Here is a 57,671-nt window from a genome sequence, read left to right on the forward strand (position 1 = left end):
AAATCCGGCCCATGCGGGCGTCCTGACGGAAGAAGCCACTCATGAAATACCCTCTTTTAATACCGCATAAGTAGTAATTCCTAGCCCTTCCTGGCAACCCTTGGGACAGGATTTTGTTCGGGGGCCAGCCGTCATTGGCGGCATCGCGCCGACGCCAAGGAGCTTTCGGCAGATTCGCGAAACGATCCTGTCACCACAGCCTTGACTCCTTGAGGCGACCTTACGAGGGTTTCCTTTCGCGCCCCCCCCTCTCGCGTGTCCTCCTCTCGCCACAGACCGGCCCCGATCAAGGCGCCGGCCTGGCATTCCAGCGACCGCTCGGCGGCAAAGCCGATGATCTCCCGCAGCGGACCGACGTCAGGGGTCTTCCCGACAAGGTCACGCAGGGGCAGCATGTCGGGGATGACCAGTGACGGAGCCGCGCCCTCGGCGCGGGTCCGGCAGGATGCCACCGTCAAGCACGGCGAAATCCCGTGCCATCCAGGAAACCCTGCATCTTCTCAAGAGCCCCGAAAACGCGGCCCGCCTGCGGTCATCCATCGCCGAGCTGGAGGCCGGCGAGGGCACCGAGCGTGACATCGACCTGTGAAGATCGTCTTTTCGGACAATGCCCGGGAGGATTATCTCTGGTGGCAATCCCCGGGACACGAGAAGGAACTGGCGCGCATCAACACCCTCATCAAGGCTGCCGCCAGAACGCCGTTCAAGGGCCTGGGCAAGCTGGAACCGCTGAAGGGAGATCTTCGCGGCTGGTGGTCGCGGCGGATCACGGACGAACATCGCTTCGTCTATCGCATCAGCGGCAAGGGGGATGAGCAATCATTGCAGATTGCCCAACTGCGCTACCATTACTGACAGCAAGCCCCCATGGCGGCCATTTCTCTGTGCCGGCTGCGCATGCGCGCGGTTCAGCGCCGTGCCGACAGTGGACTGACCGACAGGGTGGACATGCGGCATGGTCGCAAGGGCGCATTCCCTTTCGGCCGGAAGGCGGCGCGGCATCGGCACACTCCGTCAAGCATGAACGGGCAGTCTCTTGCCGAGACCCGGCCAGGCCGGCCGCATTGACGCATGCAGGACGCCATTGCGCATCAGATCGAGCGTCAAGAGACGTGCGGCATCCATGAGAGAGTCGCGACGCGACCGCGGAGGAGGTCGACCGCTGGCTGGAAAGCTGCGGAACCGACAAGGACCTGTCCGCTTCTGGAGGTCACAAGCAAGACTCGCCCTTTCGAAAACCCGGGACCGGCACCGTGTTCAGTCCCGGCATCTGGTGGATCGGGTCAACGATGAATCCGTCCGGCTCTGAAGCCCAGATCTTGCAGATGTATTCTTAAGGCGTGAGGCCGCTGAGTGCCTTGAGCCTGCGGGCGAAGTTGCAGGCGGCCATGAAGTCGGCAAGGTGCGTGCGCAGTTGATCATGGCTGTCGTAATGGTAGCGCTTCACCGTTGCTTGCTTGATCGTTCGGTTCATCCGCTCGACCTGGCCATTGGTCCAAGGATGGTTCCATTCCGACGAATGGGTCGCACCATCAAACCGTGGGATCAAACAGCTAGGAACTATTCTGAGCAAGAACTGAATGCGTACCAGGGCCTGACAGCTTCCCTGAAAATCGAAGACGCCACGTCCGGCGACATGCGGTTCGAGATCCACTGCCCCTCGATCCGAAGCGTGGCGGATCTGTCAAAGCTTTCCGCAACCGTGCGCTTCATCTCTCCCGTCATCGGGATCGGCGGCGGCGGGCTGAGTGGTCCGGTTGTGCCCGCAATCCTCAATTCATAAGCCCCGGCCTCGTTCACCTGCAACTGGCGGAAAAGCCCGGCCGGGACGGAGACCGGATATCGGAACTGCGGGTCGATGCAAGCCACCCCAAACTCACCGGCGGGAAATTTACCGACAGGCTGAGCATCAAAGTGAGGAACCTCTGACATGTCGATTTGGCGCGCGCTGCGAACATGGGGCCATCTCAATGCACCTACCATCGGCGATGACCTGAACCTTGCTGCGTTGCGGTACTCCTTGCGCATGGTTGATGAGGACACGCTGGAGGTGCAGCGGTTTGACAATGGCTGGCTCAGGCTGTGGGCATGGTTCTGTTTTTTCCTGTTGATGTATTTCGTGGTGCTGTCCTGGTGGGAGCAGAACATCCTGTGGGACAATATTCAGATCTGGCTGAATTCAGAGGCGTATTTCAGGGCTGCGCTCGAACGCCTTGTCAAGCGTAGCCCCGAAGTTTATGGAAATGAGGACTTCACTTCTTTCTACAAAAGAATGATGGAAATGCACGGCGACCGCTGGATCGGCGGCGCCATCTTCCTCGCGCTGCCCACTTTCTTCTTCATCGCCGCCTGCATCTGGCCTCGCTACCGGCCCATCCGGTTCAACCGCAAACTCGGGATCGCCTACACCTGGTCCTGGGGGCGCTTCTTCCTCAGCCGGAGTGATCCGTCTTTGGGGCTGGGCCGGGGGGTAGGAGATTTCGAGCCCATGCTCCGCCGTCTCACCATTGTCACGGCAGGCATGGGCACCCCGGACAGCCACAGCATCGGTGCGCTTGTCGTGAGGCTGCGCCACCACCGGTGGACACGCCACAAGGAAAGCTGGGCTCTCGGCGTATTCCCCCCGGCTTGCATCGGCCAGAACAGTCAGATTTCAATTGCGATCAGCGATTTCCTGACCAATCCCGTGCGCCCGGACTGGTGCGATGCACTGGAATGGCAGCCCTCGCCCCTCTTCTGGGCGCATCGTCTGGCTCTGAGGGTCGTAAACTTCTCGGTGCTGCCCGCCTGGTGGCCGCGCCGGACCCGGAAGATGATCCGACGCCATCTCGAGATCCGTGTCGCCGAAGAGAAGGCCGCTGCCGAAGCACGCGAAGCGCTCCGCCGCAGGGCGAACGGGATGGACTGAGACAGGCGCGATCCCGAAACTCGCAACCATATATGCTGGACTTGTCCAATATCGCGGGCGCGAGACTGAATGCCCGCTTTTCGCTTTCGACCTGTCCATCGGGATTGTTGAGTGAACGTCGGCAATCGGCAGCGAACGGCCAGGCTCGCTCGGGGGTTAAACCGCGCTGCCTCGGGGTCCCACGTTTGAGTTTCCCCGACCAAGCGGACAACAGGTCTGGCAGTGGCGGCCCATTGCGAAGTCCTCGTCTCCGGCCTCTTGCCCCGCGGACGGAAAGCTGCCAGTGATCGACCCGTCGGTTTCCTTCGGGAATGAAAAGGGAATCCGTGCCGACCTCGGTCGGGAAACGGAACTGCCCCCGCAACTGTAGGCGGCGAGCATCTCTCGATAGGCCACTGGGGTCGCACCCGGGAAGGCGAGAGGCGCAGCGACCCGTCAGTCAGGAGACCTGCCGACGAGAGTGAAACCACGACCGGACGGGGTGTGCCGGGGCGGGATACCTTATGTGGCCGCCCTGCCGTATTCGGTTCGCGTCTCGTCCCGGATGGTCCTGTCTGACGGGACGGATCGGATGAAACGGACTTTCATGATCGCCGCGCTGCTGGTCGGCACAGCCCTGCCCCTGCACGCGCAGGAAACGGAATACCCCCTGACATTGACAAATTGCGGGCTCGAGGTCTCTTTCGACGCCGCCCCGGACAGTGTCGTGACCATCGGCCAGTCGGCGACCGAGATCCTGTACGCGCTTGGCCTCGCGCCGAAGGTTTCCGGCACGTCCGTCTGGTTCAATCCGGTCCTGCCGGAATACGCCGAGGTGAACAGCGGGATCGAGCGGCTGGCCGACAACGATCCCAGCTTCGAGAGCGTGGTCGGCAAGAAACCCGGACTGGTCGCCGTGCAATACGAATGGCACGTCGGCGAAAGCGGCATCGTGGCCACGCGCGGGATGTTCCACGACATCGGCATCCCGACCTACATCCTGCCCGCCGATTGCGACACCAAGGACAATTCCACCGGCGGCGATGGAACGCGCACCGGCGCCTTCGAGACCGCGTCCGTCTACAAGGGGATCCGCGAACTGGCGGCGATCTTCGATGTGCAGCCCGCGGGCGACGCGCTGGTCTCGGATCTGCAGGCCACCGAAAGCGCCGCGATCGCGCGCGCGGAAGACCTTGAACTGCCCGAAGATCTGTCGGCGGTGTTCTGGTTCTCTTCGGCCGATCTCGAGATCGACCCCTATGTCGCCGGGCGGCTCGGGGCGCCGGGCTACATGATGGCGAAGCTTGGGATCGAGAACGTCATCGAGTCCGATGAGGAATGGCCGACGGTCGGATGGGAAAGCATCGCCCGCGCCGATCCCGACATCATCGTCGTCGCCTCCATGGACCGCCGCCGCTTCCCGGCAGACGACGTGGAGAAGAAGCTGGAGTTCCTGCGCACCGACCCGGTCGCGCGCCAGATGACAGCCGTGCGGGACGGGCGGATCGTGCAGATGGACGCCCATGCGATGAGCGCGACGATGCGGTCGATCTACGGGTTGCAGGCGCTGTCCGAGGCGCTTTCGAAGATGTCCTTCGAATGACCATGGAGGCTGCGCCCGTGCGTGCCGTGACATGGCGCGGCCTCTGGCTGGCGCCTGTCGTTCTGGGCATGACGATCCTGGCCGGGACGGCAATCGGCGAGACCCGGTTGCCGTTCGTCACGGTGCTCGGGACGCTGGCAAACCACCTGTGGGGCGCTGGCTATCCGGTGGACGGGATCGAGGCGGGGATCATCTGGAGCTATCGCCTGCCACGCGCCGTGGTGGCGGCGTGTTGCGGGGCAGGGCTGGCGCTGACCGGCGTCGTTCTTCAGGCGCTCTTGCGCAACCCGCTGGCGGATCCCTACCTGATGGGCCTTTCGGCAGGCGCCTCGACCGGGGCGGTGCTGGTGACGGTCGCGGGCCTGGGCGGCGGCGCGATCTCGATGTCGCTTGGCGCACTGACCGGGGCGCTTCTTGCCTTCGGTTGTGTCGCGGTTCTGGCCCGAGCCGTGAGCGGGGATGTGGGAGGCGGACGCGCAACACAGGCCGCCGCCGCCCTCATCCTCGCCGGGATCGCCGGTTCGCAGCTGTTCAACGCGCTGACCGCCTTCATCATCGCCCGGTCTGCCAATGCCGAACAGGCGCGCGGCATCATGTTCTGGCTGATGGGCAACCTTTCGGGGATCAGGTGGGACGACGTGGGCGCCTGCATGGCCGTCTCTGTTGCGGGCGTCGCCCTCTGCCTGTGGCACCGGCGCGGGCTTGACGCCTTCACCTTCGGGGCAGACGGGGCCGCCTCTCTGGGGATCAACGTCCCGGCGCTGCGCGGCAGCCTCATCGCCGCGACCGCCGTCATGGTCGGGGTGCTCGTGTCGAAAGTGGGTGCCATCGGGTTTGTCGGCCTCGTCGTGCCCCATGCCATGCGGTTTCTCGTGGGCGCCCGTCACGACCGGCTGGTGCCTGCCTCGGCGCTGGCCGGGGCGGTGTTTCTGGTCGCTGCCGACGTGATCAGCCGCAGTCTCGTCCCGGGCCAGGTTCTGCCCATAGGGGTGGTGACCGCGCTTGTGGGCGCCCCCGCCTTCGCGCTGATCCTCGTGCACGGAGCGCGCAAATGAAGGTCGAGCTGCGGCACCTGTCGGCCAGGATCCACCGCGCGCCATTGCTGGAGGATATTTCGGTCCGCATCGAACGCGGGGAACTCTTCGGCCTTGTCGGCCCCAACGGATCGGGCAAATCCACGCTGATGCGCTGTCTCGCGGGGCTGCAGCGTCCGACCTCGGGCGGCATTCTGGTGGAGGATGCAGATCTTGCGCGGATGCCCGCCCGGCACCGCGCGCGGCGCATCGCCTTCGTCCAACAACAGGCCGATACGACGGACCGTCTGACCGTTCGGCAAGCGGTGGACCTGGGGCGCATCCCCTACCTCTCTGCCCTGCGGGGATGGGGGCGTTCCGATGAGACCGCGGTCGAGGCCGCTCTGACGGCCGTGGAGATGACCGCCTTCGCCGGTCGTCTCTGGCATACCCTCTCGGGTGGCGAACGCCAGCGCGTCCACATCGCGCGCGCCCTCGCGCAGGATCCAAGGCTCCTGCTCCTCGACGAGCCGACCAACCATCTCGATATCCGGCATCAGCTCTCGCTCATGGCGCTGGTCCGGGCACTGCCCATCACCCGTGTCATCGCGCTGCACGATCTGAACCAGGCCACGGCCTGCGACCGGATCGGCGTGCTGTCCGGGGGCAGGCTTGTCGCGACGGGTCTGCCCCGCGACGTGCTGAACGAGGATCTTCTGGCCGAGGTCTTCGGCGTCGCCGCGACGCGCCATGCCGCTCCGGACGGATCGCCACGCCTTCACTTCTCTCATGCCCTCTAAAGGATCGCCCCATGCGCCTGTTCGTCGGCCTGCTTGCCCTGGTTCCCGTTGCGGGACACGCCGAGACCCATGACGTCAGAATGCTGACCCGCGGCGAGACCGGCGCCATGATCTACGAGCCCGCCTATCTCGAGATCGCACCCGGCGATACCGTGCGCTTCCTTCCCGCGCAGCGTGGCCACAACGCGGCCTCCATCCCCGAGATGCTGCCAGAGGGTGCGGATCGCTTCATCGGCCAGATCGACGAAGAGATCGCGGTGATCTTCGAGGTCGAGGGGCGCTACGGCATCAAGTGCTCGCCGCACTATGCCATGGGCATGGTGATGATCGTCGATGTGGGAGAGGTCGACGGGGCGGCGCCTCTTCCGGATGGTCTGCCGGATCGCGCCAGAGAGCGGATGTCGGACCTGCTCGGCCGATAGGGCCCGGGTTCAGGTCGGGGGCGCCCCCCGAATTCACACCGAGACCCAATGGCCACCGCCAGCTTCACCACGCCCCGGGGCATCACCGCGGATGGGCTTTTGGGCGCCCGTGCATGCTGCCCCGCACGCAACAAGTGGTTAATTTGCAGTCCAGGACCACCACATGTTGACATCTGACAAAGATCGATAGATGGTGGCGCCGTCATGGTTTCCCGGGGCGATCCGGGGACGAAAGAGGGAAGCCGGTGCAGACCCGTCTGGGTCAAATCCGGCGCTGCCCCCGCAACTGTGAGCGGCGAGCGAAGCTGACGACGCCACTGGGTCCACCCGTCGAAAGACCGGGGCCCGGGAAGGCCAGCCGAGTGTCGACCCGCAAGCCAGGAGACCTGCCATGACGGACGGCAACAACCAGAGGCGGAGGGCCTCGGGGTGCGTTTGCGATCCGCGGCGGGCAGGTCCGTCGCCATGGCTCTCGTGTCCCAAGGTCCGACAGGAAACGGCAGACAATGGGGCGAGACATGACCATCACCGTCTATTTCAGACCGGCACCGACGCGACCGCCCCTGCAGACGAAAAGGACCGGACGTCCCGATGATGCAGACAGGTGATGCGATGACCGCTCTTCTCCCCCAATCCGTCGTGACCCGCGACGGGCAGGTGGTTCCCTTCGACAGCGGCCGCATCGCGCGGGCCGTCGCCCGCGCGGGCGAGGCCACCGGCGAGTTCGGCGCCGAGGAGGCCGCGCGCCTGACCGATCGGGTGGTGCGGGTCCTGAGCTTCCGCCATGCGGGCGGCGCGCCCGGCGTCGAAGAGATCCAGGATGCGGTCGAACAGGCGCTGATCGGCGCCAACCGGATGGTGACGGTGCGCGCCTATGCGGTCTATCGCGACCAGCATGCGCGGCTGCGCGAGGACCGGCGGGTGCTGGTCGATGTGGAAAGCTCGATCAACGAATATCTCGACCGGTCCGACTGGCGGGTGAACGCCAACGCGAACCAGGGCTATTCGCTGGGCGGCATGATCCTGAACACCTCGGGCAAGGTGACGGCCAATTACTGGCTGAGCCATATCTACCCGCCGGAAGTCGGCCGGGCCCATCGCGAGGGCGATGTCCATATCCACGATCTCGACATGTTCGCGGGCTATTGCGCGGGCTGGTCGCTGCGGACGCTCTTGCGCGAGGGGCTGAACGGGGTGCCCGGCACCATCGAATCCGCCCCGCCGATGCATCTGACCAGCGCGTTGGGCCAGATCGTCAATTTCCTCGGCACGCTGCAGAACGAATGGGCCGGTGCGCAGGCCTTCAGTTCCTTCGACACCTATCTCGCGCCCTATGTGCGGCTCGACGGGCTGGACTATGCCGCCGTGCGGCAAGCGATGCAGGAATTCATCTACAACCTCAACGTCCCCTCGCGCTGGGGCACCCAGACACCCTTCACGAACCTCACCTTCGACTGGACCTGTCCCGCCGATCTGGCGGACCAGGTGCCGATCGTCGGCGGGCGCGAGGTCGATTTCACCTATGGCGCGTTGCAGGCCGAGATGGACCTCATCAACCGCGCCTACATGGAGGTGATGACCGAGGGCGACGCCCGTGGCCGGGTCTTCACCTTCCCGATCCCGACCTACAACATCACGCCCGATTTCCCCTGGGACAGCGAGAATGCTGGCTATCTCTTCGAGATGACAGCGAAATACGGGCTGCCCTATTTCCAGAACTTCGTGAACTCGGAACTGGAGCCGCACATGGTCCGGTCCATGTGCTGCCGGTTGCAGCTGGACCTGACCGAACTCTTGAAACGCGGCAACGGGCTTTTCGGGTCGGCCGAGCAGACCGGGTCGCTTGGTGTCGTCACCATCAACTGCGCCCGGCTGGGCTATCTGCACAAGGGCGACGAGGCGGGGCTGCTGGCCGCGCTCGACCGGCTGGCGGGGATCGCGAAGACCAGTCTGGAACTCAAGCGCAAGGTGATCGAGCGCCATATCGAGGCGGGGCTTTTCCCTTACACCAAGCGCTATCTCGGAACGCTCAGGAACCATTTCTCGACGCTGGGCGTGAATGGCGTGAACGAGATGATCCGGAACTTCACCGATGATCGCGAGACCATCGCGACCGAGGCGGGCCAGGCGCTTGCCGTCAGGCTGATGGATCACCTGCGCGCCCGGATGGTCGAGTTCCAGGAAGAGACCGGGCACATGTACAACCTCGAGGCCACGCCCGCCGAGGGCACGACCTACCGCTTTGCCCGCGAGGACCGCAAACGTTTCCCCGGCATCCTGCAGGCGGGCACCGAGGACCAGCCCTATTACACCAACTCGACCCAGCTTCCGGTCGGGTATACGTCCGACCCGTTCGAGGCGCTGGAACATCAGGAGCCGCTGCAGGCGCGCTATACCGGCGGCACGGTCCTGCATCTTTACATGGGCGAGCGGATCTCTTCGGCCGAGGCCTGCAAGAAGCTGGTCCGCCGGGCGCTGTCGTCCTTCCGCCTGCCCTATATCACCGTGACGCCCACCTTCTCGATCTGCCCCAAACACGGGTATCTCGCGGGCGAGCACGAATTCTGCCCCAAATGCGACGCCGAGCTGATCGCGGCGAAGCGCGCGAAAGCCAGCTGAAGGAGTTATCCGATGACCCTGATCGACAAGACCATGACCGCCCGCGATGCCGAAATCGTCCTGACGGACGAGGAGCGCACGCGCTGCGAGGTCTGGACCCGGGTGATGGGCTATCACCGCCCGATGGCGTCCTTCAACACCGGCAAGAAGGGCGAGGCCGCCGAGCGGGTCTATTTCGACGAGACGGCGGCGCGGCTTGGCTGAGATCGCGGTTGCGGGGTTCGTTCGGCATTCGACGGTCGACTGGCCGGGCGAGCTGGTGGCGACGGTCTTCTGTCAGGGCTGCCCCTGGGCCTGCCGTTACTGCCACAATCCGGCGCTGCTGGCGGCGGGACCGGGCAGCATCGCCTGGGCCGAGGTCATGGCCTTCCTGCGCCGCCGCCGCGGGTTGCTCGACGGTGTCGTGATCTCGGGCGGCGAGCCGACATTGCAGAAGGATCTGGCGGCCGCCCTGTCCGAGATCCGGGCACTTGGGTTCCGCACCGGCCTGCATACCGGCGGGCCCTATCCGGCCCGGCTGGCGCAGGCGGCGCCCCTGCTCGACTGGGTGGGGTTCGACGTCAAGGCGCCTTTCGGGGCCTATGACCGGATCACCGGCGTTCCGGGCAGCGGCGCGAAGGCGCGCGACAGCCTGATCCTGCTGCGCGACAGCGGGGTCGCACTCGATCCGCGCACCACGGTTCATCCCGCGCTTCTGAGCGCCGCGGACCTGGCGCGGATCGATGCCGAGCTTGGCGCTTTGGGCCTGCCGCCCTCGCGCCGCCAGCCGTTTCGCGCGGAGGGCTGCGCCGATCAGGCGCTCGGCGCCCGGGCCGGGGCATAGGGCGAGAATTGCGCGCGGCCGGGATCGGCGGCCAGAGGGCGGCCCAGCATCGGGAAGGCGCGTTGCGAACACTCTTCGCGGGGGCAGATCTTGCAGCCCGCCCCGATCGGCGTCACCGCCGCCGGATCGCCCAGGTCCAGCCCCTGGGAATAGACCAGCCGCCCGGCATGGGCGATGTCGCAGCCAGGCGCCACCGCGAAGACCTTGCCGGGCGAGCCAAAGCGGCCGCGGCGGCTCTGGACCACGCGGGTGTCCTGTGCCTGACCATTCGCCGCCGTGCAGGCGCCAGGCGCGGATCGCGGTGCAGAGTCCCTATCGGCGCTCCGGGACGCCTCTGAACCTGCTGATTGACAGCACCGGGATTCGTTTCCGCGGCGACGGCGAATGGCTTTCGCGCAAGCATGGCGCGACGCGCAGACGCGAATGGCGAAAGGTGCATCTGGCGATGGACACGGCCAATGGCGACATCCGCGCGGTCGAATTCACCTCCCGCAGGCACGGCGACAGCCCAGTCCCGCCGGAGCCCCTGTCGCAGATCCCCGCTGGCGAAGAGAGCGCAACAGTCACCGCCGGTGGAGCATATGACACGCGCCGCAGCCACCCGCGTGGCAAGGTCGGGTTTCCGTGCTCGCCTTTCGCGGCCCCCGGCAAGCGCCAATTCGGATTGCCCCGGCCAACTCGCGAGCAACTTCCATAACCTCGGCTGCCCGGGCCTTGGCCTCGTGGCAGCTCGAACCTTCATCTATGGTGAACGAGATATTCCCGATGCGTTGGGACGACGCGCCAGGAAAACTCTTGCGGTTTGTGTCCTGCGCGACGGGCTGATCGACGTCATCGCCCCGGAGCAGGTCTCTTGCGAAAGGCGCGAAGATCGTCCTGCATCGACGGACGCCTTGGATCCGAAGGTCGGGGCGGGTAAGCCCACGCAGAATTTTAGACGGCTGAAGCAGCAAGCTGCGCATTGCCGTCAAGTCATTATAAAATATCAATTTTCTTTCGATATGACTGCTGCCTTTGCGCCTGGGGGCGAACTATCTGTTTTTACAAGATTTTGCACGCCGATAGCGGAAAATGCCACAGCCGTGGCACGACGTGCCATGCTCTGTCTGGTGGCTGGAAGACGAGAATGCCGCGCGGTCGCTGGTCAGCATAGAATACCGCACCCCCTAGGCGCCGGGCCCCAGGCGGGCAGCCTGCGGACCGGCTGGACGATCTCGGTCTGTCGGAGCGGCGCGGCGCCACAGCGAAGCCGGACGGCCCTTCCGGCGACCGGCACGGGCCGGTCAGAAGGTCATCTTCACCCCGATCCCGATCTCGCGCGGCTCGACCAGCGTCGCCTCGTAGCCGCCGACAACGGCGCGGCTGGCGCGCAGATAGGTGACCGCGTCCTCGTCGAAGAGGTTGTTGACATAGCCGTAGAGCTGCAGGTTGTCCTGCAGATCATAGGCGATGCGCGTATTCGCCACCGTGTAGGAATCGACGAAGCTTGCCGACAGGTTGTCGTCATCCGAGAAATAGGACCCGCTGTAGCGCACATTACCCGACAGCGTCAGATCGGGACGGATCTTCCAGTCGGCGCCGAGGCTGATGGTCTGGCCGGGGGCGCGGCCGAACTCGTTGCCGCTGTAATCGGCACCCGCGCTCGAGAATTTCTCGATTTCGGTCGAAAGCAGGCCGAGGCTGCCGTAAAGGCGCAGCGTCTGGCTTGCCTCGTAATCGAAGCCCAGCTCCAGCCCGTAGGCGTTGGCCTCTTCGGCATTCACCGTCACCGCCTCGAAATAGCCGGCCACGGCCTCCGAGGTGACGTAGCGCTGCATGTTCTTGAAATCGGTGTAGAACAGGTTGGCACTCAGCCCCAGACGGTCGTCCAGTACCCGGGTGCGCGCGAAGAGCTCGTAATCGGTCGAGGTCTCGGGGTCGAAGGTGACCCATTCGCCCGAGGTCAGCCCCAGCGTCACGCCGCCCGGGTTGTAGCCCTTGGACACCATCGCGCCGATGGTGGTCGTGTCATTCACGTCATAGGACAGCGACAGCTTGGGCAGCCAGTCGTCGAAGGTCTCGTCATAATCCAGATCATCGGTCGCGAACGAACTCGACCCCGCGCGCTGCACCCGGTCGCGCTGGTAGCGGACCGACCCGCTGATGGTCCAGCGGTCGGCGAAATCATAATCGAGGCCGGCGAAGACGCCGAGGCTGTCCTTGGTGTCGTCAAAGGCGGTCGCGCCGCGCAGGTTCAGGGTCTCGTCGCTGTCGGTATGGGAGAGGTAAAGCCCGGCGACCCCGCTCAGCGCAGTGGCCTCATTGCCGAAGGTCAGCCGGGTCTCGTTGGAATAGCTGTCCTGATCGATCGTCGCAGAGCCCGCCGTCTCGGGCGAGGTGGTGCGCTTGGTATAAAGCGACGAGAATTGCGACTGGTTGGTCAGGGTCACGCCATTGTCGAATTCCTGTTTCAGATCGAGGATCGTGGTGTTGGTGAACTGCTTCCAGCTGGGGTTCTGGGTGACGGTGCTGTCATAGTCTGAAAACGGCACGGTCGCCGCTTCCCAGGTCGGGCGGTTGCCGTCGGTATGCGAGAAGGTCAGCATCGCCTCGAAGCCCGGCATCGCCGCGGGCGTCCACAAGAGCTTGAACCGCGCGGTCTGCGACAGGTGGTCCTGATCGGTCCCGCCCAGCGAGAAGGCGGGATTGACATAGTCGATGTAATTGTCGCGCGCGGAGTAATCCAGCGCGATCCGCGCGGCCAGGTCCGGCGCCACCGCGCCCGAGGCCATCAGCGAGGCGCGGCGCTTGCCGCCCGAGCCGTATTCCAGCCGCACCGCCCCCTCGCGCTCGAAGGTCGGGTCCTTGGTCTTCACGACCAGCGCGCCGGCGATGCTGTTGGCGCCCTGGCTGATGGTCTGCGGGCCGCGGAACAGCTCGATATGGTCCACGTCCCAGATCGAGGTCGAGGAATAGACCAGTTCGTTGTAGCTGAGGTAATGCCCGTCGAGGTTGACCGCGAGCCGGGGCACCGAGCCGCCGAAGAAGGCGGGCGCACCCGAGTTCGGGCCCTCGCCGTCCTGGCCACGGATCGTGGGCGCGCCGCCCTGCCCGCCCGAGGCGGCATAGGTCACGTTGGCCATGTCGCGGACAATGTCCTTGACGCTGTCCTTGCCTTGCGCCGCCTCGATATCGGCTTCTTCCACCGCCGTTACCGACGCGGCCGTCTTCTGGAAGCTGCGGATCAGGGTGTCGCCGATAATGAAGAGGGTGCCAAGGGAATAGGCGTCGTCGGACAGATCCTGCGCCCTGGTTGCGGTGGGGGAAACTGCGCAAAGCGCAACAATGCTGGCGCCGCCGAACAGGCGTGCGACTCGTCGCTGTACCATGTCAAATGCCCTAGAGTTTTCGTGCTTGCGATATGGCTGGCGACGAGATGGTGGTGGTCTGCCCGTGCGGGGGCGCGGAATCGTTAGCTCACGTGAGCAATTTCTAGCGCATGGCCCCCTGAATGCAATATAGTATATAAAAACACTCAGGTTTGCGCCGCTCTGTCGCAGGTTGCGGCCTTATACCTGACTGAAACGCTAATCTTTCCTGTTGACCCCTCCCGCCGCTGTGACATTCTGCTTTCCGGCAGCCAGGCCCGTCCGGGTCGATGCGCAACGGCCTCCCCCCGTTTGGCCGGGGATTTCGCGGCGCGCATCACGCGACCTCCTTCTCCTTTTTCCCGGTCCATCCGTTTCCGTTGCGGGCGGACTATCCCCGGATCCGGAAGCCCCGATCCCGGTGCGAAAACCTTATTTCAAGCAGACCGCGGAGGTTGATGCGTGACCCTGCCCCTTCCTGATGCCACCCTGACCGAGGCGCCCTCGCTGCCGCCCGATCAGCCCTTCAGCTTTCGCAATGCCCGTGACCAGGTCCGGGGTCAGGTCTGCGCGACCGGCCCGGTCCGGCCGCTGGACCGTGCCGGAGCGGATACCCTGGCGGACCGGGTCGCCCCCTTCTTCGGGGCCGCCCGTGATGCCGACGACGACGGGGCGCTGATCGGCGGAGCGCTGCCCTTCGACAAGGCCCGGCCCGACTGCCTGTGGCAGGTCGCGGGCGGCCACGGGGCCTGGCCGGGCGCCAACGCCGGGGGCCCGGCCCGGTCGGTTCCGGAGCAAAGGCCGACACGGCCCTGTCCCCAACCTCCGGCGACCGGCTACATGGACAGCGTCGCCCGCGCGCTGGAGATCATGCGCGCCGAACGCGGCCTGCCCGATGCCCTGACCAAGGTCGTGCTCGCCCGCAGCCTGCTGGTCGAGGACCGGATGGCTTTCGCGCTGCCCGGGCTGATGGCGCGGCTTGCCGAGGATCCCGCCGTGACCGTCTTCCAGGTGGCCCTGCCGCAGGACGCCGATGGCAGCGCCCCCCGCCAGCTTGTCGGGGCCACGCCCGAGCTGCTGCTGCGCAAGCGCGGGGACAGCGTCGTCTCGCATCCGCTGGCGGGCTCTGCGCGCCGGCTCGACGACCCCGAGGCAGACGCGCGCAACGCCAACGCCCTGGCCCGTTCGGAAAAGGACCGCCGCGAACACGGGCTGGTGGTCGAGTACATCCTCGACATGCTCGCGCCGGTCTGCAAACGGCTGGGCACGCCTGAGGGCACGGCGCTGACCACCACCCGCTCGATGTGGCATATCGGAACCCGGATCGAGGGTCGGCTGAAGGACCCCGAGACGCCCGCCATCCTGCTGGCCGCCGCGCTGCATCCGACCCCCGCCGTCTGCGGCCTGCCCTGCGACCGTGCCGCCCGGCTGATCCGCGACCTGGAACCCGTGGCGCGCGATTTCTACGCCGGCGCGGTGGGCTGGTGCGACCGGCGGGGCGACGGAGATTGGCACGTGGCGATCCGCTGCGCCGAGCTTTGCGGCGCGCGCGCACGACTGTTCGCGGGCGCGGGGATCGTGCTGGGCTCGGACCCCCGGGCCGAAGCCTCCGAGACCGGCGCCAAGTTCGGCGCCTTCCTCAGCGCGCTGGGGCTGCCCCCCGACGCGGCGCTGTCCGATCCTTCCCTGCATAACCAGCCGAACGGATGACCCATGGCCCTTCCCGAGATTGCCTCCTACCCGCTGCCTGCGCCCGACGCGCTGCCCCGCTCCCGCGCGCCCTGGCGGCTCGACCCCGACCGCAGCGCCGTTCTGATCCATGACATGCAGCGCTATTTCTGTGCCCCCTACCCGCGCGATGCGGCCCCGCTGCCGGGCGTCATCGCCAATATTGCCGCCCTCGCGCGGGCGGCGCGGGCCGCGGGGGTGCCGGTCTTCTACACCGCGCAGGAGGGCGATCAGCTTCGCGCCGACCGGGGTCTGCAGGCCGATCTCTGGGGGCCCGGCATGTCGCGCGACCCCGATCATCAGGACATCCTGTCCGAGCTTGCCCCGGCGGAGGGCGACATCGTCCTGGTCAAGCACCGCTACAGCGCCTTTCAGCGCTCGAATCTCGACAGCCTGATGCGGGCGCGCGGCCGGGACCAGCTGATGATTGCGGGCGTCTATGCCCATATCGGCTGCCTCGCCACCGCCGCCGAGGCGTTTCAGCGCGACATCCAGCCCTTTGCCCTGGCCGATGCACAGGCCGATTTCGACGCCGCGCGACATGACATGGCATTGCGCTGGGTCGCCGGATGCTGCGGCGTCGTGATCGCCACCCGCGACGCGCTGGCCGCCCTGCCCGCGGAGGTCGCATGCGCCTGAGCGGGTTCGAGGGGCGCACGGCCCTGGTGACGGGGGCCGCGGGCGGGATCGGCCGGGCTTGCGTCGAGCTGCTGACCGGAGCGGGCGCCCGGGTCGTGGCGACCGATACCGCCGCCGCGATCGAGGCCCTTGCCGAGCGCCCGAGGGCCGTTGCCTGGCTGCCCTGCGATCTGCGCGATCCGGAGGCGGTCGGGGCGATGGTGACCGAGGCCGAGACCCGCGCCGGGCCGCTGAGCCTTGGCCTGCATGCCGCCGGGGTGCTGGCGACGGGCCCGCTTCTGGAGATGTTGCCCGAGGACTGGCGGCGGGTGCAGGGCATCAATCTCGATGGCAGCTTTCATCTGCTGCAGGCGCTGGGGCGGCGGCTTGTCCGTCGGCCGGGTTCGGCGCTGGTGGTGGTCAGCTCGAATGGCGGGGGCATTCCGCGGCTCGACATGGGCGCCTATTGCGCCTCGAAGGCGGCGCTGACCATGCTGACCCGCTGCCTCGGGCTGGAACTTGCGCGCCATGGGGTGCGCTGCAACGTGATCGCGCCGGGCTCGACCCTGACGCCGATGCAGACCGGCATGTGGCAGGACGAGGACGGCGCCGGGCGGGTCATCGCGGGCGATCCGCAAAGCTATCGCGCGGGCATCCCGCTGGGCAAGCTCGCCACGCCCGGGGACATCGCGCGGGCGGCGATGTTCCTCCTGTCCGATGAGGCGGGCCATGTCACCATGGCCGATCTCTACGTCGATGGCGGCGCGACCTTGCGGGGCTGAAGCGCGACCGCCGTCATCACGCCCTGTTCATGGGCGATCAGCACCGGCTCGATCCGGCGCCCGGCCTCCCAGCCCGGCGCCAGATCGCAGGTCAGACACAGCAGCGGCGGCTGCGTCGCGCCGCCGGGCAACAGCCGCGCCGCGTCGAAATCGAACCGCCGCCCGATCCTCGGGCTCAGCGCCTTGAACAGGCTTTCCTTGGCCGAAAAGATCAGCCCCACCCAGACCGGGTCCGTGCCGAAGCAGGCGCGCTCTTCCGGCGTCAGGGCCACGGGCGCAATCTCGGCCGCGACCCTTGGCGAAAGCGGGCCCTCGATATCCACGCCCAGCCCGGCCCGGCGCGCCGAAGGCCCGACCAGCGCGAGCGCCTGCCCGCCGGAATGGCTGATCGAGCCGGTCAGTCCCGCAGGCCAGAGCGGCGCGCCATCCGCGCCCCGCCCGGCCAGGCAGGGCATCCCGGTCAGGGCAGCACTTGCCGCCGCCGCCGCCAGCCGGCCGGCCCTGAACTCGGCCGCCCGGCGCGCCTTCGGTCCCTCGGTCCGGGCAACCGGAACCACCGCCGCCCGGCAATCGGGCAGGGCCGCGCCCAGCCGGGCCAGCGCGGCCTCGACCCTGGCCGGCCCTCGCAGGCATTCAGCCATCGCGCCGGGCGTCGATCAGCGCGGTCCAGGCGTCCAGCGTCGGCTCTCTCGCCAGATCCTCGAAGCCGACATGGATGCCATGGGCTTTCAGTTCGGCCGCCAGCTTCATCACGCGCAGGGAATCGAGCCCGTAATAGATCAGGCTCTCGGCCGGATCGATCGGGCCTTCATCCTCCAGAAGGCTGTTCAGCCGGGCGCTCAGCCAGTCGCGATCGGGGACCGTGCTCGTGGTGGTCAGGGTCATGTCATCCTCTCCTTCGGGGCGTCATTGGGGGTGCAGCATGGCGGCGCGCAGGGCCGTCTTGTCGGGCTTGCCCACGGGCGTCAGCGGGATCGTCTCGACAAAGGCGAAACGGTCGGGCAGCTTGTATTCGGCAACCCCCAGCGCGATCAGATGGCGGCGCAGCTCGACCGCGCGGAGCTTCTTGCGCGTCACCAGAACCGCGCAGCCGCGTTCGCCCAGCCGGGCATCGGGCTGGGCCACCAGCGCCGCCTGCAGGATGTCGGGATGGCGCAGCAGAAGGCCCTCGACCTCTTCGGCCGCGATCTTCTCGCCGCCCCGGTTGATCTGGTCCTTCACCCGGCCGACGACGCTGAGATAGCCCTGGGCATCGCGCCGCACCAGATCGCCGCTGTGATAGAAGCCCTCGGCATCGAACACCGCGGCATTCTGCGCGGGGCTGCGGAAATAGCCCCGGAAGGTATAGGGCCCGCGCACCCAGAGCCGCCCGGTCTGGCCGGGCGCGCAGGGGCGGCCATCGGCATCCAGCACCCGGACCTCGTCATCGGGGCTGATCGGGCGGCCCTGGGTGGCAAAGACCCGCCCGGGCGGATCGTCGAGCCTGGTGTAATTGACCAGCCCCTCGGCCATGCCGAAGACCTGTTGCAGCGCGCATCCCAGCAGCTCGGGCACCTGCCGCGCCTGCGCCTCGGCAAAGCTCGCCCCGCCGACCTGCACCAGGCGCAGGCTGTCGGGCACCGGCAGGCCCTCGCGCGCGGCCTCGAGCCAGAGCGCCACCGCCGAAGGGACCAGCGCGGCCATCGTCACCCGGTGACGGCGCATGAGCCCGAAGCACAGATGCGGCTCGGGGCTTTCGGCCATCACCACGGTGCCGCCGGCCCGGAACACCCCCAGCGCGCCGGGCGAACTCAGCACGTAGTTATGCGGCGCGGGCAGCGCGACCAGAAAGCGCGTTCCTTCATCGATGCCGCAGATCTCGACGCTGGCGCGGACGGAATAGTCGTAATCGTCATGGGTCCGCGGGATCAGCTTGGGCGTGCCGGTACTGCCCCCGGACAGCTGGAAGAAGGCGACGCCCGCAGGATCGGGTGCAGGCAGCGGCGCCCCGGGCAGATCGGCCCCGGGGTCCATCCAGCGCGCAAGGTCATGATCGGGTCCGGTCTCGTCCAGCCACAGGCCGAGACGGGGCGCCAGCCCGTCCCGCCGCAGCGCATCGGTAAAGCCGTCCTCCGCGAACAGAGGATGGGTGCGGGCGCCGACCAGCAGCGCCGGTTCCAGTTGCTCGACATAGGCCCGCATCTCATGGGCGCGGTGGCTGTAAAGCGCGTTCACCGGGCGGATGCCCGCCTTCAGCAGGGCAAGGAAGGTGATGTAGAACTCGGCCCGGTTCGGCAGCTGCACCACCGCGTGATCGCCCGGGCCCAGCCCGGCCGCGATCAGCCGCCCGGCCAGGACCGAGGACATCCGCTCGAGCGCCCCATAGCTGAAGGACCGATTGCCGCAGAGGATGGCCGTGGCATCGGGCCGGGTGGCCGCCTGCTGGCGCACGCCTTCGCTCAGGGGCAGGCCCAGCCAATAGCCCCGTTCGCGATAGCGACGCGCCAGATCCTCGGGCCAGGGGGTGAAATCGTCCATGAATATCCGATCCCTGTGCGGCGGCCAAAATCGGCCGGAAATCAATACCCTGTCTGCCGCCCGGCCCGCGCGGGCGCGGCGCCCGGCTTGCGCCGATTTGCTCCGGTTGACGGGCGCTGATAGTTGAGTATTTATGTCAGGAACTGTCAACAGGGTCGTTGCCGATGTATGATCTGACGCCGATGCAAGCGGCCAGCTGGGTCAACGGACATGCCGGGGGCCAGGGGGCGCAGGGTCCCTCGGCGCATCTTTATGTCGAGCTCGACCGCACCGGTCGTGCCCTCGATCCCGACCGGCTGGAGCGCGCGATTGCCGCCCTGATCGCCCGCCATGCCAATCTGCGGCTGGCGGTCACGGCGGATGGCACGGCCCGGATCCTGCCGCAGCGCCCGGGGCCGTTCCTTGACCGGCACGATCTCAGCCGGCTTGGCGCGCTCGACTGCCAGCTGGCCCTCGAACGCATCCGCGCGGACCAAAGCCATCAGCGGCTGGCGCTGGAGCGGGGCGAGGCCGTGGCGTTTTCCCTCAGCCTGCTGCCCGGCGGCGGCAGCCGGTTGCATGTCGATCTGGACATGATCGCGGCCGATCCTTCCTGCTTTCCCGACCTGATGGAGGACCTGGCCCGGCTCTACGAGGACGGCCCCGGTTTTGCCCTGCCGGAGGCAGGCGATTTCGCCGCCCATCTCGAGGCGCGGCGCAGCGACCCGGACGGCCCCGCCCGCGCCGCCGCCGCCCGGGCCTGGTGGCAGGAGCGCATCGCCGCCCTGCCCGCGGCACCGGATCTGCCGCGCCCGCCCGGACGGCGGGAAGACGCCCCCCGCACCGCCCGTCTGGCCGAGCGGCTGGACCCTGCCCGGACCCGGGGCCTGATGCGCCGCGCCCGCGAGATGCGGGTCACGCCCACCGCGCTGACGCTGGCGCTTTTCGCACAGGAACTGGCCCGCGCCTGCGACCAGCCCGCCTTGCGCCTGACCGTGCCGATGTTCCACCGCCCCGAGGGCGAGACCGCGATCATCGGCGATTTTTCCGATTTCGCGCTTCTCGGGGTCGCGGGCGCAGAGCCCGATCTGGCCGCCCTTGCCCGCCGGGTGCAGGCCGATCTGGCAGGCGCGATCACCCACAGCGCCCATCCGGGCCCCGGCCAGATGCGCGATCTGGCCCGCCATCTGGGCCATGTCCCCGAGGCCCCCGTGGTCTTCACCGCCGGGTTCGATCACCCGCGGGGCTCGATCCTGTCCGACCGCGCGCGGCGCTGCCTTGGCGATCTGGTCTGGTCGGTCTCGCAGGGGCCGGGCGTGGCGCTCGACGCGCAGATCGCGCGGCTGGGGGAGGGGCTGCTCGTCAACTGGGACATCCGGCTGGATCTGATCGAGCAGGACTGGATCACACGCCTTTTCAATACCTTCATCGATCGCCTTCATGCGTTGGCAGATGCCCCGTCCGCACCGGAAAGCTGGCCTCTCAGTCCCTTGCAGCGTGCCTATCTGGCCGGGCGCGAGGAGGTACTGCCGCTGGGCGGCGTCGCCATGCACGAGGCGCGGCTCTTTCGCGGCAGGCTGGACGAGGCAGCCCTCGGCGCGCGGCTTCAGGCGCTCTGCGACGCGCATCCGGCACTGCGGCTGCGCATCGATGCCGAGGCCGGGCGGCAATATCTGGCCCGGCACCCCAAGCTGCCGCTCGTGACCCATGACCTGCGCGCCGCGCCCGATGCCGAGGCCCGGCTGCAGGCGGTCTGGCAGGACTTCGCCCGCAGCCCCTGTCCGCTGGATGGCCCGCTCTGGCAGGTCTGCGCCCTGCCCACGCCCGAGGGGCAGGAGGACGCGCTGGCCGTCAAGTTCGACGGCCTCGGGCTGGACGGGCCCGCCATCGCCCAGATTTGCGCCGAGCTTTTCGCCACCGACCCGCCGTCTGCCAACACCCCCGCCGCCACGCGCCTGCACGTTCCGCCGCCGGTTCCGGCCGGGGAGCGGGCCGCCGATGCCGCCTACTGGGCCGAGGCCCTGGCCCGTGTCGAAAGCGCGCCGCGCCTGCCCTGGCGCAGACCGCCCGACCGGCCGGGACCGGCGCGTTACCGGCGCAGCTCTCGGATCCTTTCGCCCGAACTGATCCGTCCCCTGCGCCGCACGGCCGCCCGCGAGGGGCTGTTCCTGAACACGGCCTTGGGCTTTGCGATCCTCGAGGTGCTGGCCCGCTTCACCCCCGATCTGCGGATCTGCGCGGGCCTGCCCACCGCCCCGGCGCTCGACCGCGAGGATCTGGGCAACCGCGCCTCCTTCATCGTGATCGACCATGACGCGACCTCCGGCACACCGCGCGAGCGGGCCGCGGCGCTCCAGGCGCAGACCATGGCGGGGCTCGGGCATATGGGCTTTTCCGGGGTGGATCTGGCGCGCCAGCTCATGGGACAGACCGGCGGGCCGCTGGCCCTGCCGGTGGTGCTGACCAACGGGCTGGACTGGCAGGGGGCGCCCGCGGGGGCGCCGATGCGCCAGGTGGACGGGTTGACCCAGACGCCCCAGGTCGCGCTCGACATCCGCCTGATGCGCGCGCCCGGCGGCGGGATCGAGATCGCCGCCGACCATGCCGAGGATATCCTTGCCCCCGCGACCGTGACCGCCATGCTGGAGGCCGCCCTGCGCGCGCTGGAAAGCATGGCCGAGACCGGCGCGCTGAGCCTGCCCGACCCGCTGGTCGCCGTGGATCTGCCGCCCGACCGCCCCCATGTGGCCGATCCCGCCCCCCATCTGGTGAGGATCGCGGAGGCCCTGAACCACGCGCAGGGCCCCGCGCTGATCTGCGGCGAGGAAAGCCTCGACTACCCTGCGCTTCGCGACCGGGTCGCCACCGCCCTTGCGGGGCTCGCCGCAGAGGGGATCGGCCCCGGCGAGGTGCTGGCCCTCCACCTGCCGCGCGGGATCGATCACGTGGTCCTGCAACTGGCCGCGGCCCTGGCCGGGATCGTCTGGGTGCCGGTCGATGCCGCCGCGCCGCCTGCCCGCCGGGAGTATCTGCTGGACCGCGCGGCACCCGCGCTGGTCGTCTCGGAGGAGGAGCTTCCGGGGCGGAGCTGCCTGCGTCCCGGCGATCTGCCCCGGCCCGGCGGCGCGCTTCCGGACGCGGCCATGCTGCGCCTGCGCAGTCTCGATACCGGGCCGGGCTATTACCTCTTCACCTCGGGCACCACCGGCGCGCCCAAATGCGTGGTGCTGTCGAACCGCGCCACCGCCAATGTGCTGGACCAGACCCTGTCGGCCTGGAAGCCGGGCCCGGAAGACGTGCTGATCTCGGTCACGCCGCTGCATCACGACATGTCGCTTTTCGATATTTTCGGCGGGCTTGCCGCCGGGGCCTCCGTGGTGCTGCCCGCCGCCGGGCACGAGAAGGACGCGGTGGAATGGGCCCGGCTGGTCGCGCGGCACCGGGTGACGCTTTGGGTGTCGGTGCCGGCGATCGTGGACATGCTGCTGGCCTGCGCCCGGCCCGGACAGATCGACAGCCTGCGCCTGATCGCCCAGGGCGGCGACTATATCAAACCTGCCACGCTGGCAGAGCTGCGCAGGCTCTGCCCCGCCGCGCGGCTGATCTCGCTGGGCGGCCCCACCGAAACCACGATCTGGAGCATCTGGCACGAGATCGGGTCCGAGATCGCTTCCGCGGCTGACGACATGACCGCCGGCGGGACTGCCCCCGTGCCCTATGGCCGTCCCCTCGACGGGGCCGGGTACCGGATCTGCAACCCGCTGGGAGAGCCCTGCCCGCCCGGCGTCACCGGGCGCATCCACACCATGGGCGACTGCCTGTCGCTGGGTTATCTGGAGCCGGGCGGCCTGAGCCAGGACGGTTTCGTCACCCTGCCCGACCCGGACGGCACGCCCCGTCGCGCCTTCCGCACCGGCGATCTTGGCCAATGGTCCCCCGACCGGCCGGGACAGATCCTGTTTGCCGGCCGGGTCGGCGGCTATGTCAAGGTGCGCGGCGTCCGCGTGAGCCTTGGCGAGATCGAGGCCACGCTGGCCGATCACCCCGCCCTGTCCCAGGCCATGGTGGTCGACCTGGCCCCGGGCGACGGGCGCGAGACCACGCTGGCGGCGCTTTATGCGGCGCGCGACGGTCAGCCCCCCGGCATCGCGGAGCTGCGCGCCTGGCTGCGCGGTCGGCTGCCGCAATCGCACCTGCCCGACCGGTTCCTGGCCGTGGCGGCGCTGCCGCTCTCGTCCAACGGCAAGCCCGACCGTGGCGCCGCCCGGGCGCTGGCCCTGTCCCCCGCCGCGCCATGTTCCGACAGGCTGGGCCGGGAGGTCCTCGACATCTACCTGCGGCAGACCGGCCCGGACCCCGAGGCCACCATCGACAGCCCGCTGATCGAGCTGGGTCTGCTGCCCGAGCACCTGATCCCCGTAGCCGCGGCGCTGAATGCCCGCTTCGGCACGGCGCTGCGCCCCTCCCGGCTGATCCCGGCGCGCACTGCCCGGCAGGCCGCGCAGCTGATCCCGCCCCGTCCCGATCCGGAGGATCTCCGATGACCGCAGAGCCCCTGGGCGCCGCCTGGCTGGAGCTGACCCTCGCCCAGCTCGATTTCTGGGAGGAGTTCCGCTTTCACCCGGACCGGCCGCTCTCTACCGTGGCCCATTGCATCGAGATCGAGGGCGCGGCGGAGGAGATCGCCCTTGTCGCCGCCCTGTCCCGGCTTGCGCGCGAGGCCGAGGTGCTGGCGCTGCGTTTTCGCGACGGGCCGGGCGGGCCGCGGCAACGAGTCGATCCCGGGGGCGTTCCGGCGGTGCGCGTCCAGGACCTGCGGGGCGCCGCCGATCCGGAGGCCCGCGCCCGCCGGATGATGGCAGACGACATCGCCCGGCCCATCGACCTGGAACGCGATCCGCTTGCCGCGCTCTGGCTGTTGCGGGTGGGGCCGCGCCGCTGGCTGTGGTACCTGCGCGGCCACCATATCGTGCTGGACGGCTACGGCATGTCGCTGATCGAGCGGCGCGCCGGGGCGCTTTACGCCGAGGCCCTCGGCGAATGCGCGGGTCCCGGACCGTTCCTGCCCTTCGCCCGCTACCTCGAGGAGGAAACCGTCTATCGCGCGGGCCCCCGCCATGACCGCGACCGGGCCCACTGGGCCGAGGTCCTGCGCGACATCCCCGACCTGGTCGTCCTGCCCAAGGGGGCCGAGGACTACGCCCCCACACCGGTTGCCGTCGCGCCCGACCTGCCCGCCGGGCTGGACGCCCGGCTGCAGCGGGCGGCCCGCGCGGCGGGGATGGGCTGGCCCGACCTCCTGACCCTGCTCAGCGCCGCCTGGATCGCGCGCGATCGCCCCGACGGCGCGCCGGGGCTGCCGGTCTGGCTGCCCTATCAGAGCCGTCTGGGCAGCGTTGCCGCCGCCATCCCGGCGATGGTGGTGAACATCCTGCCCCTGATCGTCTCGCACCGGCCCGGGGAAACGCTGGGTGCCTATCTCGCGCGCAGCGGGCGGGCGCTGCGCGGGCTGCGCCGCCACGGCCGCTACCGGGTCGAACAGCTGGCCGCCGATCGCGGCCTGCGGGCGGGCGAGCGGTTCTTCTTCTCGCCGCTGGTCAATGTGCTGCCCTTCGATCCGCCCGAATTCCCCGGTTGCAGCGCGCGCAGCGAGGTGCTGGCCGCCGGTCCCGGCGACGGCTTCAACCTGACCTGGAACGCCCGCACCGACGGCTCGGATCTGGCCTTGTCGATCGACGCCGATCCTGCCGCTGCCGAGGAGGTTGCCGCTGCTGCCCGCACGCTTGTTCCCTTTCTTGCGCGCGCCTGCGCCCCGGGCGCGCGGGACCGTCCCCTCGCGGATCTGCTTGCGGAGCGCCCCGCCGGTCCCGCGCCATGCCGCCCCCCCCGTACCGCTCGCCCCATTGCCAGCCGACAGGAGAAGACATGAACCGCCGTTCCTTCCTGACCCTTGCCACCTGCGCCGCAGCGCTTGGCAGCTCTGCCGGGGCCGTCACGGGCTGGCCGCGTCGCCTGACCAATGCCGATGGCAGCGAAACCGACCTGCCCCGGGTGCCTGCCCGGATCCTGTCGACCTCGGTCACGCTGACCGGCAGCCTGCTGGCCATCGGCGCACCGGTGATCGCCAGCGCCACCACCGTGCGCGGCGCCTTCTTCGACCAGTGGCAGGCGGTGGCCCGGACCCGCGGCGTCGAAAAGCTCTGGCGCGCGGGCTCGATCGATCTCGAGGCCGCCTGGGCGTTGCAGCCCGACCTGATCCTGGTTTCGGCGGGCGGCGCCGATTCCGCGCTGGCGCAGCGTGCGGCCCTGGCCGAGGTGGCCCCCGTGCTGGTTCTCGATTACGGTGCGATGGCCTGGGAAGACCTGACTGCAAGGCTTGCCCGGGCCACCGGCCGCGAGGCCGAGGCAGAGGCCCTGCTGGCGGGCTTTGCCGAGACGCTCAGTGCCACCCGCGCCGTTCTGACCCTGCCTGAAGGCCGCGCCAATATCGTCAGCTATAACGGCCCCGGCGCGCCCAATCCCGTGGCCCGGGCCGGGGGCGCCCATGGCCGCCTGCTGACCGGGCTGGGCTTCGATCTCGAAGACCCGCCGACCGGCTGGCAAAGCGCCTCGATGCCCGCCTCGGCCGATGTGGTGCGCGCCTCATACGAGCATCTGACCCAGCTGAGCGCCGAGACCACCTTCCTGCTGGCGGGCACAAAGGCCGATGCCGCGCGCTTCATGGCCGACCCGATCCTTGCCAACCTACCCTCGGTGCAGCGCGGACAGGTCTACGGGCTGGGGAAGAACTCGTTCCGCATCGACTATTACAGCGCCCGCGAGGTCGTCGACGGCATCGCCCGCCAGTTCGGCGAGGCCTGAGCCCGTGGCCCGCACAAGACGGCTTTGGCCGACCCTCGGGCTGTTGGTGGCGGTGACGCTGGCAAGCCTGTTTTTCGGCCCGCGCGAGATCACGCCCGATGTCACGCTGGAGGCCCTGCTTCGGTTCGACCCGACCGACGGCGCGCATCTTCTGGTGCGCGAACAACGCCTGCCGCGCGCCCTGCTGGCGCTGGTGGTGGGGGCCGCGCTCGGGGCGGCGGGGGCGATGATGCAGACGCTGACCCGCAACCCGCTGGCCGATCCGGGGCTTCTGGGGGTCTCGGCCGGGGCGACGCTGGCCATCGTCTGCCTGATCGCGCTGACCGGGCGGATCGATATCGCGGGCTCGCTCTGGGCCGGGATCTTTGGCGCCGGGCTTGGCGGCGCGGCGGTCTTCGCCCTTGGCGGCATGGCGCAGACCCGCGATCCGGTCCGGCTGGTGCTGGCGGGGGCGGCGCTGTCGATCGTGCTGCTGACCCTGACCCGGCTCGTCACCGTCAATGTCGAGGCCCATGTCTTCGACCAGTTCCGCCACTGGGCGGTCGGCTCGCTGCAGGGGCGCGACTGGCAGGTGCTGGGGCCTGCCGCGACCCTTGTCAGCCTTGGCGCGCTGGCCGCGCTGGCGCTTGCCCGTCCGCTCGACGCGCTGGCGCTGGGGCAGGATTTCGGCCAGAGCCTCGGCGCCGATCCGCGCCGGATCTGGCTCGCTGCCGCCGGCGTCATCGTGGTGCTGGGCGGCGTGGCGACGGCGGCCGCGGGCCCCATCGCCTTTGTCGGCCTCTCGGCCCCGCATCTCGCGCGCCATATCGTCGGCCCCGCCCATCGCGGGCTTCTGCTGGCCTCGATGATCCTCGGCGGCGCACTGGTCGGCATCGCCGATCTGGCCGGACGGGTGATCGGCGGACCGAGCCAGATCGATGTCGGCATCATGGCCGCGCTGATCGGCGGGCCGGTCTTCGTGGCGCTGGCCCGCCGGATGCGGATGAACGCGCTGTGAGCGGGGCCGCGCATATCGTGTGGCGCTGGCGCGGCCTGTCGCTCCGGAGCGGGCGGCGGGCGCTTTGGGTCAATCTCGCGCTGATGCTCCTGCTCGCGGCCGGGGCGCTGGTCTCGCTGCGACTGGGGCGGATCGCCATCGGCCCGGCCGAGATCTGGCAGGTGCTGGCGGGCGAGGCGCCCTCGCGCATGCTGGACCATGTGGTGATGGATATCCGCCTGCCGCGTCTTCTGGTGACGCTGGGCGCGGGGGCCGCGCTGGGGGCCTCGGGCGCGATCTTCCAGACGGTTTCGCGGAACCCGCTGGGCTCGCCCGACGTGATCGGCTTCACCGCGGGCGCGGCAAGCGGCGCGCTGGTCTGGATCATCGGCTTCGGCGGATCCGGGGCGGGCGTGGTGCCCGCGGCGCTGGCGGGCGCGCTTCTGACCGGGATCTGCGTCTACCTGCTGGCGCGCAAGGACGGGCGGGTCGGCGCCTACCGGCTGGTTCTGACCGGCATCGGCGTCGGCGCGATCCTCAGCGCCTTCAACGCGCTTCTGCTGGTACGCGGAGACCTCGACGCCGCGATTTCCGGCAATCTCTGGCTCGCGGGCTCGGTCGAGGGCCGGAGCTGGGGCCATGTCTGGCCGCTCTGGCTGGGGCTGGGGCTTTTGATGCCGCCGCTTCTGCTGGGGATGCGCCCGCTGGGGCTGATGGCCATGGGCGACGATCTGGCAGGCCCCCTGGGGGTGCCGGTCGAGCGGGCGCGGCGTCGGATGCTGGCGGGCGCCGTGACGCTGGCGGCGCTGGCCACGGCGGCGGCGGGCCCCATCGCCTTCGTGGCCCTTGCCGCCCCGCAACTGGTCCGGAGGCTCGCCCGCATGCCCGATCAGCCCCTGATCGGCGCCGCGCTGATGGGGGCTGCGCTGATGCTGGGCGCGGACCTGCTCAGCCGCCTCGCCCCCTGGGGCGCGATCCTGCCCATCGGCCAGGTCACGGGCGTCATCGGCGGGCTCTACCTGATCTGGCTGCTGACCCGCAAAAGACGGCGGGGATAGGCGATGCCCCATCCCAGCAAGGAGGACAGAGCATGACCACCCACGGCCCGGAACAGGCCCTGCACACCCGCCCGTCCCGGCCCGGCGAGGGACGCGCCTGGCTGGCGCATCAGCAATCCGACGAGGGGCTCGCCCCCCGGATCGCCCAGGTTTCGCTGCCCGATCACCTGGAACCGGGCGCGGTGGCCGTCGCCCTGGCCGGGCGGCTGGCCGGGCGGGCCGAGCTGACGCGGCTCTACCGCTTCGACGAGGCGTGCGGGCTGCTGGTGACGCCCGGCCGCGGCCGTCCCGACCTGCGCCTCCGCTGGGCCGCAAGCGCGGACGGGATCGGCCCCGTTATCGACAGCTGCGCTGGCGCGCCCTGGGATCTGTCGCACGAGCCGCCCCTGCGCGTCGTGCTGGTGCTGGCCCCCGGCGCCGCGCGGCTGGCCCTGATCCGCCATCCGGTGGCCGACGATCTGCCCGACAGCGCCACGCTGCTGGCCGAGCTGATCCCCGGGGCGCAGCCCGCATCCGAAACCGGGACCGGGGACGCCATCGCCCGGCTCATCCTCGCGGAATTCCGCAGCGCGCTGGAGGCGCCGCAGATGACGGCCGATTGCGATTTCTTCGACATGGGCGGGCATTCCCTGACCGCCACCCGGGTCATCGGCCGGCTGGCCGCGACCCACGGGATCGAGCTGCGCCTGAACGATCTCTTCCTCCATCCCACGGCGGCGGCGCTGGCCCCGCTGGCGCGCCGGACCGGGACCGGCCTCGCTCCGGCGCCCGACCGTTCCGCGGCCTCCGCAGACCGGGCGCCGCTTTCCCTGGCCCAGGCCTCGCTGTGGAAGATCTATGAGGCGCTCGGCTTCGGCCCGGTTTTCAACATCCCCTTCGTCCTGCGTTTCCTCGACCCGGTCGACGAGACAGTCTTTGCCACCGCCTTTCGCGACGTGATGGAGCGTCACCCGGCGCTGCGGAGCCGGTTCGCAGACAGCCCCGGTGGGGTGCTGCAGGAGGCCGTTCCGATGGCAGAGCTCGACCGCATGGGCTGGTTCATGCCCTCGGGCGATGTCGAGGATCCGGCCCCGGTTCTGGCCGCCGAGGCGGCCCATGATTTCGACCTGTCGCGCGAGCTGCCTGTCCGGCTCCGCTTCATCCGGACCGGCGAGGGACAGCTTTTGTCGTTTCTCTTCCACCACATCGTTCTGGACGAGTGGTCGGTCAACCTGATGATGGACGAGCTGGCCCGCGCCTATGCCGCCCGCGCCGCGGGGCGGCCGCCGCTCTGGGCCGGGCCTGCCGCGCCCTTCCACGCCTTTGCCCGCCGCCAGGCGGCCAGAGGCCCCGATCCGCGCGCGCTGAGTTACTGGCTCGACGCGCTCAGCGACGCGCCCCCGCCCTGCCCGATCCGCCGTCCCGATGCGCCGCCGCTGCCCCGGGATCCGGACGCCGCCCATGATGCGGGGGGCGCGTGGTGCGAGATCGCGCTGGAGCCCCATGTCTCGGACGGCCTCTATGCCCTGTCCAAGGCCTGTTCGGCCTCGCTGTTCAACACCGTCTACGCGGCGATTTCGGTGGCACTGCAACGACTTGCTGGGCTGGACGCGCTGACCGTCGGGACCTCGGCCTCGGGCCGGACCGATCCCGACTATTTCGACACGATCGGCTATTTCACCACTGTCACCGCGCATTGCCTGCGCGCGCCCGGCCATCTGACCCCGCGCGCCCTGATCGGCACCGTGCGCGACATGATCAACGGCTCGCTGCCCCATTGCGAGATCCCCATCGACCTGGTCGAGGAAAGGCTGTCCGACGGCACATCCGCCCCCGGCGCGCATATGTTCGAGGTCTTCATCCAGATCCATGCCCGCAACGCCCTGAACGGCGCGCTGGAGGGCCCCGACGGCCCGGTCCGCTTTCGCCAGGTCGACCCGGACAAGACCGACTCGGTGCTGGGGCTGCAATTCGAGGTGGTCGAGGACGTGATCGGCGGCGAGCGGGGCCTGCGCATGATGATGAGCTATCGCCACGCCCATTACAGCGCCGATGACATCGCCGGGCTGGTGGCCGCCGTGACCCGCAGCTGCACCGCCTTCGCCCGCGAGGGGGCCGCCGACCGGCCCCTCGACGCGCTTCTGTCCTGACCCCACCGCGCCCGCGCATTGCCACCCCGAGGTTCCCATGACCCGACCCGATCCCGGCCCGTTCACCGCCCAGATCTCTGCGCAGATCTATGCGCAGATCTCCGGCCAGATCCCTGCCGATGACCCCGCCACCGGCCCGCGGCTGACCGCCCATGCCCTGGGCCTCAGCTATGCCGGAAAGCCGGTCTGCCGGGACATCACGCTGGAGGTGCCCGAGGGCCGCGTCTCGGTCATCCTGGGGCCGAATGGCTGCGGGAAATCGACCCTGTTGCGGGGGCTTTGCAACCTTCTGCCGGCGCAAAGCGGGCAGGTGCTGCTGGACGGGCGGAACATCGCCCGGATGCCCGCGCGTGCGCTGGCCTGCCAGGTGGGGCTGTTGCCGCAAAGCGCGCAGGCGCCCGCGGGCATCACCGTGGGCGATCTGGTGGCGCGCGGGCGCTATCCCCATCAGGGCCCGTTCCGGCAATGGAGCGAGAGGGACGAGCGGATCGTGGCCGAGGCCATGGCCGCCACCGGCATCGCCGATCTGGCCGGGCGCGATGTCGACGCGCTGTCGGGCGGGCAGCGCCAGCGGGTCTGGATCGCGCTGGTGCTGGCGCAGGAAACCCCGATCCTGCTGCTGGACGAGCCCACGACCTATCTCGACATCGCCCATCAGCTTGACCTGTTGCGCCTGCTGCAGCGGCTCAACCGCGAGCGGGGGCGTACCATCGTCGCGGTGCTGCATGACCTGAACCAGGCCTGCCGCTATGCCGACCACCTGATCGTCATGGCCGAGGGCGCGCTGGTGGCCGAGGGCACGCCGCGCGATCTGATGACGCCCGAGCTGCTGCGCCGGGTCTTCGGGCTCGATGCGCTGATCCTCGACGATCCGGTCAGCCATACGCCGCTGATCGTGGCGCGCTGATCAGCCCGCCACCGACCAGCGCTTGCGCGCGCCCTGCGCGGCCCACATCCGGGCATAGCGCCCGCCCTGCCCGATCAGCGCCCCGTGGCGGCCCGCCTGCACCAGCTTGCCGTCCTCGATGACAAGGATCTGGTCGGCCCCGACGATGGTCGACAGCCGGTGCGCGATCACGATCACCGTCTTCTCGGCCACCAGCGCATCCAGCGCGCTCTGCACCGCCAGCTCGCTTTCGGTATCGAGCGCCGCCGTCGGTTCGTCCAGCACCACGATGGGCGCGTCCTTCAGAAGCGCCCGCGCGATCGAGATCCGCTGACGCTCGCCGCCCGAAAGCCGCCCGCCGATCTCGCCCAGGGGCGTGTGCCAGCCCTGCGGCAGCCTTTCGATGAAATCCAGGCATTGCGCGGCGGCGGCGGCGGCGCGGACCTCGTCATCGCTGGCCTCGGGGCGGCCCATGCGGATATTGGCCAGCACCGTGTCGTTGAACAGGTAGACGTCCTGGAACACGACCGAGACCAGCCCGTCGATCCGGTCCGCGGGGATCTGCCGCAGATCGACCCCGCCGATGGTGACGTGCCCCTTTTGCGGATCGAAATGGCGCAGCAGCAGCCGGGTCAGCGTGGTCTTGCCGCAGCCCGAGGGCCCGACCAGCGCGGTCAGCGAGCGTTCGGGCAGCACCGCGTCGAAATCGCGGATCGTGGGGCTGTCGGCATTGGCATAGGTGAAGCTTACGCCCTCGAACCGGATCTCGTGGCTCTCGGGCATCGCGGGCGGGTCCATCTGCGGTGCCGGGCGGATCGCCATCAGGGCCGCGATCCGTTCCAGCGCGGCCTCCATCACCTCGAGCATGGCGGTATAGAGGATGAAGGTCGACAGCGGTTCCGACAGCCGCACCACGATGACGAAGACCGCGCCAAGGGCCGCCGGATGCAGGCTGCCCGCCACCACCAGCCAGACGCCCACGCCCAGCACCGCGACCAGCCCCAGTTCGACCACGCTGGCCACGATGATGTTGGGCTTGGCGCCCTTGCGATGGCCGAAGATCTGGATCTGTTCGAGCTTGCGGAAGGTGGCCGAGAGCCGCTCGGCCTTCTCGCCCGCCCGCCCCACGGCGCGCAGGATCGGCAGCCCCTGGGTATATTCCAGCACATCGGCGCTGGCCTCCTGGTGGGCCTGTCCGAGGATGCGCTTGCCCCGCCCCAGCGCCGGACGCCGCCAGCGATAAAGCGGCACGATGGCCGGGAAGACCAGCAGCAGCAAGAGCCCCAGCCGCCAGTCGAACAGCAATATCCCCAGCGCCGCGCAGAACGGTGTCACCACCGCGGTGAAGACGAGGTTCAGCACCGTCAGCGCATAAAGCAGGTTCTCGTCGACATTGCCCAGCACCATCGAGTTCAGCTCGCCCGCGCGCCTGTCCTGAAGCTGTTCCAGAGGGATCTCGCGCAGCTTGGCGCCCAGACGGCTGCGCAGCCGCCAGGTCGCGCGCACCATGCGCCCGTCGAAGTCGAACCCCTGCGCGACCCAGCGCAGCGCCGACGCCGCGCCCATCAGAACGACCATGACCCCGAACCAGACCAGCGCCTCGCCCAGCCCCGGCCCGGTGGCCGCCGCCGTGAACAAGGGCGCGATGGCCGCCAGTCCGAAACCCTGAAGCGCGGCCGCCGCGATCAGGCCCGCCAGCGCCCGGCGTAGCCCCGGCGCGTCCTCGGGCCCGACGCTGTCGGCCAGCTGGCGGAAGGTGGTGGCAAAGGAGGTGGCGCCGGTCTTTCCGGACTTGCGGGGGGCTGCCTTGGCATTTGCTCGCGCGTTCATCGGGCCACCTCCTCGGTCACCGGAGCTCGGGCCGCGCCCAGCGACCAGCTCTGTGCCTTTTCGTAATTCTGCCAGAGCCTTGCATAGGTTCCCCCGGCCTCCAGCAGCGCGTCATGGTTGCCCCTTTCGGCGATCCGGCCCCGCTCGAAGACAAGGATCTGGTCGGCATCGCGGATCGTCGCCAGTCGGTGCGCCACCATGATGACCGTGCGCCCGCGCATGAGTTCCGACAGCGCCGCGATCAGCTCGGCCTCGTTTTCCGGATCGGCAAAGGCCGTGGCCTCGTCCAGCACCAGCAGGGGCCGGTCCTGCAACAGCGCCCGGGCGATGGCGATGCGCTGGCGCTGGCCGCCCGACAGGAACACGCCGCGCTCGCCCACCGGCGTGTCATAGCCCTGCGGCAACGCGCGGATGAAGCCGTCGGCCTGGGCCGCGCGCGCCGCCGCGATCACCTGCTCGTCGCTGGCATCGGGGCGACCGATCCGGATATTGCCCGCGATCGTGTCGGCGAACAGAAAGCTCTCCTGAAAAACGAAAGCCACCTTTTCCAGAAGATCGTCGGGGGCAAGCGCCCGGATATCGGTGCCGTCAAGGCAGATCCGCCCCGCCGTGACATCCCAGAAACGCGGGATCAGCCGCGCGACCGTGGTCTTGCCCGCGCCCGAGGGTCCGACCAGCGCGGTCACGCTGCCTCGGGCCACCTCGAAGCTCACATCCCGCAAGGCGGGCGCCAGATCCGGGCCATAGGCGAAACGCACGCCTTCGAAGCTCAGCGCCGGGGCGCCTTCGGGGGCTGCGACAGGCAGATCGGCGCGGCGCTCAAGCTCGCGGGCCTGCATCACCTCCTGGATCCGGGCGACGCTGAGGCTCACCTTCTCGATCATGTGGCGCAGCATCATCATCGGCATCATCGCCTCGGCCATGCCGGTGCAGATCAGAAGCACCCCCAGCCAGCGCGACATCTCGAGATCGCCCGCGGCCGTCAGGATCAGCCCCGCCCCCAGCACAAGCGTCAGGGTCGGCATCGGGCTGAGAACCAGCCAGGAGAACCGTGCCGGAAAGCCCGCCGCGCGGTACCAGTCGAGCATCACCTTCAGATAGCCGTCCAGCGCCGCCTGATAGCGCCCGAAGCTTTGCTGTCCGCTGTCGAAATTACGGACCACCGGCATCGCCTGCACATATTCCACCACCGCCGCGCTGACCTTCTCGCGGGCGGCGTTATAGGCCCGGACCATGTCGCGCCGCCGGCGCTGCGCCCGCGTCAGGATGCCATAGCCCAGCCCCAGTACCGCCAGCGTTACCAGAGCCAGCCGCCAGTCGAGCCAGAGCAGCACCGCCAGCGTCACCACCGGGGTCACATAGGCGCGGGCATAAAGCGGCGTGCTGTCGGCCACGAAGACATGCAAGGCCTTGACGTCGTCATGGATCACCTTGGCCAGCGCGCCCGCGCCCTGGGTCTCGACATAGCCCAAGGGCACCCGCGCCAGCCGCGCGGCCAGCCCGTTGCGCAACAGGCGTTCCAGCCGGAACGCGGCGTAATGGGCCTGATTGAAGGCCCCCAGCCGCGCCACATAGGCCCCGATAGTGCAGATCACGACACCCGCGAACAGCCCCCAAGGGACGCTGCCCGGCTCTGCCGCCAGCTGCCCGACCGCTGCCATCAGCAGCACCATCACCGCCAGCGTGAACAGCGCCGAGCCGGCCGAGATCGCCATCGCCAGCCAGATCCGGGGGCGCACCGGCTTCAGGATGCCCCAAGGGGATACCCGCCTGCGCCTTGCGGGCGGCGCATCCTGCGGTGAAGTGTCCTGCCGGGACGTGTCCTGCCGCGGCCCGAGGGCCTGTCCATCCATCGCCATATGCCTGCCTTGCCGTCGATCTGCATGTGCTGGCTGAAAGCCTGACGGGCGGGCTTGTGGCTGGATATTTCCGGGTGACAATGGCGGCCCGGCGGAGGAAATTCAAGCCTCGCGGTCCGGGCTGGCGCGGGGGCGATTGCAGGGACTGGCGCGCGGGGGCGACGCCGGGCGGGACGTGCGCCGCCCCTGCCCCGGATCGACCCTGGCGAAGGCTCTTGGCAACGGGCCTGGCAGAGCCGTAAACGCGCGCCGACCGATCCTCGTCCCGACCCGCAGGCCGGCGCCCCGGCAGAAACGCTTGCCCGAATCCCGAAGCTCGGCCAGCAATATACGGAAAAAAGGGAACAAAACGCGGGAAACCGTAACAAACGGTTCCGGGTCCGAGGGCAGAAATGGTCCGCAGGCAGGAACGCATCGACCTGTTGGTCGGAGAGCATGCGCAAGAGCTTTCCGAAAGATTACAGGCACATAGGGCACAGCTCTTTCCCCCCGGACGCCAAGCGGACCCTGCGCCGATTCCCCTCGGGTGAGCTTGCTCAGCTTCGGGGCGTCAAGGATGCCTATCTGCGTAAGCTGCATCTGGACGGCAAGGGCCCATCGCCAGAGATTCGCGCCAATGGCCACCGCTATTACAGCCCCGAGAACATCCAGGAGCTGCGCAAGTTCCTCGAGGCCGGAACGAAAACGCCCGGCCCCTACCTGCCCGGACGGCGCGAGGGCGACCATCTGCAGGTCATCACCGTCATCAACTTCAAGGGCGGGTCGCCGCGCTGAAGGCGCTGCACCTGCCGATCAAGGCCATGGTGCGGGAGCTGGACGATTGCGGGCTGGTGATCGCGCAGGGTCAGGAAAACGCCGCGCGGCGCGATCTGACCTTCATCGAACGGGCCAATTTCGCCCGCCAGATGCGCGATGCGGGTTATGACCGCAAGATCATCTGCGACGCGCTCCATGTCGACACGACATTGATTTCGCGAATGCTTTCCGTAGCTGACCGGGTCCTGATCGAGGTGATCGGGTCGGCGCCGGGCATCGGGCGCGACCGCTGGCTGGCCTTGGCCGACAAGCTCAAGGGCCGCGATCTGGCCGACCGGGCAGTGGGCGAGAGTTCCGACGCCCGGTTCGAGGCGGTGATGGCGGCTCTGGCCCGACCTCGCCCCCCTGCCCCGCGCCCCCGCATCGTGACCGTCCCCGATGGCCGCGCGCTGGCCAAGGTGGCGCGCAAGCGCGGCCGCACCGTGCTCAGCGTCGACAATGGCGTGTCGGCCGGGTTCGAGAAGTGGCTGGTCGAGAACCTCGCCCGTCTGCATGGCGACTGGCAGGACGGGCGCGAAGACTGAGAAGAGCAGCGTAAACACCAAAAGGAGGCACGAGACAGGCAGGGCCAAAAGAAGAAGCCCCCGAGGACGCATTCCGAGAGGCCCCGATCGTTGTCTAGCACCTTCGATTCTGGGCCATGAGTTGGCATCTCTCAACCGCCGCAGTTGCAGGCGGGCCGGAAAGCTTTGCCTCGTGAATGGCCATGCAGGTCTTGACAACGACGCCCTTCGGGCATCCGCGACATCCGCGAAGCGGCAGCCCTGGTATCGATAACCGTGATGACCGGGATGAAGCTTTTGCGCGAGCCAGCGTTCTTCTATGCAACTTGCAATCCTTTCCTGTCAGGGCGGGCGAAGGCCCGACAACTGATTACCGCCTGTCAGATGATTTCCAGAAGCAAGGGGAGTTGAGATGGCTCCTGCCGCACTTCCCCTCACATTCGCCGGTCCGCCGGGCTGGGCCGTCCTTGGCGTGGTCGGCCTCGGCTCACTCCTTTGGTAAGGAGCAACGCGCGAGCGCGCGCCGGCAATCCCCGCACCGAGACCGACACCCAGACCAAAACCTGCGACCGGCCATGGACGGTTCGGGTGCATGCCCAGGGCAACGACTGCGGCGGCACCTCGTCATCGACAATCGGCGCACCGCCCATCGTCAAGACCAGTGCTCCGGTCACCCACGCCGAGGGGATTGCGCTTTCCAATGCCACCTGGGCACTGCTGAACAAGCACCAACAGGCGATCCGCGTCCAGTCGAAGACAAAGCTCGAGCGCTATATCAATTCCAATCCTCCGCTGGGACAGCGCTCGTTTCCTGCCAGCGACCGCTCCGGCGGCAAGCGGATGGACATCGACAATTACGGCTGTTCGCCGAATTTCATGGTATAGCGCATGGATCGCAGCGCACTTGAGGCACTCCCCAACTTTCCCTTTTCCCGCTTCCGCACCAGCGAGGCCGAGTTCCTCCTGCTCGAACTCTACTGGCCTGCGGTGATCCGCGAAGCAATCGGCCCCGAGGCGGGCGCACTGGTGGTGCCGCTGGCCGAGGCGGATCAGGACAGCCAGAATTTCGGAACGCCGGTGCTTCTGAGCTTCTGGATCCCGCGGATCGGACGCGGGCTGCGGGTGCTTCACAACGACCCGCCGGACGGGGAGAGCCGATCCGAAAGTCAGCTCTTTGCCTCGGCCGCCATCCGGCAGCAACCTCCCGGATGGGAGCTGCCTGCCGATGGCCAGAGCGCTCCGGCCGTCGACCGCATGGAAGAGCTGGTGGTGATCGCAGACACCGACCCTGCGGTCGCGGATGCCGTGGCCGAGGCAGCGCGTCTCTTCTTGCTGAAGGACATCCCGCTTGCCGATATGCAGGCCTATTGCGACGAGCTGGAGGCGGAATGGCTGGCGAAATAGGGGACGGCGCGCCTAATCTCTGGCCCGCTGGATGGTATCACCCGGAAGTCCTCACCACCGCGCAGACGCCAGCAGAATTGCGCGCATGGCTGTGGAGCGGCCTTGATGCGCGCATCCGCAGCTTTGCATGGTGGGCCTCTGCCTCCGAGAGCGAAGGCTTTCTGCTTCTCTATCACCAGTCCGTCGCGCAATTGGGTTTCTGGCTCTCGCCCGGGCTACGGGGGCGCGGCTGGGGCAAAGTGGCGTTGCGCCGCGCTCTCACGCAGCTGCCGAACGATGCCAATACAGTCGTCCTCGCAGAAATAGCGAAGGAGAACACCGTCGCCAACCGGACCGCGCGCGCGGGTGGGTTGCGTTTGATTGCCGATCAGGCCCACCGAACGATCTTTACCCCGGAGCGGTCGATCCTTCGGGGCGAGACCTGATCGGCGCAGGCGTGCCCGTCCCCTTCCCGGCGCCGATGGGCAGAGCCCCCCGGGGTCGCGCTCGAAGGAGCGGCCTCCGGATGGGCTGGGACCGGAAGACCTGTCCTTCCCGGCTCATCCCGGTTTGAGATCTCGGAAGGTTGCTTACTGTTCGGGACCGGACCCAATCGCCAGGCTCGAACCCGAGCCTCGCAGGAAGGAACGCGCCTTCCGGATTTCACAGCTAGAGATCGATATTCATGTCCCGCGAGAAGCAGGCCAGGAACGGGCCGCCGGGACGGCGCGCGAAATAGAGCGGCAGGGCCGACAGCACCTCGCCGCCCGCATCGGTCGCGGCAACCCGGCGGTCCGAGAATTCCACGAGCCGCCGGTCCGAGCCGAAGGCCAGCGTGGCGCTCCGCGCTTCCTGGCGCGACAAGAGCGGCACCATTCCCGCGGCACGCTCCGACGCCCAGGGCGCCCGGGCCAGAATCGTGTCGGCCGCCGCCCCCGCATCGGGTTTGCCCCAAATATGCGCCATCCGCGCCAGATAAGGCCCCGCGATCTCGACGAAGCCCTCGCGGTCGCGCCGCTCGACGGCCTGGTGCAGCCGCGCCATCGCCTGCCACAGCGCGTCGCGGGTGTCGCCGTCATCCTCGAGCGGCTCGGTCCCGGCCCAGGCCACGTCGCCAAGCGGCGCATCGTCGATCCGAAACTCGACCGGGACGATCCGCGTAAACTCCCGCGAGGGCTTGCCGTCGCCGAACCAGATCGTGAAGGGCCGCTCGGGCTCGGGTCTGGGCCGCGAGATATTGCCCAGATCGGGCTGCACCGGCCGCCCGCTGAACACGGTCAGGGGCTCGGATACCAGCCGTTTCTCCTCCATGCCGTAGCGCGCGTTCAGAAGCGTGGCCTCGCCCAGGCGCCCCTGCGACAGCTGGATCTGCACCGAGACCTCGGGCGTGGGCGTATAGCTGCGCTTCTCGACATCGAGGGGTTCATAGACCACATCCAGCCGGTTCGCCCCGTCGCGCAGCAGCTCGGTCGCCGGGAAGGAAAAGACCAGATCCCCGGGGCTGGCATGCAGGATCGTCGGCGCGCCGTTCAGATAGACCTCCAGAACCGCATGATGCCCCATGCAGATCAGGGAATAGGCATTCGTCGGATAATCAGTCATCTTTTCTCTCGCAAAAACTCTTGTGGCGCCCATGCCGGCGAATGCCGCGGCAGCGGCCAGAAACCGGCGCCGGCCCGGCTGCCGTTCAGATCCAGCCATCTTTTTCTCCCTCGGGCGACATGATCTCGAGCGTGTAATCCGGTTCGGCGAGGTTGCTTTTCGCGGTGACACCCCCCGAAACGCTGCTTGTCGAGGCGTAATCGCCGAAGACATCGCTGCTCGAGTCCGATTTCGACGCCGCTGCGGACACCGACACCGTGGCATAGGCCCGCAAGACGACGCCCTCGAAATGATAAAGCTTCTCGGTCTTTCGGCCGCCACCCTGACTGCGCACGACGCGACCGCCGAAATGCCAGCCCGTGCTGACCGAGGCCCCGGCCGCCGCTTCGGCCTTGAAGAACCAGGTTTCGGCCTCGAGCCTTGCGTCGGCAAAGACCTTACCGGTGATCCTGGCCTTCGCGGTGAAGGTATGCTCGATCTCTTCCAGGCGGGCCTCCCAATCATCGGCATTGCCGATGGTGAGGCTGGCGATATCGCCGATGCCATAGCTCAGATCGCCCGCGCCGCCGACCTCGATGGCACATTGCGCCGAGGCCGAAACCGCATTGCCCGGATTGGCCAGACGCCGCCGGATCTCGGGGCCCCTGGGGAAGCGCGACAGGAACAGATCCAACAGGTCCATCTTGCCGGTCACCGACAGCCCGTAGGTCACCTCGCAGCCCGACAGCGTCAGCGACAGATCGGGCGAGGCCTCCTTGCCCTTCAGCTCGAGATTGCCGATCTTCAGCCCCAGCTTGAGCTCGATCCCGATCGACGAGCCGAAGGCATCCGATTGCGGCGCCCGCAGCGCATCCGGCGAACCCGATTCGCCGGCCAGACCGTTCATCGCGTCCTGAATGTCCTCGATGAACGAGATCAGCGGAGTGCTTTCGCCCTGCTGCTGCCGCTCCTGCGCCCGGGTCGGGGGCGCCTGCTTCTCCTCGGCCTCGCCGGATTTCTCGAATTCCAGGGCCTGGTTGCCGACCTCGCCGGTGATCTTGCCGGTCAGCTTGGCCGACAGCGTCGGCAGGCGGCTCGAGAAGATCGTGATGCCGACACTGCCCTCGAGCTCGGCCTCGAGCTTGGCATGGGGCAGCGGGCAGACCGTCAGCCCGCCGAAGCCTGTCCCGACGCACTGGTTGGCCCCGGCCGCAGGATTGCGCTGCGCCCGGTAGGTCGAGGTCTGGATCGCGAGCCCCAGAATATAAACCGCGGTGATCACCTCGGGCGGCAGGATCTTGCCCGACAGCGCCGGCATCTGGAACGGCGTGGTGACGATCCGCTCGTCGCTGTCGGGAATGTCGGAATTGTCGTCGGCGAAATTCGACGGCCGCAGCGAGGGCACGCCCGCCTTGCCCTGCTTGCAGTCCTCCTTGCTGGTGATCTTCAGCCTGGCCTTGGCCGAGGGCTGGCCGCCATAAGGGTCCTTGCAGGTCAGAAACAGCGTGCGCGGTCCGTTCTCGGGCACGGGCCAGGTCACCTTGCGGCTGGCATCCCCGGCATCCTCGATCACGAATTCCTTGAGACAACAGGGCTCGCCCGGGGCGCAGTCGCAGGCCGCGCCGCCATTGGCCAGATCGAAGACCTCGGCCTCTTCCTGCGCGCGCAGCGCGTTGGCCTGCTCCACCGCCCGGTCAAGCTGCTCCTGCAGCATCCGGCGGTGGCCGGGCGAGGTCTCGGCCGCGATCATCGGCGGGTTCATCGTCAGCGTGTTCAGCATGAAGGGCGGCTGCGGCATGTCGGACCCCAGGGCCCAAAGCAGCGCCTCTTCGGCATTCATCGTCGGTCCCGCCATCATCCCTGTCCTGTCCTGAGTGCAGGCGCGGCCAGAGCCGCGCCCCCGCGTTCGCCAAGCGCCATCGCCAGCCAGCGCAGCAGCCGGTCCTTGCGCTGGAACGGCAGGCCGCGGCGATCCTCGAGAATCGCCGCGGCCCGGCGATCCCTGTCCGCGAAATCGGCGCCGAAGAACAGCACCGCGCGAGCCAGCGCGCCCACCTGCGCCCGCGACGGCATGTCGTGGAGTTCGCCCAGCCGCATTGCCTGGCTGGCGGCCTCAAGGCAGGCCTCGGGGCCCTTGTCCTGCCCCAGCGAACGGTACAGCCCGCGCGCCACCGACTGCGCCGTGCGTTCCCGCTTGAGCCGGTCGAAGCGGGCGAATTCGGCCTCGGTCACATGCAGGTTGCCGGGTGCCACCGCCCGCCCGCGCGGCGCCAGCCGCACCAGCCTGCCCTGCAGCGTCGCGGGATCGTCAAGCGGCCCGACCGGGTCGCCGGGCAGATGCGCGGCCAGCGACAGCTCGGGCGAAAGCGGCAGGAAAAAGCGCCGCACAGGGGCCGCGAAGCCCGCGAAACGCGCGGGTTCCAGCGCCTGGGCCATGTCCGACAGCACCCGCGGATCGTGAAAGCGGAAATACAGCGGCGCCGCCTCGCGCCCGGGCAGCCAGGCCATGGTGTAGCGCCGGAAATGCGCCCGCAGCGCCATCGCCCCGGCCTGGCTCTGGAAGCAGATCCCGGCATGGCGGTCGGGCGCCAGCGCCATCAGCGCGCGGCTGACCGGATCGCGGCTCGACAGCGGCACCAGCCAGGGCGCGGCGGCCTGACGGTCGGCATCGGGCGTGGCATAGAGGCAAAGCGCGCCCTGCGCGCGGTCGCGCAAGAGCTCCAGCGCATCGGGCCAGCAGACCGGGTCGATCAGCGCCCAGGCCGGGCCGGGCCCCTCGAACAGCGCGGGCCAGCCGCATTCCGCGAAATCGAGCGCCCTGAGCCCGGCCGCTTGCGGGCGCTCGCGGCTCGGCGCCGGGCTGTCGAGAAAGACCGGACGCCCGCGCCCGAGCGAGACGCTCGCCGCCGGATCGATCGAAAGGCTTTGCGGGTCGAGCGGCTCGAAACCGGTCATCCGGTAGCCTTGGGCCAGCAGCGCCTCGGCGACATGGGCCCTGAATTCGGGATGGTCCGGCGCGCGCATCGCGACCTGTCCGCCGACCTCGGCGGCAAGCCGGTCGCGGGCCGTGTAGCGGGCCGCAAGAAGCGGGTCGGAGGGACGTGTCACAGCCCGGGCTCCGTGCGGCGCAGCACCGCATCGGACCGCCGGTTTTCCTTTGAAACGAACAGCATGGTTCTCACTCGTCACAGTCGTGCCAGGTCGGCGCAACGGCAACATAGAGGCATTCCAGGCAGCAGCAATCGCCGCGGGCCGGATTTTCGGCGAGATCCTGCCGGCCCGGTCCGGCGCCTATTCGTCTGCGTCCGGTCCCGGCGGCACCAGCTCGAGATGCGCCAGCGCGACCCCGGCCCCGTCGCCCCGCCCGGCGATTTCCTCCAGCAGCGCAGGCAGCAGGCGCGCGGCGGGCGTGCCGTCGGCAGCGGTCGCGGCCGACGCCAGCGGCCGGGTCGCGGCCACCGCCAGCAAAAGCTGCGGCGCGGCAGGCGCGCCCTCGGGCAGGCTCAGGCCGAAGCGCAGGTTGCCATCCGGCCCGATCCGGTCGGTCAGGTCGTAGACCGCCCCGTCGGGCGCGACCAGCGCCACCCAGAGCCGCGCCGGACCGGGTGCCGCGACCGCGGCCAGAACCTCCTCGCCGCTCGCGACCCGCTCGGGCGTCGCCGACAGCACCGGTAACGGGCCGGGCCGGGCCTGAAGGCTGCGGGCGAAATCGAGCACGGCGCATTGCGCCTCGGCGACCGGCCGGTCGAGCACCGCCGGGCGGCTGCCGAATTGCACCTCGTAGGCCTCGGCCAGCGCGGCATTGTCCGTGGCGTTGTCCGTGGCCGCGTCCCCGCGCCGGTGCCCGTAGCGCTCGACCACGCCGGCGCGCGGCCCGGTCTCGACCCGGGTCAGATAGCTGCAGGGCCCGCTTTGCCAGGCGGCCAGGAACCCGGCACGACCGGCCTCCTGGCGCGGCGGCAGCCGGGCCTCGATCCCGCCCTCGGGGGGCTTGCCCGGACCGATCAGCCCGGTGGTCCAGCCATACCAGCCCGCCGCGCCCAGAAGCGCCAGAAACACCAAAGCGAGCCCGCCGATCAGCCGCAGCGCGGCGCGGTCGCGGGGCGGCTCGGGCCCCGGATCGGGCACCAGATCGGACGCGGGCCCCGCGCCCCGCCCGGACCCGGCCGCGCGCGCGGCGCCCGGCCGTCCCAGCCCGGGCGGCAGGGTCAGCCCGCCGGGCACCGCCACGCTGGGTCCGCCATAGCGCGGCGGCAACAGATGCGGATGCTCGATCAGCCGCAGCACCTCGTCCATCGAGGCCGGGCGCGCCGCCGGGTCGGGTTCGAGCATATGGCGCAGCAGCGGCCTGAGCCCGGGCGACACGCCGGACAGGTCGGGCACGCGCTGCCGCCGCTCGGCCGCCTCCTCGATGCTGTTGCCCATCGGCAGCGCGCGGCCGGACAGCGCCGCCCCCACCAGCAGCGCCAGCCCGTAGATATCGGTCTCGGGGCCGACATGGCCGCCGAAATGGCCAAGCTGCTCGGGCGCGACATATTTCAGCTTGCCCGCGAAGGTGCCCGGCGCCTCGTCCTCGGACAGCCGCGCCGACCGGGCGATGCCGAAATCGATCAGCCGGGCCTCGGCCACCGCGCCGCCGGGCAGCATCACGTTGTCGGGCGACAGGTCACGATGGATCACGCCCAGGGCATGCGCCCGGGACAGGGCCCGGGCCAGCCTGCGGATCAGCGCCTCGGCGGCGGCCGGCGGCAACGGCCCCGAGCGCGCCATATGGTCCGACAGCGTGATGCCCTCGATGAATTCCATCACGAGGAAATAGCGGTCGAGCGCATGGTCGTGGACGTAGTTGTAATAACGCACGATGGCATCGTCGGCGAGCTGGCGCAGCATCCGCGCCTCGCTGCGGAACAGCGCGCCCGCGCGCGGATCGGCGGCCAGATCCGGCAGGATCGCCTTGATCGCGACCGGATCGCCGGTGCCGATCTCGACCCCGTGATAGACCGCCCCCATCCCGCCGGCGTTGAGCACCCCGGCGATCCGGTAATTGTTGTTGATGACGGTTCCGGCCGACAGGATCGGCACGCGGGCCTCCGCCGCCGCCGGGGACGCATCCGGCCCGGCCGGGGATGGGGGCGCCGCGATCCGGGTCGCGTCTTCTGCGCCGCCCGGCGCCACGAAGGCGGTGCGCTCGTCATCCGCGTCCTCGGGCGCGACCGGCGCGGCCGAGAGGCGCGTCCGGTCGGACGCCGCGCCCTCCTCTGCGGGCGGCGGGGACGAGACCTCCCTGCGGTCGGGGTCGGGGCCGGTCCCGTCCTGCCCCCCGTTCCGCGGCTCGTCGGCTCCGGTCATAGCGGCGGCGCCGTCTTCTCGTCATCGTCATCGCCGCTGCGGCAGGCCAGCACCACGGCGGTGACATTGTCGCGCGCGCCCCGCGCCACGGTCTCGGCGATCAGCGCGTCGCAGGCGGCCTGCGGCGGCAGATCCAGCAGGATGTCGGCGATCTCGGCATCGTCGAGATGCTCGGTCAGCCCGTCCGAGCAGAGCAGGAACAGATCGCCCGGCGCGATCCGCCCCGAGACGATGTCGCATTCCGGGGCTGGGCCGACCCCGATGGCGCGGGTGATGACATTGCGCCGGGGCCAGGTCCTGGCCTCTTCCGGCGTGATCCGCCCCGCCTCCAGCGCCGCGCGCAGCTCGGTATGGTCGCGGCTCTGCTGCACCAGATGGCCGTCGCGCAGCAGATAGCCCCGGCTGTCGCCGCACCAGACCACGGCATAGCCATCCGCATGCACCAGCAGCGCCGCCACGGTCGAGCCGATCGGCCCCGCGGCCAGCTCGGCCGAATGCGCGCGGATGCGGTCATTGGCGCGGATCAGCCGCTCCATGAAGCGGGCCTGCAGATCGACCGCCGAGGCGGGCAGCCCGGCCTCGGCCAGCTCGGCGACGATGGCCTGGCTGGCGAATTCGCCCGCCGCATGCCCGCCCATGCCGTCGGCCACCGCCCAGAGCCCCAGATCGGGCCGGGCGATCATGTCGTCCTCGTTGATCTCGCGGCGGCAGCCGACATCGGTCGCCATCCCGGTCTCGAGCAGGAAGCAGCCGTTCCAATGCGCCTCGGGCCTCATTGCTGCGCTCCCGCGTCGCAGCCATCGGCGGGCACCCCCGCCAGCATCCAGGCCAGCGCCCTCGCTTCGGGCAACCCGGTTCCGGCCAGCCATTGCGCCGCGCAGCGCGCGTTGCCCGGGGTCCAGAACTGTGCCCGCACAAGCCCGGCCCGCTCGGCCTCGACCGACCGCGCCGCGCGCAACAGCGCGCCGAGATCGCCATCGGGCCGATGCGCCCAGACCACGGGACCTTCGGCCGCCCGCCCCGCCGGTTCGGCCTCGATGGCCAGATCGAGCCCGCGCAGCAGCGCCCGCGCCCCGTGCCCCGGCTCGGCCCGGTCCAGATGCGCCGACAGCGCCGCCCAAAGATCCTGGCTGCCATCGGAGGCGGTCGGCGGCGCGACCTCGGCGCCCTCGGTCAGAAGCAGCAGCGGATAGCGCCGCCCGACCCGGTCGCAGGAGGGCCGCAGGACCCCGGCCAGCGTCCGCCCCAGAACCGCGCGCCCGACCCGGAAGCGCAGCTCCTGCGCGCCGTCCCAGAACGGCCCCCAGTCCTGGCCCAGTTCGTCGCGCAGCTCGGCCAGCGTGGCATCGATCCAGCCGGTCAACCCGTCGGCCACCTCGTCCGACAGCCCCGCGCGCAGGAAGTCGCCATAGCCCGGATGCTTGCCCAGAAGCCCGATGCTTGCCCGTCCCGTCCCGGTCATGGCCGGTCCTCGACCGAGACCGGACAGCTGAATTGCGCCAGCTCGGGCATCAGGAAGGGCACCGTCGTCGAATCGAACGAGAAACGGTAGGTGATCGAGCGCCCGCCGACATCCTGCGTGACCTCGACCGAGGTGCCGTTGACCCGGCTCCGGCCGCTGCGCAGAAAGGTCACGATGTCCCAGCGGCCGGCATCGAAGCGGATGCCGTTCGGCCGCCCCGACTGCTGCGGGAACAGCCCCAGCGACACGCCCGATCCGGGGCCCGGCCAGCTGAGTTCGCCCGGGGTCGAGCCGGGCTGCGTCCGCAATTCTGACCCGTTGATCGCCAGCACCGCCAGATTGACCGAGGGCGAGGACGAGATATGCGTCACCGCCATGTCGACCCGCGGTTCGGAGGCGCCCGAGGCGAAGAAGGCCATGCGGATCGCCTCGATCCGGTCGAAGGCCTTCAGCAGATCGGGCGAGAGCCGTTCGCCGATGGAACTGCCCGGGACCGGTTCCAGCCCGTCGGGGCCGCGCGTCACATGCGGCTGCAGATAGGTGGTGAAGAAACGGTCGGCCCGGCCGCCCGGCGCGAAGAACTGGCCGAAAATGGCGGGCGAGACATGGCGCCCGCCCTCGGTGAAGGGGAAATAGGGCTCGATGAATTCGCGGCAGAAGGCGCCGACCTCGTCATTCATCGCCCGCTCGATCTGGCCCAGACTGGCATCCTGCGCCTCCGAGCGGAACTCGGCCTCGACCGCGCTCAGCATCCGGCCGAGATCGGGCGGCAGGGCGCTGTTGTTCATGGTCAGCGCCGACAGGGTCTGGCGCAGCAGGGTCTCGTCGGCGGGGCTGGGCGCCAGCGCGGCATTGCGCCGGTTCTCGCGCAGCGCGGCCAGATTGGCCAGCACCGCGTCGATGGGCCGGGCGCCGGGCTCGCCGGTCAGAAGCCGGTGCCAGTCGGCGAAATCGTCCGAGATCCGCTGGACCTGGGCGCGCTGCGAGTCCTCGGACACGGCGCCCGCCCGGACCTGGCTCTTGCCGCGGGCCTGGACCGCATCCAGCACCACGCGCTGGAACACACCCGAGCGCGAATAGATCCGCGAGAAGGCCGCATCGCCCATGTTCCCCGCCAGATCGCCGCCCGCGGCGGCCTTCGCCGCATCCTCGGGCGCCATCGCGTCGATCTCGTCGTAAAGCCGGCTCAGCCGGGTCTGGCGGCCGATTTCCTCGACCAGCCGGGCCAGCGGCGAATCGACCGGCGAGGCGGCGGCGGCGAGCGCGTCATAGCGCGGCGGGTCGGCCGACATCCGCGCCAGCGTCAGCCGCGACAGCAGCCCGGTCCAGGCGGCGTCGAATTCCTGCCGGTAGCGCCGGTGCAGATCGCGTTCGAGGCTGCCCAGCTGGCGGTCGTAGTCGACCCGGTCGGCGGCCTCGCCCAGCACCCAGCGGTCATCCTTCAGCCGCGCGCGGGCATTGGTCAGCTCGTCGAGGAAGAAGCCCCAATAGCCCTCGAAGGTGTAAAGCCCCGGCACCGAAAGCCTGTCCAACGGCGTGCCGTCGGTGGTGGCCAGCACCCGCTCGACCTGGCCGCCGATGGCCTCGGCCGGCGCAAAGGCCGGCAGGCCCGAGGTCAGCGCCCGGTCGCGGATCGAGGCATAGGCCTGATCGGCCAGCGGCAAGGTGACGATGGCATCGCGCGCCTTGCGCACGATCTCGGGGTCGATGCCGATGGTGATCCGGCGGTCGCCGTCGAGATCGAGCATCGCCTCGAGATGCTGGGTCAGCTCCTCGCGCAGCCGAAACTCGCCCGGCGCGGCGAAGCGGGCGCGCCAGATCTCGTCGAAATAGCCCGCGACGACGGCATCGTCCTCGGCGCCACGCGCGCCGCCCTGCCCGCCCAAAAGCAGATAGACCTTGAGCGCGCGGTAGATCGCGGCGGTGTCGTCCTCGGCGATGAGCTGCGGCAGGCTGTTTTCCAGCGCCAGGATCAGCCGCGGCCGCAGCATCCGTTCAAGTCCGTCGGAATAGGCGCGGTCGGCGGCGGCGTGCAGCTCGTCATGGCGCGACAGCCCCAGCCCCTCGAACAGGCCCGGACGGCGCGGATCGACATAGCCCGCGGTCATCTGCCGAAGCCGCTGCAGCTGCGGCAGCACCACCGAGGCATCGGGATCGTCGATCACCGTGCGCGCCAGCTCGTTGCGCGCCGCGTCGCGATAGGCGGCGGCATCGGCATCGGCGGCGGCCAGCAGGCTGGCATTCTGCCAGAAGCTGTAGCCGAACCCCGCCATGCCGCCCAGCGTGACCGTGGCGATCAGCACCATGGCGGCACTGCGCAGGATCTGGCGGCGGCGCACCGCGCGGCGGTCGAAGCCGACCCAGTCGCGCTCCTCGAAGATCACCTTCTTCAGCAGGTCATGCAGGAAGTAGCTGCGGCCCTTGCCCGACAGGAAGGCGGGCTGGAAGGCGGCCTCGTCGCCGCCCTTGGCCATCGCCCCCAGCACCTGGTCGATGGGCGTGCCCTCCTGGGTGCCCGAGGTGAAGTAGAAGCCCCTCAGGATCGCGTTCGACTGATAGCGCGTCGGCGCGAAGACCCGGCGCAGGAAGTCCGAGACGGTGTCGCGCAGCATCGCCATCTGCCCGGGCAGCCCGAAGATCGCGATCCGGGCCGCGCCGTCGGGCTCTTCGGTCATGCGGTCGCTGACCTCGTCCGACAGCCGCGCCACCAGCGCGTCGAATTCGGCCGGCACCAGTTCGCAGGTGCGCGCACTGCGGTCGCGGGTCTGGAAGGTGGTGCCCCAGACCAGCCGCCGCCGCGACTGGCTGAACGAGCCGAAATATTCCCGGAACCCCGAGATCAGGTCGGCCTTGGTGAACAGCACATAGACCGGCACGTCGATCTTGAGCGTCTCGTGCAGCTCGGCCAGCCGGCTGCGCACGGTCTCGGCATGACGCGTCAGATCGGCCTCCGAGGCGGCCATCATGTCGGCCACCGAAAACGCCAGGATCACGCCGTTCACGGGCTGGTCGGGACGACCCTTCTTGAGAAGCTGCAGGAACGAGGTCCAGCTGGCGCGGTCGGCCTCGGCATCGCTGTCCTGGGTGGTATAGCGCCCGGCGGTGTCGATCAGCACCGCCTCTTCGGCAAACCACCAGTCGCAGTTGCGGGTGCCGCCGAAGCCCTCGACGCCCGAGCCGGGCCCGTCCTGGCCCGGAAAGCCGATGCCGGAATTCGCAAGCGCCGTGGTCTTGCCCGCGCCCGGCGGGCCGATGATCACATACCAGGGCAGATCGTAGAGCGCGCTCTTGCCGCCCGAGCGGCGCAGCTTGGCCAGCGCCTCCTGCATCCGCTCGGCCAGCACCCGGCCATCGCCCGCGGGCTCGGCCATCAGGCTGTCTTCCAGCGCCTCGGCGCGGCGGCGGCGGCGCAGCCAGCCGAGGCCATAGACCAGCCCCAGCGTGCCCGCGATCAGCGCGATCAGCCCGACCCGGAACCAGACCGAGGCCAGCAGCGCCGATCCGGTCATCGGCAGCCCGAACCAGATCGCGGCGCCAAGCGCCACGAGCCCCAGAACGATCAGAAGGACGCGCATCCAGCGCGCCCGCCACATGGCGGCGAAGGCGGCGCCCACCGCCCGAAGAGCTCTTCGCATCCCGCTCAGTCCTCCCGAGGTATCATGATCTCGACACGCCGGTTCATCGCCCGGCCTTCGGGCGTGTCGTTCCCGGCGACCGGATCGGTCGCGCCCTTGCCCTCGGCGCTCAGTCGCGCCGGATCGGCGACCAGACCGCCCAGCCGTTCGGCCACCGTCTCGGCCCGGGCCAGCGACAGGTCCTGGTTGCTGCGGAACCGGCCGCGCCCCGACATCGGCACGCTGTCGGTATGGCCGACCACCCGCACCGGCCCGGTCTCGCCATCGAGCATCGCCGCGATCTCGGCCAGCAGCGGCCCGGACCCGTCCTCGAGATCGGCCGAGCCGGTGGCGAAGCGCAGCGCCTCGCGCAGCCGCACCAGCACCCAGTCATTGACCTGATCGACCTCGACCCGGCCCGCCTCCAGCGGTTCGGCCAGCGCGGTGCGGATCCGGTCCATCTGCGTCGTCTCGGGCGCCTCATAGGGCGCGATCACGGGTTCGGTCCGCTCGATCGCGATCTCGGGCTGTCCGGCATGCAGCGCCAGGATGTCGTCGCGCACCGTCGCCCCCTGCCGGGTCAGCAGCGTCGAGAGCGTGGCGAACAGCGCCACCAGCATCGCCGCGGCGATGGCCGCGATCACCCAGAGCGGGGTCTGCCCGCCGCGCCTGCGCGCATCCAGCGGCACCGGCGTCCAGTGCGGCGAGACATCGTCATCGGGCCGCGGCGAGATCCGGCGCAGGGTCTCGTAGATGGCGCTGCGGATGCGCGCCAGTTCGGCCGCGCCCGAGGGCATCGCCCGGTACTGCCCCTCGAAGCCCAGCGACAGGCAGACCAGCATCAGTTCGAGCAGGTGATAACGCTGCCCGGGCGCCTTCATCGCCTCGTCCATCTTGCGGAAGAAACCGATCCCGGACGAGCGTTCGCCGAAGAACCGCGCCACCATCGAATATTGCAGCCACATCGCCCGGTCGGCACCGGGCAGGTTCTGCACGATGTCGTCGGCGGTGGCCGAAAGCGCATATTTGGCGTCCCGCACCTCGGAGGCGGGCAGCCCGGCGGCCAGACAGCGCCGCTCGATATCGTCGATCTCGCGGGTGACATGGTCGATCAGCGGCCCGGCCTGCATCTCGACCAGCCCGGTCCGGAGCCGCCCCAGCAGGATCAGAAGCTGGGTCGCCTCGGCCAGAAGCGGGTTCGAGGCGGCACCGCGGCCCGCATCGGCCGCCCGCAGCGCGTCGTCCAGCGCGATCCGCGCCTGGGCCATCGGGCGCGGATCGGCCTCGGGGCGGCGGATCTCGGGGAAGATCCCGGCCGCCGCGCTGCGCTGTCCGGTGCCCGGCCGGTAGAAGGGATGCGGCCCCGGCGAGGGGGGCATCGGCGGCACGCCCGACCCGCGCGGGCGCTGGCCGGTGGCGGTGCGCTCGGGCGGGGTCTGCGGATAGACGGTCCAGCCCGAGCCCGGCGGATAGGTCAGCGGATGGGGGGGCAGCGGCGGCGGCGGCAGCGGCTGCCCGAACACGGTCTTGTCGTCGTCGTCGTCGCTGTCTGCCATCACGCCCCCTCCGGCACCGCCCAGAGTTCAAGCTTGAGATCGGGCCAGTTGCCCGCGAAATGCATGCCGATCGCGGGCGCGCTGGAAAACTCGCTCCAGAGCGGGGTCGAGCGGTCGAGCAGGAAATAGACATTGGTCGAGACCACCCGGATCTGCCGCGGCGGGTTGGGCAGATGCACCAGCCCGATGCCCGGAAGGTTGTTGTTGATGATGGTCTTCATCTGGGTCGAGGGACCGACCTTGCAAAGCTGCGGGAACTGCTGCTGGACCTCGGCCAGCGGCAGGCCGGACCCGACCTCCAGCACGAAGGTCGCCTGGGCGAAGAGGTTCCGGTCGTTGATCAGCGCGGCATAGGAATTGGCCCGCACCTCCTGCAGGGGCAGCCGGACCGCGCGGCCCACGTCACGCGCCAGCAGCCGCTGGATATCGGCCACCACCGGCGGAAAGCTCGCCTTGGGGTCGTCATGGCGATAGGCCTCGTAGGCTGGCGCGCGGCGCTCGCCCTGATCGAAGGTCGCAAGCTCGCCCGCCAGCGAGACCAGCTTTTCATACAGCCGTTCGGGATGCACGGTCGCCATGGATTTCAGGTGCCGGAGCACCGGCAGCTCGCGGTTCAGAAGCATCAGCATCAGATAGTCGCCCGCCTGCATCCCGCCACCCGAGGACGGATCGGCCGCATAGCGCGCCAGCGTGTCGAGCTTCGATTCGATCCAGCCGATCACCCGGCCCAGATAGCCGTCATAGGCCGGATGCACCGCAAGCCGCAGCGCGGTCGGCGGCACCCGGTCGTCAAGCGTGACGATGCCGTCGCGCAGATCCAGCACCCGGCCGAGCCTCAGGCACTGATAGCCCGGCCTGGGCGTCTTGCGCAGCACGAGCTCCAGCCGCGGATGGGCCACTTCCAGCACCTGTTCCGACCGCGCGGCGGCGGCATTGTCGGCCACCGTCTCGCGGCCCAGCACATAGCGCGTGGCGGCATCGGCGGCGGCGGGGGCGACCTCCTGGCCGTCGACCGGCGCATCGGGCAGGGTCAGCCAGAGATCGAGCCCGGCGCCGTCCTCGGGCACCTCGACCGCGACCGGCAGGGGCGAGGCGCCGGGGGCCTCGAAGGCGGTGCCGTCAGGCATCGTGCCCGCCGCCGCCAATAGCCCGATCCGGCCCTGTTGCAGCATGTCGCGGTCGAAGCGCAGCTCGGCCAGGCCCCAGGGATAGGGCGACAGTGCGGCCACCTGCGCGCGGATCAGATGTTCGAGATGACGGTCGGCCTGCTGCAGGTGATGCGGCTGCAGGAACAGACCCTCTTTCCAGGCGACCTTGCTGAAACGGGACATGGCTCGAATGGCTTCCTATCTCTTTGTCGTGTTTCTCGGGCAGGCGCCCGTGAAGGCGCCCGCCCCGGCCCGGGGCCTAGAACTGGAACCGCATCTGCGCGGTCACGCCCCAGCCATCCAGATCGTCGCCGAACCGGCTGTCGACCCGCAGCGAGGCGTCCATCTGCCGGGCCGGCCCGGCCTGACCCTTGCCGAAGACGCGGGTATAGTTGAACCCCGCGCTGAGCTCGCGATAGTCGCCAAGCCCGTCATTCTCCGACAGCATCGGCGCGCCCAGCGGCACGCCGTTCGAGTCGAGTTCGTAATACTTCGCCACCGAGCGGTCGGAAAAGTCGTGATAGGCGGTAGCGGTGGCGAAAAGGTTCAGCGCCGAGACCCCCGAGGGCAGAACCCGGCTGCGCGACAGCGTCACCGAGGCAAAGCCGATCTGGTTGGTGATCGGGTCGAATTTCAGCACTCCGTCATCGGCGTCATCGGCCGGATCGTTGCCGAAATACAGATCGTCCGACTTGGTCCGGCTGATCGAGAAGCCAAGCGACGGGATCAGGCTGAACCCGCTGTCCCGGCCCAGCGGCAAGGCATAGCCCATCGTGCCCGAAACCGTGTGCCCGGTGCTGTCATAGCTCTGGTCGTCGACCCCCAGCCGCTCGCCAAAGGCGCCCGGCGCCACCCGGTTCTCCAGATCGAACTCGGTCCGGTTCAGCGTGACCTGCAGATCGGCGAAGAACCGGCCCCGGGAGGCGCCGACATAGGCCCCGCCGTAAAGCTGCTGGAAATCGGTCTGGTTGCGGCTGGTCTGGATGCCCGCGTTGACGGTGCCGGTATCGGGATCGAACAGATAGACGGGTTGCCGGATCGACCCGTCATTGAGCCCGACAATGGCGCCGAAACTGAGGTTCCAGCCCCCCTCGCCGCCATCGAAGCAGCTGTAGTCGAGCCCGGCCTGCACCCCGCCATAGCTGGCGTCGATCTCGGTCGAGAAACTGCCCAGATCGGTGTGCGAGCTGCCGCTGGCGGTGGCCTTCCCGCCCATCGCCCGGCCCCAGCTGCCCCAGCCGCAGGGCGAGCCTTCGGTCGAGGCCAGCCCCGAGACATAGGGGCTGGTCGGCCGGTTCACCACCGAGCCGATCAGCGACTGGGTCAGCGCCAGACCGCTGGCCAGACCGCCGAAGGCCGGGTTCGCCCCCGAGATCAGCCCCCAGCCGTCGCCGCTGGCATTGCGGTCGAGCCGGTAGAGGATGCTGCCGCTCGAGGGCAACCCGGTCGAGCTGACCGACAATCCGCCATCGGACCCGTAGGACAGCAGGTCGAGCCGGTTCCTGATCTGGCCGTAATCGCCTGCGGTCAGGTCGTTGAAGGCCAGCACCACGCTGCCGCTCGCGACCCCGTCGATAGAGATCGCATCGGCGCTCTGGGCGCCGTCGGTCAGGTCGATATCCATCCCGATGGTGCCGTTCAGGTCCGCATTGCCCGTCACCTGGAGACGGTCGCCGGTGGTGCCGTCGGACAGGCTCAGCGCCGCGCCATTCGACAGGCTCAGATCGCCGTCGACGGTCGCGCTGCCCGAGGCCCGCAGCAGGCCGGACGAGGTCAGATCGGCCTCGAGCCGGCTGCCATCGGCCAGCGTGACGGTGCCGTAGCTGGTCACCAGACCGCCGGTGACGGTGGCATTCTCGCCAAGGCTCAGCCTGCCGTCGGTCGTGCCCCCGCGGCCCAGATCGAAACTGCTGCCGAAATCGAGACTGCCCGCTACCAGATAGGACCCGAGCCCGGCAATGGCGCCGGTGATCCCGGCCGCATCGCCCGCCGCCACCCGGACCGTGCCGTCATTGCCAAGCGTGCCGTCGATGGTGCCGCCAAGCAGGATCTCGCCGTCATTGTCGACCGCCCCGGCAACGGTGCCGTCGATCTCGGCCTCCGCACTTTCGGCATTCACCAGATCCGTCTCCAGCTTGCCGGTCGCGGCCACGCTCAGCCGGGCGCCGTCGCGGTTCCGGAAGCTGCCGCCGGTGCCGCCCTTCAGCGTGCCGGCGGCGATGGTCGCGGTGCCGTCATTCACCGCATCGGTGCTGTCGGCCATGGTCAGGGTGCCCGATTGCAGGGCGAAGGTGCCGCCCCCGGCGATGCCGAGACCGCCGTCAAGCGCCAGATCGCCGGTCACCCGCGCCTCCGAGCCGCTTCCGGCCGTCAGCGCCCCGCCGATCCGCCCCGAGACCGAGGCCAGCGCCCCGCCCGTCGCCGCGACATCGCCCGAGACCGTGCCCGAGGACAGGAAGGTGCCGCCCGAGGCCGCGACCGATCCGCCGATCGTGCCGCTGTTCCCGGTCTGGCCGCCCGTCACCGCCGCATCGCCGGTGATGCTGCCGGTATTCTCGACCTGGCCCGCGCTTGTCAGCGAGGCGAGCGTTCCCGCCGTTTCCAGGCGGCCCGCGCTGCCGACCGTGGTCTGCGCCGCGACCGAGCCGGTGGCGCCGATCGCCAGCGTGCCGCCGGTCACATCGGCCGTGCCGCCGACCGCGATATCGACATCGGCCGTGCCGCCCGAGACGTCGAGATCGCCCGAAAGCGCGCCCCCTTCCAGCGAGGCACTGCCGCCCGAGACCGACAGCCCGGTCAGGCTGCCCGCCGTCACCGTCAGCGCCCCGGCCGAGACCGACACGTCCTGCAGGCTGCCGCTGCTGGTGGCGGTGCCGCCGGTCACACTCAGATCGCCCGAGATCGTGCCGGCATTGCCCAGCGTGCCCGAACTGGTGACATCCGCCGCGATCTCGGCACCCGCCGTGTTGGTCAGGCTGCCCGCCGAGGTGACGGTATCCGCCTCAAGCCGCCCGTCATTGGTCACGCTGCCGCCCGTCGCGGTGTCGAGCGCGGCCAGGGCCAGCGTCGCGCCGGTGCCGATCGTGACCGATCCGGCGTTGTCCAGCGTGGTCTCGGTGCCGGTCACGCTGTCGCTGTCGCCGATCTCGATGCTGCCGGTCGATGTGTTCGACAGCACATTCGGGGTCGCGCCGCCCAGCGTGATGGTGTCATTGCCGCCATCGGTGGTGACGATCCGCCCGGCATTGGTGATCGCCTCGTCGCCGGCCCCGTCGCTGTCCGAGGCAATCGTGCCGCCGCCCGCGAACGCGATCAGCCCGGTCCCGAGGTTCTCGATGGCACCGGTATCGGTGACGCTGCCGCCATCGGCGACATTGATGTCCCCGGTATTGATCAGCGTGTTGCCGGTGCCTTCCAGCGCGGCGCCCGCGCCCAGCGTCAGCGTGCCGTCATTCTCGATCCGGCCGGCCTCCAGACGCCCGCCCGTGCCGACCTCGACCGTGCCGCTGTTCGACACCGTGCCGACCCCGGTCAGGGCGACCCCGTCGCCGACCTCCAGCCGGCCGGCATTCTCGACATCGTTGCCCGCGCCGTCGAGCGACTCGACGATCCGGGTCAACCCGCCCTGGCCGGTCTCGAGCGTATCCCTGAGATCGTTCTGAAGATCGAGCTCGCCGTCGTTCACGACCGCGCCGACAAAGTCGATATCGCCCGTCATCGAGGCGCCGTCGCCGATCGTGATGGTGTCGGCCGACACGGTCAGGGCGCCATTCCGGGCCGCGATGCTGCCATTGGTGGTGAAGCCGCCGCCCCCGGTCAGGGTCAGCGCGGCAGCCGCGCCGCCCGCGGTCTCGATGCGGCCGTCATTGGTGACATTTCCCGCGACCGTGGTCGTGCCCGACAGCCGCAGCGTGCCCGCGCCGCTGCCCGTGTCGCCCTCGATGGAGAGATCGTCGCCGAAGCTGCCGCCCTCCGAGACCAGCACCCCGCCGCCGCCGACGGTGCTTTTGCCCCCGACCGTGCCGCCATTGGTGGCGGTGCCCCCCGACACGTCGAGCGCGCCGCCGATCCTGCCGCTCGAGGACAACGAGCCGCCCTCGACCGAAACATCGTCCGACAGCGTGCCGCTGTTCGTCAGCGCACCGCCCGCGACCGTGACCGCGCCGCCGATGCTGCCGGTATTGCCGACCGTCCCCGCGGCAAGCTCCAGCCCGCCGGTCACGCCGCCGCTGTTGTCATAGCGGCCGCCGGTGACGGAAACCCCGCCCGAGACCGTCCCGGCCGTCTCGGCGTCGCCGTCCGAGACGGCGAGCCCCCCGTTCAGCGCGCTGTCCTCGCCCGCCTCGAGGCGTCCGCCGCTCACCTCGACCGCGCCGGTCACGCTGCCGTCGATCTCGGCCATGCCGCCCGAAACCGTCAGCGTGTCGTCGATCTGCCCGTCCGAGGACAATGTGCCGCCCGACACCGTGACCGCCCCCGACAGCCTGCCCGAATTGCTCAGCGTGCCGCCCTCGACCGATGTCGCACCGGTCACCGTCCCGCTGTTGTCGAAACTGCCCGCCTTCTGGGTCAGCGCGGCGATCCGGTCCGCATTGGCGCTGCCGGTGCCGGAATTGACAACCGCCCCGGCCGAGCCCTCGTCCAGCACGAAGCGCCCCGCGGAGGCCACTTCGACATCGCCGAGCCGCCCGTCGCCGGCCAGCGTCAGCGTGCCGCCCGAAACCGACGTGCCCCCCGACAGCGTGTTCTGCCCGGTCAGCAGGACCGTGCCGTCGGTGACCAGCGACAGCCGGCCCGCCGCGCCATCGGCCAGCACGCCGCCGAAATCGCTGCCCTCGCCGAGGCTCACCGTGGCGTCTCCGGACCCGCTCAGGATCGTGCCGTTGCCGGTCAGCGCGGCGATACCGGCGTCGCGTCCGGCCAGGTCCAGCACCGCGTCCGACCCGATCCGCGTACCCGCCGCCGCGGCAAATGCCGCCGCCGCCGCGTCCGAGCCCACCTGGAAAGTGGCGGAGTCGAAGCCCAGCGTGACGCCGTCCGCCATCGCGACGGACGCCATCTGCAACGCGACGGTGGCGCCGGCCGCTTCCGCCGAGAAGGACAGATCGCCCGCCAGATCCATCGTCCCGGTCAGGGTCAGGCTCGAGCCCGCCGCGGCGACCAGCCCGCTCGCGGTTCCGGCCTCGGTCGAGATCGCCCCGCCGAAATCGTCGGCGATGTCGGCGACCAGCGTCCCGCCCGCCAGCGCGACCGCATTGTCGTTGAGCGCGCCCGCGGCATCGCCGATCCGCAGCCGCCCGTCCTCGACCCGGAAGCCGCCCTGAAATCCCGACAGCGATCCCTCCAGCGCGACCGAACTGCCGCCCGTCACGGTCAGCCCGCCGCTGCCGGTGATCGCCAGCCCGAAGTCCGAGCTGCCGCCTCCCGCCACCGTCAGGCCCCCGCCGGTCAGCTCGAGCGCCCCCGCGGCGCCCGCGGCCGAGGCAAGCCCGCCCACGGTCTCGTCATCCTCGATCCGCAGC

General features: G+C 69.6%; 40 protein-coding genes, 4 pseudogenes and 2 riboswitches (1 of these 46 running past the window's edge). Of the genes and pseudogenes, 26 read left to right on the forward strand and 18 right to left on the reverse strand.

Features of this window, described 5'->3' with window-relative positions:
• Positions 1 to 445: 445 nt before the first annotated feature.
• A complete protein-coding gene (locus tag BYZ73_RS11465; protein WP_245943124.1) occupies positions 446 to 589 on the forward strand; it encodes a type II toxin-antitoxin system Phd/YefM family antitoxin in 144 nt (47 codons plus the stop codon).
• Positions 586 to 855 (forward strand): Txe/YoeB family addiction module toxin, encoded by a 270-nt coding sequence (locus BYZ73_RS11470; RefSeq protein WP_112316056.1) that lies wholly within the window; start codon positions 586 to 588, stop codon positions 853 to 855. Before BYZ73_RS11465 ends, BYZ73_RS11470 begins: the two co-directional genes overlap by 4 nt.
• Positions 856 to 1,210: 355 nt before the next feature.
• On the opposite strand, the pseudogene BYZ73_RS11475 reads toward BYZ73_RS11470, so the two are convergent.
• Positions 1,211 to 1,507, reverse strand: a pseudogene (locus tag BYZ73_RS11475) (integrase core domain-containing protein); the annotation flags it as partial.
• Positions 1,508 to 1,519: 12 nt separating this feature from the next.
• Between BYZ73_RS11475 and BYZ73_RS22755 the strand changes: the two are divergent.
• From BYZ73_RS22755 to BYZ73_RS11515, 8 genes and pseudogenes are all read left to right on the forward strand, one after another.
• Positions 1,520 to 1,783, forward strand: coding sequence for a hypothetical protein (locus BYZ73_RS22755; RefSeq protein WP_181498039.1), 264 nt, complete (start codon positions 1,520 to 1,522; stop codon positions 1,781 to 1,783).
• 147 nt (positions 1,784 to 1,930) lie between these two features.
• Positions 1,931 to 2,908, forward strand: coding sequence for a hypothetical protein (locus BYZ73_RS11480; RefSeq protein WP_112316057.1), 978 nt, complete (start codon positions 1,931 to 1,933; stop codon positions 2,906 to 2,908).
• Between the two features lie 279 nt (positions 2,909 to 3,187).
• A riboswitch (cobalamin riboswitch) is annotated at positions 3,188 to 3,378 on the forward strand.
• A 116-nt stretch (positions 3,379 to 3,494) separates the two neighbouring features.
• A complete protein-coding gene (locus BYZ73_RS23570; RefSeq protein WP_245943130.1) occupies positions 3,495 to 4,490 on the forward strand; it encodes an ABC transporter substrate-binding protein in 996 nt (331 codons plus the stop codon).
• Entirely contained in the window at positions 4,487 to 5,545 is a 1,059-nt protein-coding gene (locus tag BYZ73_RS11490; RefSeq protein ID WP_425451078.1) for a FecCD family ABC transporter permease, read from the forward strand. Before BYZ73_RS23570 ends, BYZ73_RS11490 begins: the two co-directional genes overlap by 4 nt.
• Entirely contained in the window at positions 5,542 to 6,303 is a 762-nt protein-coding gene (locus BYZ73_RS11495; RefSeq protein ID WP_112316059.1) for an ABC transporter ATP-binding protein, read from the forward strand. The genes BYZ73_RS11490 and BYZ73_RS11495 overlap by 4 nt, the downstream gene beginning before the upstream one ends.
• 11 nt (positions 6,304 to 6,314) lie before the next feature.
• The gene (locus tag BYZ73_RS11500) at positions 6,315 to 6,725 is read left to right on the forward strand and encodes a pseudoazurin (protein ID WP_112316060.1); all 411 of its coding nucleotides are present in this window, start codon (positions 6,315 to 6,317) and stop codon (positions 6,723 to 6,725) included.
• Between the two features lie 188 nt (positions 6,726 to 6,913).
• A riboswitch (cobalamin riboswitch) is annotated at positions 6,914 to 7,133 on the forward strand.
• A gap of 204 nt (positions 7,134 to 7,337) precedes the next feature.
• Positions 7,338 to 9,548, forward strand: a pseudogene (locus BYZ73_RS11505) (ribonucleoside triphosphate reductase).
• Complete coding sequence (locus BYZ73_RS11515) at positions 9,541 to 10,167, forward strand: anaerobic ribonucleoside-triphosphate reductase activating protein (protein WP_112316061.1); 627 nt, start codon at positions 9,541 to 9,543, stop codon at positions 10,165 to 10,167. The pseudogene BYZ73_RS11505 and the gene BYZ73_RS11515 overlap by 8 nt, the downstream one beginning before the upstream one ends.
• Here the strand turns inward: BYZ73_RS11515 and BYZ73_RS11520 are convergent.
• Positions 10,137 to 10,412, reverse strand: a complete 276-nt coding sequence (locus tag BYZ73_RS11520; protein ID WP_112316062.1) for a short-chain fatty acyl-CoA regulator family protein — start codon at positions 10,410 to 10,412, stop codon at positions 10,137 to 10,139. The two genes, BYZ73_RS11515 and BYZ73_RS11520, sit on opposite strands and share 31 nt — an antisense overlap.
• Before the next feature lie 8 nt (positions 10,413 to 10,420).
• Between BYZ73_RS11520 and BYZ73_RS11525 the strand changes: the two are divergent.
• Positions 10,421 to 10,768: pseudogene (locus BYZ73_RS11525) on the forward strand (transposase); the annotation flags it as partial.
• A gap of 682 nt (positions 10,769 to 11,450) precedes the next feature.
• Here BYZ73_RS11525 and BYZ73_RS11530 read toward each other — a convergent pair.
• Positions 11,451 to 13,535 (reverse strand): TonB-dependent receptor, encoded by a 2,085-nt coding sequence (locus BYZ73_RS11530; protein ID WP_112316063.1) that lies wholly within the window; start codon positions 13,533 to 13,535, stop codon positions 11,451 to 11,453.
• Positions 13,536 to 13,976: 441 nt separating this feature from the next.
• Here BYZ73_RS11530 and BYZ73_RS11535 point away from each other — a divergent pair, with 441 nt between their 5' ends.
• The 3 genes from BYZ73_RS11535 to BYZ73_RS11545 are packed head-to-tail and all read left to right on the forward strand — an operon-like array spanning position 13,977 to position 16,642.
• Positions 13,977 to 15,224, forward strand: coding sequence for an isochorismate synthase (locus tag BYZ73_RS11535; RefSeq protein WP_245943125.1), 1,248 nt, complete (start codon positions 13,977 to 13,979; stop codon positions 15,222 to 15,224).
• A 3-nt stretch (positions 15,225 to 15,227) separates the two neighbouring features.
• The gene (locus BYZ73_RS11540) at positions 15,228 to 15,881 is read left to right on the forward strand and encodes an isochorismatase family protein (RefSeq protein ID WP_112316064.1); all 654 of its coding nucleotides are present in this window, start codon (positions 15,228 to 15,230) and stop codon (positions 15,879 to 15,881) included.
• Entirely contained in the window at positions 15,872 to 16,642 is a 771-nt protein-coding gene (locus tag BYZ73_RS11545; protein WP_112316065.1) for an SDR family oxidoreductase, read from the forward strand. The genes BYZ73_RS11540 and BYZ73_RS11545 overlap by 10 nt, the downstream gene beginning before the upstream one ends.
• On the opposite strand, the gene BYZ73_RS11550 is transcribed toward BYZ73_RS11545, so the two are convergent.
• The 3 genes from BYZ73_RS11550 to BYZ73_RS11560 are packed head-to-tail and all read right to left on the reverse strand — an operon-like array spanning position 16,609 to position 19,159.
• Entirely contained in the window at positions 16,609 to 17,283 is a 675-nt protein-coding gene (locus tag BYZ73_RS11550) for a 4'-phosphopantetheinyl transferase family protein (protein ID WP_112316066.1), read from the reverse strand. The two genes, BYZ73_RS11545 and BYZ73_RS11550, sit on opposite strands and share 34 nt — an antisense overlap.
• Positions 17,276 to 17,527: a phosphopantetheine-binding protein gene (locus BYZ73_RS11555; protein WP_108027840.1), complete on the reverse strand. Its 252-nt coding sequence runs from the start codon at positions 17,525 to 17,527 to the stop codon at positions 17,276 to 17,278. The genes BYZ73_RS11550 and BYZ73_RS11555 overlap by 8 nt, the downstream gene beginning before the upstream one ends.
• A 21-nt stretch (positions 17,528 to 17,548) precedes the next feature.
• Positions 17,549 to 19,159, reverse strand: coding sequence for a (2,3-dihydroxybenzoyl)adenylate synthase (locus tag BYZ73_RS11560; RefSeq protein ID WP_112316067.1), 1,611 nt, complete (start codon positions 19,157 to 19,159; stop codon positions 17,549 to 17,551).
• Between the two features lie 164 nt (positions 19,160 to 19,323).
• Between BYZ73_RS11560 and BYZ73_RS11565 the strand changes: the two genes are divergently transcribed.
• Genes BYZ73_RS11565 through BYZ73_RS11595 form a run of 7 tightly spaced genes read left to right on the forward strand, consistent with a single transcriptional unit; the run spans position 19,324 to position 31,069 of the window.
• Positions 19,324 to 23,682 carry an AMP-binding protein gene (locus BYZ73_RS11565; RefSeq protein ID WP_112316068.1) on the forward strand — a complete coding sequence of 1,453 codons (4,359 nt, stop codon included), beginning with the start codon at positions 19,324 to 19,326 and terminating at the stop codon, positions 23,680 to 23,682.
• The gene (locus BYZ73_RS11570) at positions 23,679 to 25,067 is read left to right on the forward strand and encodes a condensation domain-containing protein (RefSeq protein ID WP_112316069.1); all 1,389 of its coding nucleotides are present in this window, start codon (positions 23,679 to 23,681) and stop codon (positions 25,065 to 25,067) included. The genes BYZ73_RS11565 and BYZ73_RS11570 overlap by 4 nt, the downstream gene beginning before the upstream one ends.
• Complete coding sequence (fepB, locus tag BYZ73_RS11575; protein WP_112316070.1) at positions 25,064 to 25,999, forward strand: Fe2+-enterobactin ABC transporter substrate-binding protein; 936 nt, start codon at positions 25,064 to 25,066, stop codon at positions 25,997 to 25,999. Before BYZ73_RS11570 ends, fepB begins: the two co-directional genes overlap by 4 nt.
• A 4-nt stretch (positions 26,000 to 26,003) precedes the next feature.
• Positions 26,004 to 26,996: a FecCD family ABC transporter permease gene (locus tag BYZ73_RS11580; RefSeq protein WP_112316071.1), complete on the forward strand. Its 993-nt coding sequence runs from the start codon at positions 26,004 to 26,006 to the stop codon at positions 26,994 to 26,996.
• Positions 26,993 to 28,033: a FecCD family ABC transporter permease gene (locus tag BYZ73_RS11585; RefSeq protein ID WP_112316072.1), complete on the forward strand. Its 1,041-nt coding sequence runs from the start codon at positions 26,993 to 26,995 to the stop codon at positions 28,031 to 28,033. Before BYZ73_RS11580 ends, BYZ73_RS11585 begins: the two co-directional genes overlap by 4 nt.
• A gap of 32 nt (positions 28,034 to 28,065) precedes the next feature.
• Complete coding sequence (locus BYZ73_RS11590; protein ID WP_112316073.1) at positions 28,066 to 30,162, forward strand: condensation domain-containing protein; 2,097 nt, start codon at positions 28,066 to 28,068, stop codon at positions 30,160 to 30,162.
• Positions 30,163 to 30,199: 37 nt separating this feature from the next.
• Positions 30,200 to 31,069 carry an ABC transporter ATP-binding protein gene (locus tag BYZ73_RS11595; RefSeq protein WP_112316074.1) on the forward strand — a complete coding sequence of 290 codons (870 nt, stop codon included), beginning with the start codon at positions 30,200 to 30,202 and terminating at the stop codon, positions 31,067 to 31,069.
• Here the strand turns inward: BYZ73_RS11595 and BYZ73_RS11600 are convergent, their stop codons facing one another.
• Together BYZ73_RS11600 and BYZ73_RS11605 are read right to left on the reverse strand one after the other, a co-directional pair.
• Positions 31,070 to 32,878: an ABC transporter ATP-binding protein gene (locus tag BYZ73_RS11600; protein WP_112316075.1), complete on the reverse strand. Its 1,809-nt coding sequence runs from the start codon at positions 32,876 to 32,878 to the stop codon at positions 31,070 to 31,072. It lies immediately after the preceding gene.
• Entirely contained in the window at positions 32,875 to 34,731 is a 1,857-nt protein-coding gene (locus tag BYZ73_RS11605) for an ABC transporter ATP-binding protein (protein WP_112316145.1), read from the reverse strand. The genes BYZ73_RS11600 and BYZ73_RS11605 overlap by 4 nt, the downstream gene beginning before the upstream one ends.
• 398 nt (positions 34,732 to 35,129) lie before the next feature.
• Between BYZ73_RS11605 and BYZ73_RS11610 the strand changes: the two are divergent.
• The 5 genes and pseudogenes from BYZ73_RS11610 to BYZ73_RS11630 form a co-directional block, all read left to right on the forward strand.
• Positions 35,130 to 35,502: pseudogene (locus BYZ73_RS11610) on the forward strand (MerR family transcriptional regulator); the annotation flags it as partial.
• A 35-nt stretch (positions 35,503 to 35,537) separates the two neighbouring features.
• A complete protein-coding gene (locus BYZ73_RS11615; RefSeq protein ID WP_112316076.1) occupies positions 35,538 to 36,077 on the forward strand; it encodes a plasmid partitioning protein RepB C-terminal domain-containing protein in 540 nt (179 codons plus the stop codon).
• 567 nt (positions 36,078 to 36,644) lie between these two features.
• The gene (locus BYZ73_RS11620) at positions 36,645 to 36,941 is read left to right on the forward strand and encodes a hypothetical protein (RefSeq protein ID WP_112316077.1); all 297 of its coding nucleotides are present in this window, start codon (positions 36,645 to 36,647) and stop codon (positions 36,939 to 36,941) included.
• A 3-nt stretch (positions 36,942 to 36,944) separates the two neighbouring features.
• Positions 36,945 to 37,460 carry a hypothetical protein gene (locus BYZ73_RS11625; protein ID WP_112316078.1) on the forward strand — a complete coding sequence of 172 codons (516 nt, stop codon included), beginning with the start codon at positions 36,945 to 36,947 and terminating at the stop codon, positions 37,458 to 37,460.
• Complete coding sequence (locus BYZ73_RS11630) at positions 37,445 to 37,885, forward strand: GNAT family N-acetyltransferase (protein WP_146746290.1); 441 nt, start codon at positions 37,445 to 37,447, stop codon at positions 37,883 to 37,885. The genes BYZ73_RS11625 and BYZ73_RS11630 overlap by 16 nt, the downstream gene beginning before the upstream one ends.
• A gap of 223 nt (positions 37,886 to 38,108) precedes the next feature.
• Here BYZ73_RS11630 and BYZ73_RS11635 read toward each other — a convergent pair whose 3' ends face one another.
• The 10 genes from BYZ73_RS11635 to BYZ73_RS11680 form a co-directional block, all read right to left on the reverse strand.
• Entirely contained in the window at positions 38,109 to 39,041 is a 933-nt protein-coding gene (locus tag BYZ73_RS11635) for a hypothetical protein (RefSeq protein ID WP_112316080.1), read from the reverse strand.
• A gap of 85 nt (positions 39,042 to 39,126) precedes the next feature.
• Entirely contained in the window at positions 39,127 to 40,875 is a 1,749-nt protein-coding gene (locus tag BYZ73_RS11640; RefSeq protein WP_112316081.1) for a hypothetical protein, read from the reverse strand.
• Positions 40,875 to 42,128 carry a DUF4123 domain-containing protein gene (locus tag BYZ73_RS11645; RefSeq protein WP_181498032.1) on the reverse strand — a complete coding sequence of 418 codons (1,254 nt, stop codon included), beginning with the start codon at positions 42,126 to 42,128 and terminating at the stop codon, positions 40,875 to 40,877. The genes BYZ73_RS11640 and BYZ73_RS11645 overlap by 1 nt, the downstream gene beginning before the upstream one ends.
• Before the next feature lie 183 nt (positions 42,129 to 42,311).
• Complete coding sequence (locus tag BYZ73_RS11650) at positions 42,312 to 44,369, reverse strand: serine/threonine-protein kinase (RefSeq protein WP_112316083.1); 2,058 nt, start codon at positions 44,367 to 44,369, stop codon at positions 42,312 to 42,314.
• Positions 44,366 to 45,145: a PP2C family protein-serine/threonine phosphatase gene (locus tag BYZ73_RS11655; RefSeq protein WP_112316084.1), complete on the reverse strand. Its 780-nt coding sequence runs from the start codon at positions 45,143 to 45,145 to the stop codon at positions 44,366 to 44,368. Before BYZ73_RS11655 ends, BYZ73_RS11650 begins: the two co-directional genes overlap by 4 nt.
• Positions 45,142 to 45,831: a type VI secretion system-associated protein TagF gene (gene tagF, locus BYZ73_RS11660; RefSeq protein WP_112316085.1), complete on the reverse strand. Its 690-nt coding sequence runs from the start codon at positions 45,829 to 45,831 to the stop codon at positions 45,142 to 45,144. The genes BYZ73_RS11655 and tagF overlap by 4 nt, the downstream gene beginning before the upstream one ends.
• Entirely contained in the window at positions 45,828 to 49,466 is a 3,639-nt protein-coding gene (gene tssM / locus BYZ73_RS11665; protein WP_245943126.1) for a type VI secretion system membrane subunit TssM, read from the reverse strand. Before tssM ends, tagF begins: the two co-directional genes overlap by 4 nt.
• Positions 49,467 to 49,471: 5 nt before the next feature.
• Entirely contained in the window at positions 49,472 to 51,001 is a 1,530-nt protein-coding gene (gene icmH / locus BYZ73_RS11670) for a type IVB secretion system protein IcmH/DotU (RefSeq protein ID WP_112316086.1), read from the reverse strand.
• Positions 51,001 to 52,332 (reverse strand): type VI secretion system baseplate subunit TssK, encoded by a 1,332-nt coding sequence (gene tssK / locus BYZ73_RS11675; RefSeq protein WP_112316087.1) that lies wholly within the window; start codon positions 52,330 to 52,332, stop codon positions 51,001 to 51,003. Before tssK ends, icmH begins: the two co-directional genes overlap by 1 nt.
• A 76-nt stretch (positions 52,333 to 52,408) precedes the next feature.
• Positions 52,409 to 57,671, reverse strand: the 3' portion of a protein-coding gene (locus tag BYZ73_RS11680) for a hypothetical protein (RefSeq protein WP_181498033.1). The gene runs 632 nt beyond the window's last position; 5,263 of the gene's 5,895 nt are visible here — the last part of the coding sequence; the start codon falls outside the window, past its right edge; its stop codon occupies positions 52,409 to 52,411.

The sequence above is a fragment of the Rhodovulum viride genome (genome assembly GCF_003265965.1).
Classification (GTDB): domain Bacteria; phylum Pseudomonadota; class Alphaproteobacteria; order Rhodobacterales; family Rhodobacteraceae; genus Rhodovulum; species Rhodovulum kholense.

Excerpts from the sequence above, each read along its gene's own strand:
- BYZ73_RS11465 (WP_245943124.1), top strand. The coding sequence starts at position 446 with ATGCCACCGTCAAGCACGGCGAAATCCCGTGCCATCCAGGAAACCCTG.
- BYZ73_RS22755 (WP_181498039.1), top strand. The coding sequence starts at position 1,520 with ATGGGTCGCACCATCAAACCGTGGGATCAAACAGCTAGGAACTATTCT.
- BYZ73_RS11480 (WP_112316057.1), top strand. The coding sequence starts at position 1,931 with ATGTCGATTTGGCGCGCGCTGCGAACATGGGGCCATCTCAATGCACCT.
- BYZ73_RS23570 (WP_245943130.1), top strand. The coding sequence starts at position 3,495 with ATGATCGCCGCGCTGCTGGTCGGCACAGCCCTGCCCCTGCACGCGCAG.
- BYZ73_RS11490 (WP_425451078.1), top strand. The coding sequence starts at position 4,487 with ATGACCATGGAGGCTGCGCCCGTGCGTGCCGTGACATGGCGCGGCCTC.
- BYZ73_RS11495 (WP_112316059.1), top strand. The coding sequence starts at position 5,542 with ATGAAGGTCGAGCTGCGGCACCTGTCGGCCAGGATCCACCGCGCGCCA.
- BYZ73_RS11500 (WP_112316060.1), top strand. The coding sequence starts at position 6,315 with ATGCGCCTGTTCGTCGGCCTGCTTGCCCTGGTTCCCGTTGCGGGACAC.
- BYZ73_RS11530 (WP_112316063.1), bottom strand. The coding sequence starts at position 13,535 with ATGGTACAGCGACGAGTCGCACGCCTGTTCGGCGGCGCCAGCATTGTT.
- BYZ73_RS11540 (WP_112316064.1), top strand. The coding sequence starts at position 15,228 with ATGGCCCTTCCCGAGATTGCCTCCTACCCGCTGCCTGCGCCCGACGCG.
- BYZ73_RS11545 (WP_112316065.1), top strand. The coding sequence starts at position 15,872 with ATGCGCCTGAGCGGGTTCGAGGGGCGCACGGCCCTGGTGACGGGGGCC.
- BYZ73_RS11550 (WP_112316066.1), bottom strand. The coding sequence starts at position 17,283 with ATGGCTGAATGCCTGCGAGGGCCGGCCAGGGTCGAGGCCGCGCTGGCC.
- BYZ73_RS11555 (WP_108027840.1), bottom strand. The coding sequence starts at position 17,527 with ATGACCCTGACCACCACGAGCACGGTCCCCGATCGCGACTGGCTGAGC.
- BYZ73_RS11560 (WP_112316067.1), bottom strand. The coding sequence starts at position 19,159 with ATGGACGATTTCACCCCCTGGCCCGAGGATCTGGCGCGTCGCTATCGC.
- BYZ73_RS11565 (WP_112316068.1), top strand. The coding sequence starts at position 19,324 with ATGTATGATCTGACGCCGATGCAAGCGGCCAGCTGGGTCAACGGACAT.
- BYZ73_RS11570 (WP_112316069.1), top strand. The coding sequence starts at position 23,679 with ATGACCGCAGAGCCCCTGGGCGCCGCCTGGCTGGAGCTGACCCTCGCC.
- fepB (WP_112316070.1), top strand. The coding sequence starts at position 25,064 with ATGAACCGCCGTTCCTTCCTGACCCTTGCCACCTGCGCCGCAGCGCTT.
- BYZ73_RS11590 (WP_112316073.1), top strand. The coding sequence starts at position 28,066 with ATGACCACCCACGGCCCGGAACAGGCCCTGCACACCCGCCCGTCCCGG.
- BYZ73_RS11595 (WP_112316074.1), top strand. The coding sequence starts at position 30,200 with ATGACCCGACCCGATCCCGGCCCGTTCACCGCCCAGATCTCTGCGCAG.
- BYZ73_RS11600 (WP_112316075.1), bottom strand. The coding sequence starts at position 32,878 with ATGAACGCGCGAGCAAATGCCAAGGCAGCCCCCCGCAAGTCCGGAAAG.
- BYZ73_RS11605 (WP_112316145.1), bottom strand. The coding sequence starts at position 34,731 with ATGGATGGACAGGCCCTCGGGCCGCGGCAGGACACGTCCCGGCAGGAC.
- BYZ73_RS11615 (WP_112316076.1), top strand. The coding sequence starts at position 35,538 with ATGGTGCGGGAGCTGGACGATTGCGGGCTGGTGATCGCGCAGGGTCAG.
- BYZ73_RS11625 (WP_112316078.1), top strand. The coding sequence starts at position 36,945 with ATGGATCGCAGCGCACTTGAGGCACTCCCCAACTTTCCCTTTTCCCGC.
- BYZ73_RS11630 (WP_146746290.1), top strand. The coding sequence starts at position 37,445 with ATGGCTGGCGAAATAGGGGACGGCGCGCCTAATCTCTGGCCCGCTGGA.
- BYZ73_RS11635 (WP_112316080.1), bottom strand. The coding sequence starts at position 39,041 with ATGACTGATTATCCGACGAATGCCTATTCCCTGATCTGCATGGGGCAT.
- BYZ73_RS11640 (WP_112316081.1), bottom strand. The coding sequence starts at position 40,875 with ATGGCGGGACCGACGATGAATGCCGAAGAGGCGCTGCTTTGGGCCCTG.
- BYZ73_RS11650 (WP_112316083.1), bottom strand. The coding sequence starts at position 44,369 with ATGACCGGAGCCGACGAGCCGCGGAACGGGGGGCAGGACGGGACCGGC.
- BYZ73_RS11655 (WP_112316084.1), bottom strand. The coding sequence starts at position 45,145 with ATGAGGCCCGAGGCGCATTGGAACGGCTGCTTCCTGCTCGAGACCGGG.
- tagF (WP_112316085.1), bottom strand. The coding sequence starts at position 45,831 with ATGACCGGGACGGGACGGGCAAGCATCGGGCTTCTGGGCAAGCATCCG.
- tssM (WP_245943126.1), bottom strand. The coding sequence starts at position 49,466 with ATGCGAAGAGCTCTTCGGGCGGTGGGCGCCGCCTTCGCCGCCATGTGG.
- icmH (WP_112316086.1), bottom strand. The coding sequence starts at position 51,001 with ATGGCAGACAGCGACGACGACGACGACAAGACCGTGTTCGGGCAGCCG.
- tssK (WP_112316087.1), bottom strand. The coding sequence starts at position 52,332 with ATGTCCCGTTTCAGCAAGGTCGCCTGGAAAGAGGGTCTGTTCCTGCAG.